The organism is Pedobacter sp. MC2016-15 (assembly GCF_026239695.1).
Lineage (GTDB): Bacteria > Bacteroidota > Bacteroidia > Sphingobacteriales > Sphingobacteriaceae > Pedobacter.
The window spans coordinates 287,176-344,846 of the sequence record NZ_JAPIVS010000002.1 but is presented as its reverse complement, the minus strand read 5'-3'; the positions used below and the strand labels follow the sequence as shown (position 1 = coordinate 344,846).

Sequence of the window (57,671 nt, the reverse complement as noted above, 5' to 3'; positions counted from 1 at the left end):
TTGAAGGTCTTCATCTCAAAGAATTTCTGCAAAAAAACCCTTCTCAGGAGCTGCGCAATAAAATTGGGCAGGCATTATGGGACTTCTATAATTTCCAGCAGCATGAACTGAGAGCGGTACACGCTGACCCTCATCCGGGTAATTTTATGATCACCCCCGATGAGAAACTGGGAGTAATCGATTTTGGCTGTATAAAGGAAATGCCGGATGATTTTTATGTGCCGTTCTTTTCACTTATTTCCTCGGACGTAGTAAAGGATAAGGAAAAGACCATTGCAGCTTTCAGAAAACTGGAGATGATACACACCGACGATACATCGGCGCAGATAGAGTTTTATTATAAGGCCTACTTGGAAATGATCCAGCTTTTTGCCAGGCCATACCTTAGTGCTACGTTTGACTTTAGTGAGCCTGAGTTTTTTGCTCAATTGTACGCATTTGGTGAAAAAATTGCTAAGATGCCGGAGTTTAAACAGGCGCGTGGTGTCAAACATTTCATCTACGTAAACAGGACAAACTTTGGCTTATATACTATATTGCAGGAATTAAAAGCGACGATACATACGGATACTTATAAACCCCATATAGGATGAAAATCCTGTTAACCGGCGCGAACGGCTATATCGGAACTCGTCTGTTACCCGTTCTTCTTGAACAGGGACATGATGTTGTTTGTATGGTACGGGACAAACGTCGTTTTGCGGAGGAGTCAGATTTTGGAAATAGGGTCAGCATAATCACTGGAGACCTATTGAAACCTGAGACATTAGAGAATATTCCCGAAGATATTGACGCAACCTATTACCTGGTGCATTCGATGTCGTCCGGAGGAACTCAGTTCTCCAGGCAGGAGTTTGAATCAGCAATGAATTTTGTGAAAGCTATCAGAAATACTTCCTGTAAACAGATTATTTACCTGACGGGGATTGTTAATGATGCAGATCTATCAAGGCATCTCAGTTCCAGGTTAGCCGTAGAAAATGAGTTAAAGAAATCAGGAATTGCCTATACGATCTTACGTGCCGCAATCATCATTGGCTCCGGAAGCGCTTCCTTTGAAATCATACGTGACCTGACAGAGAAGCTGCCGGTGATGATTGCTCCTAAATGGGTAAATACCCATTGCCAGCCAATTGGTATCCGGGATGTTTTGAGCTATCTGGGTGGTATCCTGATGAACGAAAAAGCATTCAACCAGACTTTCGACATCGGAGGACCGGACATTCTCACTTATAAAGAAATGATGCTCGGCTATGCACGCTCACGGAACTTAAAACGCTGGATTGTTACCATACCGCTGCTAACCCCACGATTATCATCTCTGTGGCTAAACCTGGTCACAAGCGTGCCGTATTCCCTGGCCCGCAGCCTGGTAGATAGCATGAAAAATGAAGTGATCTGCAAAGACAAAAAAATCAAGACGGTAGTTCCGAGAGAATGTTTCAGCTACATGAAGACGCTGAAGCTGGCTTTTGAAAAGATTGAACAGCACTCTATTGTTTCCAGCTGGAAGGATGCGCTCAACCGGGGATATCTGGACAGTTCATTTATGGATCAGGTAAAAGTTCCGCAGAAAGGAACCCTGGAATACAAAGTAAAAATGCCCTTTAAGGGACCTGCAGAAGAAGTATTTGAAAACATATGGGGAATCGGAGGCAACAGGGGCTGGTATTATCTGGACTGGCTATGGAGTTTGAGAGGATTTTTGGATAAGCTGTTTGGAGGAGTAGGTGCACGCCGAGGACGTACCAGCAATGTATCTCTCAAGGCTGGCGATGTGTTGGATTTCTGGAGGGTTCTCCTGGCGGATAAAAAGAACACAAGATTACTGCTGTATGCAGAGATGAAAGTACCGGGAGAGGCCTGGCTGGAGTTCAAAATCGTTAATTATCATGGTAAATCTCACCTGTCACAGATCGCAACATTCAGACCTTCTGGTTTATGGGGAAGGCTGTACTGGTACTCCATGTATCCTTTCCACCTGATTCTTTTCAAAGGCATGGCGAAAAAGATAACTACTTACAGGCCAAAATAAAAGGAGTATAGTCGCCACAACCATACCCCCTTCTAACCTAAAAACTTATTGATAAGACATCAATTATTTAAAAAGGTTTGAAAAGACAAAAAATAATTCCATTTATATGTGTAATTGAATACTGTTATGAGTTCATTTGCCCCACAAAAGTCTTTTGTTTATAATATTTTCGAAATAAGTGAACATAATCCATATAGATATATATATTTGTTCACAAATTATAAATGCTTTGGACATACTTCCGCCATCCTGTAAAAACGTACTTGTAATTGAAGATAATCACGCTATTCTGGATGTGATCACTTTAATTCTGCAAAGCGAATCTTATAAAGTGACAGGCTTAAACAAAAGTGCCGATATGATGATCCATATTGAACAGTTTAAGCCGGATCTGATTATCCTGGATATCATGCTCCCGGATGGTGATGGCCGCGATTTATTAAAAGTTCTTCGTTCAGATGCTAATACTGCTGAAATCCCTGTACTGATGATTTCAGCACGATTCACAGCAGATAACGTTCAACATGGAGAATTTAGACCCAACGGATTTCTTGCAAAGCCGTTTGACATTGATGATCTTCTGGACAGAATTGAAGGTATTCTGGCAGGAAAGCTCTATTAAGCACCCTTTCTTTTATCGAGGCTCTGCATGAGTTGCGTATAGAGGTCGTCACTACTTTCTTCTCTCGGTTTCAATTTTTTAACGGTAGCACGTTTGCCTTTGGCCTTAGCTTTAATGATCTTCAGCAGGTCTTTACTATACTCATCCTTGAAACTCTCAATGTTAAATTCTGCAGTAAACTGTTTGATTAAAGCCAATCCCATATCCAGTTCTTTTTTAGTGACCGTACTTACTTCAGATACTTCTAAATCATCATATTCCCTAACCTCTTCCTGAAAACGAATTTTAGTCACTACCAGCACATTGCCACGGGGATGGATGACACAAAGATTCTCGGTATTTCTAAAAACAAATCGTGCAACTCCGGCTTTCCCAGATTTAATTAGTGCCTTTAATAATAGCGCATAAGCTTTTTTACCCTGTTTCTCAGGCTCAGCGTAATAGGAAGTCTCGTAATAGATTGGATTAATGTCATCGATATTGACAAAATTTTCCAGTTCGATCATTTTGGTTTTTTCAGGACTGGCATCCTCAAAGTCACTATCATCAAGAATAATATATTGATCCTTGAGCATATAGCCCTTTACGATCTTATCATATGGCACTTCTTTGTTTGTACTTTCATTCACTCTTTTGAACTTGATCCTGGAATGGTCTTTACTATCCAGCATATCAAGGTCGAGATGACTGCTTTGTACTGCAGAATATAGTTTTATCGGGATATTTACCAACCCGAATCCAATAGATCCTTTCCAGAGTGTTCTCATAATCAATCGCTTTTATCTGTTTTAACAGCATCTTCTAGCAATTGTTTTACACCCTTTTATGAGGTTTCTTATTTTAAGAAGGTGACGATGTCATCTTTTGATAACTTTTGCTGCTCGCCGGTATGCATATTTTTCAGCGTGAGTATCCCGCTCTGCATCTCATCGCTTCCAATCAGGATTACAAAAGGAATGGACTTATCATCGGCATAGCTCATTTGCTTTTTAAGCTTCGCTGAGGAAGGATAAAGCTCAGCTGCAACATTGGCCTCTCTCAACTGCTGTAATAGCGGCAAAGCGTATAATTCAGCCTCTTTATCAAAATTGCTGATCAATACTTTCGTGCCCGCAGCTGCAGATTCCGGAAATAAGTTCAGTTCCTGCATTACATCATAAATCCTGTCTGCGCCAAAAGAGATGCCCACACCAGTAAGCCCTTTTAAACCGAACATACCAGTAAGGTCATCATAACGGCCACCACCGCCGATACTGCCCATTGCAACTTCATTAGTTTTCACCTCATATATACATCCAGTGTAATAATTCAGTCCACGCGCCAAGGTAATATCAAGTTCAAGGTCTGGTTTCTTAAGATTACTATTTACGAGCAGCCTCTCTACGTATGAAAATACAGTTTCTATTTCCTGAATTCCTTTCAACCCTGTTGCTGAAGCGGAAAGTACATTTTTCAAGCTATCTAATTTCTCATCGTTGGTTCCTTGTAGCAGGATCACCGGTTTGAGCTGATCGATATCCTGTACGGTAAATCCACGTTCAATCAGTTCTTTGGTAACACCCTCAAAACCTATCTTATCAAGCTTATCAATAGCAACCGTCATATCTATAATCAGGTCTGGTTTGCCAATGATTTCTGCAATACCGGAAAGGATTTTGCGGTTATTGATCTTGATCGTGAAATCTGTCATTCCAAGGTTACTCAGTGCTTCCTGATAAATTAATACAAACTCAGCTTCATTCAGCAGGCTTTCAGATCCAACAACGTCCACATCACATTGGTAAAACTCACGGTACCTGCCTTTCTGAGGGCGGTCTGCACGCCATACCGGTTGTACCTGAAAACGTTTAAAGGGCAAAGCAATATCATTCTGGTGCATGACTACGTAACGTGCAAAGGGAACAGTGAGATCATATCGTAGTGCTTTCTCACTGATCGAAGAAATCAGTGCGTTGGAATTCATGGCCGAAAGATGTCCTGCATTTGCTTTTGAGAGATAATCGCCCGAGTTCAGGATTTTGAAGATCAGCTTGTCTCCCTCATCGCCATATTTTCCAGTGAGTGTAGATAGGTTTTCCATTGAAGGAGTTTGTATCTCAGCATAACCATATTTGCGGAATACCTTTTTAATGGTATCAAAAATAAAATTACGTTTCACCATTTCCTGAGGTGAAAAGTCACGGGTTCCTTTAGCTAATGAGGGTTTAATATTTGACATGGCTGCAAAAGTACAAAAACTAAAAGGCATAAAAAAAGCTGCCGAAGCAGCTTTTTAAATATTTAAAGATTTATTAAACCAATAATCTAACAGGCTCTTCCATCAGTGCTTTGAAAGTCTGAAGGAATGCAGCTCCTGTAGCTCCGTCAACCGTACGGTGATCACAGCTCAGGGTAACTTTCATTATATTGCCTGGAACTACAGCTCCATCTTTAACAACCGGAACTTGTGAGATACCTCCGATAGCAAGGATACAAGAATCTGGTGTATTAATGATTGCAGTGAATTCGTCAATTCCGAACATACCTAAGTTAGATACGGTAAATGTAGAACCTTCCCAGTCAGATGGCTGAAGCTTTTTAGCTTTTGCACGCTGTGCAAAGTCTTTCACTTCTGCAGAAATGCGGGACAGAGATTTACCATCCGCAAAACGTACTACCGGAACAAGCAGGCCATCTTCAACAGCGATTGCCACCCCAATATTTACATGTTCATTGTAACGGATCACATCACCTCTCCATGAAGAGTTCACATTTGGATGTTGCTTTAAGGCAACTGCGACTGCTTTAACAACGAGGTCATTGAATGATAATTTTACTGGTGAAAATTCATTCATTTTACCACGTGCAGCAATTGCAGCATCCATATCAATACTCATCGTCAGATAGAAATGCGGAGCTGTAAACAAGCTTTCAGATAAACGTTTTGCGATTACCTTACGCATTTGTGATACTGGTTTCTCTGAATATTTTTCTTCACCTACATAGGCAGCCAGAACTGGTGCAGCTTTTTCTGCAGGTGCAGATCCCTCAGCAGCTTTTGCAGGAGCAGCAGCAGGCTTGAAGTTTTCAATATCTTTTTTAATGATACGTCCACCGTCAGCACTACCTGAAACCTGTGAAAGATCAATACCTTTATCCTTAGCGATTTTTTTAGCCAGCGGAGAGGCTTTCAAACGAGCGACATCAGCAGCAGGTTGAGCACTTTCCTCTGATTTAGATTCGGCAGCAGGTGCAGCAGCTTCTTTTACAGGAGCATCAGCAGCTTTCTCAGCTACCGGTTTTGCAGGAGCATCACCCTGGTTCAGGATACCACTGATGTCATATCCTTCAGGACCAACGATTGCAATGATACCGTTTACTTTTGCAGCAGCACCTTTTTCTACACCAATGTGCAGTAAAGTTCCTTCTGCATATCCCATAACTTCCATAGTAGCCTTATCGGTTTCAACGTCAGCCAGGATATCATCATTTTTAACTTTATCACCTACTTTTTTATGCCATTCAGCAATAACACCTTCAGTCATGGTATCGCTTAACAAAGGCATACGAACAACAGTTACACCTGCTTTCTCCAGGTCTGCATCTGTTACCGCAGCGCCTGCAGCTTCAGCTTTAGGTGCTTCTTTTTCTTCAGCAGGTTTTTCTGCAGGGGCTTCTTCCTTCGCAGGAGCAGCACCACCTTCAGCATCCAGAGCAGCTTTATAATCTTCTCCTTCTTTACCTATTACAGCAATTACTGCATCCACAGGAACAGCTTTACCTTCTTCTACACCGATATACAGCATAGTACCATCCCAGTAAGATTCAAGATCCATGGTTGCCTTATCGGTTTCCACTTCAGCAAGTACATCACCGCTTTTTACTTTATCGCCAACTTTTTTGTGCCACTTAGCCATTACCCCTTCGGTCATGGTGTCGCTCATCTTGGGCATTTTAACTACTTCAGCCATTCTATATTTTATATTGAAAGAGTTCTAAATTAATCCAGGATATATGGATAGTCGGTTTGTACGTATACATCAGTATATAATTCTGATGCTTCTGGCCATGGAGACTCTTCCGCAAATTTAACAGACTGATCTACGATGTCTTTTACTTTTGCTTCAATTTCTTCAATCCAGGCCTGATCAGCATACTTTTCTTTAAGTATTACTTCTCTAACCTGCTCAATAGGATCTTTAGCTTTATATTCTTCTAATTCGTCTTTGGTACGATATTTTGCAGGGTCAGACATAGAGTGTCCACGGTAGCGGTACGTTCTCATCTCCAAAAAGGTTGGGCCTTCGCCATTACGTGCACGTTGTGCAGCTTCGTCCATTGCATTGTGAACAGCAACAGGATCCATTCCATCAACAGCAGCACAAGGCATATCAAAACCTAAACCGATTTTGTAGATCTCAGTCATGTTTGTAGTACGCTCTACAGAAGTTCCCATTGCGTATCCGTTGTTTTCGCAAACAAAGATTACAGGAAGTTTCCATAACATAGCCATATTGAAGGTTTCATTCAGTGCACCCTGACGGACAGCACCATCACCCATATAGCAAACATTCAAGTTGCTTGTTCCTTTATATTTTTCTGCAAATGCAATACCTGCGCCAAGTGGAATTTGTCCACCCACGATCGCGTGTCCGCCATAAAAATTATGTTCTTTGCTAAACATGTGCATTGAGCCACCTTTACCTTTAGAACAGCCTGTAGCTTTACCGTACATCTCGGCCATGATACTATCAGCGCTCACTCCCAGTGCCAAAGCATGGGCGTGATCACGGTAAGTGGTGATCATAGAATCTCCAGGCTGAAGGGCTGAAATTGCCCCGGCGATTACCGCCTCCTGACCAATATATAGATGACAAAAACCACGGATTTTCTGTTGTCCGTAAAGTTGACCAGTTTTCTCTTCGAATTTACGCATCAGCAACATCGACTCGAACCACTTCAGATAGGTATCCTTATTAATTTCTACTGCACTCATTTTTGGCTATTGATTTTATTTATGAGAGCAAATCTACTTTTTTATTGCAATAAATCGAAGAAATAGTGTAAAATGAACGAGATGTTTACATATTAATGTGACAAACACATTTTTAAAACAAATTACATTTGCATAACATTTGTAAAATACATAATTTTGGAAACCTGACGACAAGCCCTGCGCGGTGTAAGTTTAAGTGTAAGTACTTCTTTACCCAAACTTAAAAGTGTAACATGATAAAAAAGTTTTTGTTTTCTACCTTTATTGCCTTGTGCAGCATCACAGCTTTGAATGCACAAACAACAAAAGAAACCAACAAATTAGAAGATCCTGATAATTTAGCTTCACAATATTTTTCGCAGGTAATGGGTGTTGCAGTTGATGCGACATCGAACATTAAACTTTACAAATTCGTGTACGACTGGATCGGTACTCCATACCGTTTCGGAGGCAATACCAAAAAAGGGATCGATTGTTCAGCTTTTACTAAAGCGATTTATGAGAAGGTTTTCAATACTACTTTACTGAGAAACTCAAGAGATATCTTCAGCATGGTTGATCCATTGTCTAAAGACGATTTAAAAGAAGGAGATCTTGTTTTCTTCAAGATCAAGAGCTCAAGAATTACACATATTGGAATTTACCTTGGAGATCGTCGCTTTGCTCATGCATCCTCATCAAGAGGGGTTGTAATCAGCAATCTTGACGAACCATATTATGCACGTCATTTCTACAGGGGTGGACGCATTCTGGAATCTGCAAGAAAAGAACTGATCGAAGAATAATTGATCATCACATAAATTATACTGTCCTTCTAATTATTTTAGAGGGACTTTTTTTTGATTAAACTTTAGGCATGGCGGCAGCTGCAAAAAATAAATATATCCGTATTAAATATTTATCACAAACCATCGTGGGCATGGCAATGGCCTTGATTGTAATCAGCTGCGCCGGTAGTGCAAATGTAGTTGGTCAGGAACCATCGGCGGCGGATACACTTGCCCTAAGTACAAAGGATACGATCTCCATTGTTGCTGTAGGGGATATTATGCTGGGTTCCGCCTATCGGTCGAAAGCTGACCTGCCTCCGGATGATGCCACAGGAAGCTTTAAACATGTAAAATCTTTTCTAAAAGGCGATATTGTTTTTGGGAATCTGGAAGGATGTTTTCTCGACAGCGGGAAATCTACAAAATGCAAGGATACTATTGGGAACAGCTGTTTTGCCTTTCGTATGCCCGAGCGTTATGCAGCCATTTATAAAGACGCGGGCTTTGATCTTCTGAGTGTAGCGAATAATCATGTTGGCGATTTCGGCTTTGCGGGCAGAAAGCGTACTGCGGCACTATTGGACTCTCTGAAAATTAACTACGCAGGCTTAAACAGTCAGCCCTATACAATTTTTGAAAAAGATAGTATTAAATATGGATTCTGTGCTTTCTCTCCCAATGACTTCACCCTCCAGATCACTGAAATTGACAGTGCAAAAAGCCTGGTTTCTTTCCTGAAAAAGCATGTCGATATTGTTATTGTTTCCTTCCATGGAGGCGGTGAAGGTGCAACATTTGAACACGTGCCCAAGACAAAAGAAATATTTTACAAGGAAGATCGTGGTGATGTTTATGCTTTTTCGCATGCAGTAATAGATGCAGGGGCCGACATTGTATTGGGACATGGTCCGCATGTCACAAGAGCTGTTGAAGTTTACAAGAACAAATTTATAGCCTACAGCCTTGGAAATTTTTGCACCTACGGACAATTTAATCTCAATGGCCCGAATGGCTTTGCCCCTTTACTGAATATAAAACTCAATAACCGTGGAGACTTTCTTTATGCTGATGTAGTTTCTACGAGGCAGACTAAACTGAGCCGGCTAACAATCGATCAAAACCATACAGCCCTGAAGAAGATCGTCTCCTTAACGGATTCTGATTTTGCAGGCCACCGCCTGACTTTTAGTGACAAAAAAATTAGGGTAAAGGATTAGGCTTCATCCTTTGTATTCTTCACGAGGCTGATGCCCGAGAAAAAGAAAACCACCCCGATAAGGCCGGATACAAGAAGTGCGCGCGTATTCGCATCATGTTTCACAAATCCATAGCCAGTATAAATCAGCCCGATAATACCCAGTATCGTTAATATTGTTCCGAAAGTACGTTTAATGTTCATAGTAGTTTTGTTGATTCAATTCTTCCAATACAATATCTGTGCCTCATTAATTGAACCATCTTTATATGATGAGGCTAAAATTTTGTAACTTGAAAGAGTTTAAATTAAAAAGCTTTTATTATGGGTTTAGGACTAATAATTTTCCTCGTTGTAGCTTTGGTGATCTTGTTCAGTTCGTTTGTAACGGTTAAACAGGGAACCATTGCGGTGATTACTATTTTTGGCAAGTACAGGCGACAGTTAAGTCCTGGCCTCAATTTTAAAATTCCGCTGATTGAAGTCATTCATTCCCGGATTTCTATACAAAACAGGTCGGTAGAGCTTTCTTTTCAGGCGGTAACACAGGATCAGGCAAATGTATATTTTAAAGCCATGTTGTTATATTCTGTTTTGGATCAGCATGAGGAGACAATTAAAAATGTAGCTTTTAAATTTGTAGACGCGACAAACCTGATGCAGGCACTGATCCGTACGATTGAAGGCTCCATCAGGGCCTACGTAGCTACACAAAAGCAGGCCAATGTGCTTGCACAGCGAAATGAAATCGTGATGCATGTAAAAGAACAGATTGACAAGGTACTTGAATCCTGGGGTTACCATCTGCAGGACCTTCAGCTAAACGACATTACCTTTGATGAGGAAATTATGCGCTCGATGAGTCGTGTTGTAGCGTCGAACAACCTGAAGGCTGCTGCTGAAAACGAGGGTCAGGCTTTACTGATCACAAAGACCAAGGGTGCCGAAGCGGATGGAAATGCCATCAAAATTGCAGCCGCAGCAGAACGTGAGGCTGCCCAGTTAAGGGGACAGGGTATAGCACTTTTCCGTGCAGAAGTTGCTCATGGTATGACAAAAGCCGCACAGGAAATGGAACAGGCTAATCTGGACATTTCTGTAATTTTATTTACCATGTGGACGGAGTCTATCAAGCAATTTGCTGAAAACAGCGATGGTAATGTAATCTTTCTGGATGGCTCAACAGAAGGGATGAATAAGACGATGAAGGAAATGATGTCTATGCAAATGGCTAAAAATAAAGACTCTTAGTATTAATGGATATAAAAAAAGAGCTGAATATGATTCAGCTCTTTTTTTATATCCATTAAATAACTTACTTTTTCAGTTGGATAAAATCAGCCATTACGTGCATGGTCTCATCTTCCACGAAGTCAAAGTTCTCATCTTTTTTGATTTTATCACCTTTCTTAACAGCAGGCAACCCTCTCGATGCTCTAAGCTTATTGATCTTTTCCAGATTTTTAGCTTCCAGACTATCTCTCTCTGCTTTCAGCTTGTTCTCATTTAAGGTCACTGAAGTTTCGGTATCACGTTTCTTCATATCTTCAATATCCTGTATCAGACTTTTATAGTCCAGAGATTTTTGCATCCTCTGATCATGAAGTTTTACCAGTTCAGACTTGATGCCTGAAAGATCCGCTACAGCCACAAAATTTGAACGCTGGACTTCATCCCAAGGCAATGCTGAAGGTTCCGTGTCTTCACCTATTTTCTCCAGAGGGTAAAAAGAAGGTAATACGATATCAGGCATTACACCTTTATGCTGTGTACTACTTCCATTTACGCGATAGAATTTAGCCATTGTCAGATTGATCTGACCCAATTGAGGAGTACTGTCTTTAGCGCCTTTGATGGTCAGACCTGAACCATTTGGACCTTTCTGAACTAAAGCTGCGAGACGCTGCAGAATAGAGGGATTAACCAATTTATTCAGATCAATAGATGATTGTACAGTACCCTTACCATAAGTTTGTGTCCCTACGATAATGCCCCTGCCATAGTCTTGTATTGCACCCGAGAAAATCTCAGAAGCTGATGCACTTAGTCTGTCGACCATTACACCAAAAGGGCCATCCCAGGCCACCCCTGAACGTTCATCTTCGCTCACTTCAACATTACCTTTTAGATCCTTCACCTGTACCACTGGTCCACGGTCAATAAATAAACCTGTCAGGTCTATCGCTTCTACCAATGAACCACCGCCGTTTGCACGAAGGTCCATTACTATAGCATCTACTTTATCTTTTGTTTTCAGCGTATCAATCAGTAGTCTTACATCACGTGTTGTACTTTTATAATTCGGATCACCTGCATTTGCAGCTTTAAAGTCGGCATAAAAACCGGGAACAGTGATAATACCTATTTTATAGGGTTTGCCATTCGACTGAATGGTTTTAACTTCTTTTTTCGCCGACTGATCTTCCATAACAATCTTATCCCTTATCAATTCTATAACCACAGGTTTAGAAGACATCTCATGTCCAACAGGAATAATTCTCAGTCTAACTTTGGTTCCTTTCGGGCCTTTAATTTTAGCCACAGAGCTTTCTATTCTCCACCCGATAATATCTTCAAAATCTCCCGTTGCCTGTGCTACGCCAATGATTCTGTCACCAGCGTTCAGCAGCTTGCTTTTAAAAGCAGGGCCCCCGGCGATGATCTCATCAATCTTCAGCACATCATTTTCCAATTTAAGACGTGCACCTATTCCTTCAAATGAACGGGCCATCTCTTCATTAAACTGTTGTGCATTTGTTGGGTTAAAATAATTTGTATGGGGGTCAATTGTTTCAGTAAACGCATCCATAATGGTTTGGAATACATCCTGATTATTCAGTTTAGATGATTGTGATTTTAGGTTCTGATATCTTTTTGTAAGCGTTTCTACATTTTTATTATCAGCAGTACCTGCAATGCTTAGGTTAATTAGCTCGTACTTAACCCTTTTTTTCCAGATGTCATTCAGTTCAGTTGTTGAAGTTACCCATGGCATTTTCTCACGGTCAAAAACATAGGTGTCATTCTGATTGAAATCATATTTATCCTTGATATGCGCTATGGCATAATCAAGAGTTTCATTGTATCGTTTGGAATAAACATTGAAAATATAAAAGGGAGCAGTAAGATCGCCAGCCCTGAACTGGTCGTCAAGCGTATTCCTGAATTGCTCAAATTCTTTGATGTCTGAAGCCAGGAAATAGCTTCTGTAAGGATCGAGGGCTTTAATATATTTATCCAGTATCAGAGATGAAATTGAATCATTTAGAGTTAGTTTTTTATAGTTGTAATTTTCGATCAGCGCTACAATTTCCTTACATACCAAAGCCTGTTGTTCATCAGGCTTAATATTAGGGATTCCTTCAACCAGCTTCTGTGATTTTGGAGCGGCCTGACAAGCTAAGATGGCTGCAGTTAAGGTTACCAATAATATTCTTTTCAACATCTCTTTAAATATTTTAAATTCCATTTTTATAGTAAGAACCAATATGATACCAATTTCTCAAATAAACAGAAAAGAGACAGTATAATACTGTCTCTTTTCTGTAATCTTTCCCAAATATAATCAATTCTGCGGTAAATACATGGTTCTGAACATTGTATACCGTATTGGAGAATGGCACAAACAGTTATTACCTAATATAGAAAAAAATACATATATGTTATTTACAATACTTTTTTCTTCTCTGCGATAAGGGATCTTGCTTGTTTGATCTGCCCCTTAAACTGGCTGATTCTAGAGTTCTTTGCAAAGGTCTCAGCCTTATTGATATCCCTGCTTGCCTGGACGTATTCCTTCTTCCTGATTTTAACCTGCGCCAGGCCTAAAATCGAATCTATATAAGAGGTGTTACTATTAGTTTGCCTGGCTAAAATTCCCTGCTGGGTATAAAACCACATCGACTGTGTAAGTTTGTTTGCAGCAAGGTAAATCTTTCCCAACTGACTATAGGAAGCCATCTGACCGCTCCGGTTCCCAAAACGGGAATAGGTTTTCAGGGCTACATTAAGTACTACATGTTCTGCTTCTGTATAATGTTCGAGGAGGTAATGTACATTACTTAATCTAAGCAAAGAAGCACCATAACGTGATGAATTTCCTGAGTTATTGTATTCAAATGCAGCTTTACCGAATAATGTGAGTGCATCATTCAGATCACCCATTCTCTCATTTTTTTCGGCTTCCTGAAAATAAACATCACCCTCAGCTTCTTCTGCACCAGAGGTAGCAATACTAATGGAACTACCGCCACCATTGGGATCCTGCTGGGTAAAAGTATTCGTTTGTGCGATTGCCGACGAGCAAAAAATAAGGCAAAACAACGCGAAACATAGTTTATACATGTAACAAAGATATGTCTTTTTTATTAGATCTATGTTTTTAGTTGAATACCTGCAGGTTACCATCATGTGATGCCCAAACCATATATGGGTGTGAATCTATGTGGTAAACGTCGCCCGTTGCAGCAATACCGATCACGCCGGCGAAGCCTTCTATAGCTTTCAGCTCTGCGAAAGATTTATCACAAGCTTCTTTAAGTGTAAATCCATCAGTTACACGTGTTACAATCCTGGCAGACAAGGCGATACTCACAATATCCTCTCCAACACCTGTACAGGATATTCCCGCAAAGGCATTGGCATAGTTACCGGCTACTGTTGCTGAATCACTTACACGACTTGGGATTTCAAAACCCTTGCCCCCTGTAGAGGTGGCGGCGGCAATATCTCCACTGGCATCCAAAGCGACACAGCCTACTGTACCTTTATTGTTTTGCTGGTTAAGCTTTAGTTCATATTCTGATTGACGCTGGGGGGTAATTGGATCGAAATGGGCGAAATCATTTTTCCTTGCGAAAGCGACCGCACCGTCTCCACTGAGTACGTTGTCCTCGTATCTTAGCAGGAGTGACGCTACCTGTACTGGATGCTGAACATCCTGAATATTAATTACGCCAGCAAATTTTTGAGTTTTACCATCCATAATGGAAGCGCTCAGCCTTACTTTACCATCACTCTGGATCTGCGATCCTAGTCCGGCATTGAACAGAAGGTTATCTTCCAGCAAGCTTACAGCGTATGCTACGGTCTCCAATGAAGTATGCGACTGTAAAAATTGCCAGGAAAGAGTGGCTATTTCTGCCAATGCATCCTGTTTTGCTTTTTTAGTTTCCTGATTGGTATCAGATTCACTAAAAAAACCTCCATGTATAATTAACTTCATTCGTTTAATATTGAGGGATAACTTTTGGATGATGTATCGTTAACAGATGGTCGTTCAGATCATAAGTATCACCATCGCACATGACATGAACGATCATATTTTTTATAGATACAGGTTGTCCCATCTCCACATCTGTAAGGTTTGTATCGCTCATATGGCGTCCGTCTACCAGGATGACCATTCCGGAACCGATAGCCTCCATCATGTTCCCGTTTGAAATATATAGCCCTGTGTCTTCACCAAGACCAATACCCAGTATTCCCGGACTACTGGCAGTTGCATACAACAGCCTGCCTATCCGTCCACGCTGCACAAAATGGGTATCTACGATCACGCCGTCAATAAATCCTAATCCGGCAGTGATTTTAACTTCGCCCTTCAGGAGCGCATCTTTACTGTTACCCTGATAGATCATATTTTTTGAACTCGCCGCAGCTCCTGCTGAAGTTCCAGCAATCACAATATCCTCATTCTCATATTTGTCCAGCAGGATCTGGTGTATCGCGGTACCGCCAAATATTGAAGATAGCCTCAACTGATCACCACCGGTAAAAACCAATACTTCTGCCGCTTTTACACGTTCACAGTTTGCCAGATCATTTGCCTGCTCCCTGTTGCTGATATTTAACACCCCAACATTATGTACATCCAACTGGGCAAAAGCCTTAATATACTCTTCACCAACCTTTTCAGGAACCAGAGAGGCAGTGGTAATGATCTCGAATCGCGATGCAGTATCTTTAACTGACTCTGTAGTAATACGTTTTAATATGCCTCTCTCAAAAAAATTCATATTCTGAGGAAGCCCAAATTGGGTCTCAGTAAAACTGCCGGTATTTATCGCACCGCCAATAATAATTAATTTACCTCTTGGAGCCATTTTATGTGTTTGTTATCCTAAAATTTCAAATATATATTCAATACTTTAATTATTACCATAATTCCATCAGTAATTGATAATTATTAGCAAAAATGAAATTTTAATGAAGAGTGTCCCTAAAATAGTGGACAACCATCCTATCTTTATTTTAATTAACTTGCCTAACTAAGTCTTAGCTACCTGGGAAGCGATAAACACTACTGAAAAACAAATAAATACTATATGAAAATACTCGGCATTCAAGTGCTAAGAGGACCAAATATTTGGTCGATCAACAGAAAGAAATTAATTCAGATGAGGCTGGATCTGGAGGATATGGAACAGCGTCCGACAAGTTCCATTGAAGGATTTGGTGATCGACTGGAAAAGATGCTGCCAAGTTTACACTCACACCGATGCTCCAAAGGAGAACCCGGCGGCTTTTTTGCACGCGTTAAAGAGGGCACCTGGATGGGCCATGTGATAGAACACATTGCCCTGGAAATTCAAACCCTTGCCGGAATGGATACAGGTTTTGGAAGAACGCGCATGACCAAGACCAACGGAATATATAACGTAGTATTCAGCTACCTTGAAGAAAAATCAGGTGTTTTTGCAGCCGAAGCCAGTGTGAAGATCGCCGAGGCGCTGATCGATAACCTGGAATATGATCTGGAAGCGGACATTCAGCGCTTAAAAGAATTGAGGCATTCTGAAATGCTCGGGCCAAGCACGGGTTCTATCGTAGATGAAGCGATAGCACGGGATATCCCCTGGATCAGGTTAAATAAAAGCTCGCTGGTTCAGTTGGGATATGGCAAAAACCAGGTTCGTTTCAGGGCCACCATGACAGAAAGGACCAATAGTATCGCGGTAGATATTGCAGGGAACAAAGATGAGACGAAGCGGATGCTGAAAGATTCTGCCATTCCGGTTGCCAAAGGAGTAACGATCTCAGAGATTGAAGATCTCGATGATGCCATTAAAACTGTAGGCTTCCCGCTGGTATTTAAACCTCTGGACGGAAATCATGGTAAGGGTGCCACAATTAATGTCAAAACTGCTGAAGCTGCTAAAGAAGCTTTTGAATATGCCAAACAATATTCAAGAAGAATCATCATTGAAAGTTTCATTACAGGTTATGATTTCAGAATCCTGGTGATTGACAATAAAATGGTGGCTGCAGCTTTACGCGTTCCTGCACATGTTACCGGGAATGGAATAAATACTATCCAGGAGTTGATCGATAAAGAGAATGAAGACCCGCGCCGTGGATATGGACATGAAAATGTGCTAACTGAGATTCTTGTAGACCGCGACACCCTCGATCTCCTGGAGAAAAAGAATTACTCCCTGGAAACAGTTGCCCCTAACGGTGAACTGGTATATTTAAAATCCACCGCTAACCTGAGCACCGGCGGCACTTCGATTGATGTAACTGACCTTGTTCATCCGGAGAACATCTTTATCAGCGAACGTATTTCAAGAATCATTGGCCTGGATATTTGTGGCATCGATGTAATGGCACAAAACCTTACCCAGCCCCTGACAGAAAATGGCGGGGTGATACTTGAGGTAAATGCGGCTCCAGGATTCAGGATGCATCTTGCTCCAAGTGAAGGGCTGCCAAGAAACGTTGCTGCACCGGTAATTGATATGTTATATCCTCCGGGAAAATCTGCAAGAATACCTATTATTGCAATCACAGGAACAAACGGAAAAACTACAACTACCAGACTGGTGGCTCATATTGTGAAAAGCAATGGTACGCGTGTTGGCTACACCACATCCGACGGCATCTACGTACAGAACACCTTGCTGATGAAAGGCGATACTACAGGCCCTGTAAGTACAGAATTCATACTTAGAGATCCAACAGTGGAGTTTGCTGTTTTAGAAACCGCACGAGGGGGTATCCTCAGAGCAGGCCTTGGTTTTAACCGTTGTGATATTGGTATCGTAACCAATATTCAGGAAGACCACCTGGGTATCTCAGACATTCACAATTTATCAGACCTGGCCAGAGTGAAGGGGGTAGTTATTGGCGCAGTCAAAAGAGATGGTTGGGCAGTACTAAACGCCGACAATAAGTATTGCGTTAAAATTGCTAATGACGCAGATTGTAGAGTGGCATACTTCAGCATGGATGAAAATAATCCTGTGATTGTGGATCACTGCAAAAAAGGCGGAACAGCTGCTATTTATGAGAACGGCTATATTACGATCAAAAAAGGCGACTGGAAGATACGTGTAGAACGGGTAACTCATATCCCGCTAACCTTTGGCGGAAGTGTAGATTTTATGATTCAGAATGTACTGGCAGCGACACTGGCGACCTTCCTTTATGGTTATAAGATCGAAGACATACGTATGTCTCTCGAAACATTCATTCCTTCAGCGGCACAAACGCCAGGTAGAATGAACGTGTTTAAATTCAAGGAATTTAAAATTCTTGTTGACTTTGCTCATAATCCTGATGGTTTCAACGGCATTAAAAACTACCTGAAAACTGTAGAAGCAACCGAACACATCGGCGTAATCTCGGGCACGGGTGACAGAAGGGATGAAGATATCATGGAAACTGCACGTATCGCTGCGCAGATGTTTGACAAGATCATTATCTGTCAGGAGAAGTACCTCCGCGGCAGACAACAACAGGAAATTATTGATCTGCTGATCGCTGGTATCCATGAGATCAATCCTAAAATGGAAATTATCATCAACAATGATGGCGCTGATGCATTGCAATTTTTGGTGACTACCGCTAAACCGGGTTCATTTATCACTATACTCAGCAATACTATTGACAATGCAATTGTCAGGGTTACTGAGCATCTTGACAAGGAGTTTGGAATATACAACTCTAAATAAAAACAAAAACCCCGCAAAGAAATATTCTTTGCGGGGTTTTTAATGACATGAAAAACTAAGCCTGTGAATCTCTCAGCGCCTTAATTTCATCATGTGAAGCTCTTAAATCAGCTTTCTGTTCTGTAATCAACGCCCTTGTATCAGCAGACAAACTTTCTTCTTCCAGTGCGGTTTTATAAGCTTTCTGAGCAGCATCTTCGCCAGCCTCACAGTTGCTTAAAACTGCCTTGCGATCATGACCAGTAAAGACAGCTTTAACATCCATCCAGGCACGGTATATCTTACCTGATGTAGTTGTTCCGGTTTCCAGTTCTGTTCCGCTACCCTGTACTGCCGTAGCTAAAGCCAGTTTATGTTTATGACTTTGACCAACCATTTTTACAAATAATGCTTTCAAATCGCTGTCTTCTGCCTTAAGCTCTTCAATCGCTTTCTCATAGCCAGCAATTCTGTCATTATTAATTTGGATCAGGTCGTTTAATGTTTCGGGGTTTACTGTAATATTACTCATTTTTAATAGGTTTTGATGTCCAGAAACAACACCCTTCCTATAAAAAGGTTTTCATATAATATGAAAAGAGTATGTTCAGCCCAATTTAACCTTTAACTCTTCCACAAGCTTTTTTGCACGATCTTCTATCGTTTGAAATACCGGGTCGAATAACTGATCGTCAAAGTAAGGATCTGTGACATCCAGATTTTCAGAAAGAAACAAACTCACTTTTTTTCTTTGATCATCATTTTCTGCCAGGCTTAAAACATCCCTCAGGTTATTTTTATCCATAACGAGAATCTGATCAAACTCATCCAGCATGCTGCTATTGAAATGTTGGGCTCGCTGTTTAGATATATCGTATCCATAGCTTTTTGCAACTGCTATGCTTCGTTTGTCTGCAGGTTGACCGACATGCCAGTTGCCGGTACCAGCAGAAGCAATCTCCCAGTTGAGTCCGGCATCAGCAGCCAGCTGCCTGACAATTCCCTCTGCAAGCGGAGAACGGCAAATATTGCCCAGACAAACCATGAGGATTTTTTTCTTAGGCATAAATATCATTCAGTATATGTGCCAACCTTACACCGCCTTTAAGCAATTGTTCATTTAACATATCAACAAAATCAAAATTATAACGGTAGCTCAACTTATCATCTGCCTTTGTAACTTCATATATTTTATTGCATGCTTCGTAAGATTCATAAACAGTTTGTTTTAGTGAATCATGACTCCATTTCTTCAGTTGATCTTTGGTAGGGTGATTGATCGCCGCAGCATATTCTGTATAACTGAGCTGTTGATATTCAATCAGCTGCTCATCCCATACCCTGTGAAGGTTGGATCGTTGTCCGAACCAGGTTACTGTTACCTTATTACCTCCCAGATCGTCTTTTCTTGCCGTATGCATCGGTTGATGCAGATCCCCAACAAAATGGATCAGCAGGCGCATGGCCATCTGTTTCTCTGCTGCTGTTTTCTGCTTATCTTTCAGTATAGCAATCATCTCAGGGATCTTATTATAAACATTAGCCTGTTTATCGCTATCCAGAAAGTTAAATACGCCATTTTGATCAAGTCCTGCAGGTAGGTTTACATAGTGCCAGCTACCGAGGTAATTATACGATGTGTCCGACTTAATAAAATCAGGCCAGTTACTGGCCATCGCCGCACTCTCGGCTCCCAAAACCTGGGCTACCCCTTTACGTGCTCTTGCAGTGAGATAGTAGTCGGCAATCTGACCTACAATCCTATGGCCTGTCATTCCCCAGGCAGCGGCATTCAGCGGCAGATAAGCAATAATAGCAATGGCAATACAGGCCTTTTTAATTTGATGAACTAAAATCATGGTTGTGTTTTATAATTCCTGAGGTATACAGGTTATTTTTTGTTTAAGTACCAGGTTTACATCACGCTGGTCGCTCAGTCCCTGTAGATTTAGGTGACCGGCATCAGAAGATTTAACAATAAAGCCTTTTCTGTAAATTCCAACCGTATAACATCCTGATACTTTTTGCTTATAATTATCTTTAGTATAAGTTCCTTCCAGGAATAAGCTATCCTTTCTTACCTGATAAACTCCTTTAGCATATTCTTTCCAAACCCCATTATTATAACAAGGATCTTCGTAATAATTTACTTTTGAATGAGTAGTGAGGTCTACATAAAAAGAATCACAGGTAAATTTGATATGATACTGTGTATAATTAAGCAGTTTATCAGCGTTGGCAATACTGTCCTGGTTCCATACCCCCTGCAGAAAAAGTTCTCCATCACCCTGAACGTTTGGGCGTCTCTCGCAACCGAGAAACGCCACCAAACAGAATAGAATAATCAGATAATGGTATTTGTTCATGCTATTTTAAGCTACCTACCATATCTTCTGGCTTTACCCACTCCGTAAACTGCTCACTGGTTAATAAACCCAGTTCAATAGCCGCTTCACGAAGTGTTTTATTTTCCTTATGAGCCTTTTTAGCAATCTTTGCAGCATTCTCGTAGCCAATATGCGGATTTAATGCCGTAACCAGCATTAACGAATTTTCAAGGTGTTTCTTGATCTCCGGCAGGTTAGGTAAAATACCGACCGCACAGTTGTCATTAAATGATACACATGCATCACCCAGCAGTCTTCCGGATTGTAACACATTTGCCGCAATCACAGGTTTAAAAACATTCAGTTCAAAATGTCCGTTACTGCCACCGATGCCTACAGTAACATCGTTTCCCATCACCTGAGCGCAAACCATAGTCAGTGCTTCAGGCTGTGTAGGATTAACTTTACCAGGCATGATTGATGATCCTGGTTCATTATCAGGGATAATGATCTCTCCGATTCCAGATCGTGGACCTGAGCTGAGCATCCTCACATCATTCGCTATTTTCATCAGGGCAACAGCTGTACGTTTGTATGCTGATGACAACTCAACCATTGCATCATGTGCTGCAAGGGCTTCAAATTTATTTGGTGCAGTAACAAACGGCAATCCTGTCAGCTCAGCAATCTTGGCTGCTACCAGTACATCATACCCTTTAGGTGTATTTAAACCAGTTCCTACAGCAGTACCACCCAGTGCCAGCTCCGTGATCATTTCCAAAGCATTTTTGATTGCTCTGATGCTATTAGTCAGCTGCTGTGCATAACCTCCGAATTCCTGCCCCAGTGTTAAAGGAGTAGCATCCATGAAGTGGGTTCTTCCTGTTTTTACGATTTCACTAAATTCATCCGCCTTAGCCAGTAAGGTCTGCTGTAGTTTCTCAAGTCCCGGTAGGGTAATTTCTACAGCCTGTTTATAGGCAGCAATGTGCATAGCTGTAGGATAAGTATCATTTGAAGACTGCGATTTATTTACATCATCATTAGGATGAAGGATTTTTTTGTCATCAGCAAGGTCGCCACCATTCAGCACGTGTGCACGATAGGCAATTACCTCATTTGCATTCATATTGCTCTGCGTACCTGAACCTGTTTGCCAGATCACCAAAGGAAACTGATCATCAAGCTGACCGGCAATTACTTCATCACATGCAGAAGCGATCCATGTTGCTTTATCACTGGCCAGTACACCTAATTCCTGGTTAGCCAATGCAGCGGCTTTTTTCAAATAGCCAAAAGCATGGATGATTTCCTTTGGCATCGAAGCCTCCGGACCAATTTTAAAATTATTACGTGAACGTTCAGTTTGTGCTCCCCAGTATTTATCGGCTGGCACCTGCACTTCGCCCATGGTGTCGTGTTCGGTTCTAAAATTCATTTGTTTTATAATTTTGAACCAAAAATAAGGTTTTATATGTATAGAAGATTGTAAAGTATCTGATAATGTTTAAAACTCTTTTGCGTTTAGAAAGTTATTATTGTTTATTTTTCCGGCTTCAAAAAATACCTATCCATACAATGATCTACCGTACCATTCTACCTGTGGCTTTTCTGGCCACTTTTCTATTTAATGCTTGTTCTCATGCTGAAAAAAAAACCGAAGATCCGACGGTCCGCACCGTAAATGACGACAAGAAAGATAGTCTGCTTCTTACATATAACCCCGCTAAAGGTGACAGGTGGATCGCTGATTTTGTTCAGAACCTACATAAAAAATACGGTTTCAATGGAAATATGCTGGTTGCTAAAGACGGCAAAATTATTTACGAAAAAGCCATTGGATGGGCAGATTACCTGCACCGGGACAGCCTTAAGATCAGTTCAGAATTTGAGCTGGCTTCTATCACCAAAACTTTTACAGGTGTAGCTGTGATGCAACTGGTTGAACAGGGAAAGATCAAACTGGATGACGATGTTAAAAAATTCTACCCTAACTTCCCTTACGATGGCGTAACTGTAAAGTTGTTATTATCCCACAGGAGCGGGATGATGAACTATGTTTATTTTACAGACGGCATCTGGAAAGATAAAAAGAAACCGATGAGCAATACAGATGTGATGGATCTGATCGCTCAGTATAAACCTGCCCGCTATGCAGCACCTGATACCAGGTTTCACTATAATAACTCAAACTTTATGGTGCTGGCAGCAATCATAGAAAAAGTAACAGGCAAAAAGTACGCAGATTATATGATGGCGAATGTGTTCAAACCAGCTGGTATGAAACACACTCATGTGTACTCAACTACAGTTTATCCAAAGATACCTGTTGATGTGGTTGGTCACGATCGTACCTGGAGATATTCGGTAGTACAAAACTTCCTGGATGGCCCTGTTGGAGACAAGGGGGTATACAGCACTATACATGACCTTGTTTTATACGATAATGCATTGAAATCCGGAAGGTTGTTAAAGAAAGCGAGTCTCGACTCAGCCTACACAGGCCATAACAAGCCAGTAAACGGCCATTTCAATTATGGTTACGGATGGAGAATGTTTGATGGTGATAATGGGCGTAAAGTCGTATATCATACTGGTTGGTGGCATGGTTTCAGACACATTTATGTGCGTGATCTCAATAAAAATATTGTAATTGTTTTCCTGGGTAATCTCACCAATGGAAGCCTTTTGCACCTGGATGATCTTTATAAACATCTCGGCGTTCCCGTAATCAGAAAAGGAGCTTATACAGGCACGGGATCTATGCCCGGATCAGACGAGGATTAAGAGATTTTATCCAAAGCAATTCCTCTGCTTTTTTTATCTGTGAAACGTTTGAGTAAGGCATTTTCAGGCAAAGAAAGCAGAGGATCTTCATGAAAGATCTCTATAACAGTATTTCTTGCTTCCTGTAATATTTGCTGATCTTTTACCAGATTCGCCAGCTTCAAATCAAGCACACCACTCTGCTGCGTACCAGCCAGGTCACCCGGTCCACGAAGCTCCAGATCGATCTCAGATATCTCAAAACCATTATTGGTCATTACCATAGTTTCCAACCTCTTACGACCTTCTTTACTCAGTTTCTGACCTGACATCAGAATGCAGTAACTCTGCTCTGCCCCCCTGCCTACTCTTCCGCGAAGCTGATGCAGCTGTGATAAGCCGAAGCGTTCTGCATTTTCAATGATCATCACTGATGCATTCGGTACGTTTACTCCAACTTCTATTACTGTCGTAGCAACCATAATTTGGGTCTTTCCCTCAACAAAACGCTGCATTTCAAACTGCTTATCTACATTGGGCATCTTTCCGTGTACAATGCTGATCTGATAGTCAGGCAAGGGAAACTGGTATCGCATCTGCTCTATACCAGCTTCAAGATGTAACAGATCCAGCTTTTCACTTTCCTTAATCAAGGGATAAACTACGTAGACCTGCCTGCCCTTAGCAATCTCTGTTTTCATAAAACCAAACATCCGCAAACGTTGCCCCTCAAAAAGATGCCTCGTATCAATTGGTTTCCTGCCCACAGGCAACTCATCAATCATAGATACGTCCAAATCCCCATATACTGTCATAGCCAGCGTACGGGGGATCGGTGTGGCGGTCATTACAAGAATATGTGGCGGTATCTCATTTTTGCGCCACAACTTGGCACGCTGTTCTACGCCAAAACGATGCTGCTCGTCGATCACCACCAGCCCCAGATTTTTGAATTTTACCTTATCCTCAATAAGGGCATGGGTCCCCACGAGGATATCAATCTCTCCTGATTCAAGTTGCTGATGGAGTATCGTTCTTTGTTTTTTAGTGCTGTTACCCGTAAGAATATCTACCTTAACCAGCTTGCCATCAAGCAAGGACGCAATAGAATGATAATGCTGACGGGCAAGAATTTCCGTTGGGGCCATGATGCAGGCTTGAAAACCATTATCATTGGCAAGAAGCATACTCATTAATGCTACTACGGTTTTACCACTTCCCACATCGCCCTGTACCAGCCTGTTCATCTGGACACCACGCTGGGTATCTATCCTGATTTCCTTAATAACCCGTTTCTGGGCACCTGTAAGCGCAAAAGGAAGAATATCCTTATAAAAGTTATTTACCCTCTCACCGACCGTACTGAAGAGATGCCCTTTAAACTTCATCTCCCTGAACTGTTTACTACTTAATAACTGTAGCTGAATAAAGAACAGTTCTTCAAACTTCAGCCTGCGTTCAGCACATTGTAATGAAAGAGTATCTTTGGGAAAGTGGATATTTAGCAATGCCTCCCGACGATTAACAAGTTTGTATTTCTCGAGGATATAGGCCGGAATAGTTTCTTTAACTTCTGGCAGACTATGTTCGATCAACAGTGCCTGCAGTTTTTGGATTCCCTTACTATCCAGGGAGAATTTTTTTAGCTTCTCCGTTGAATTGTAAACCGGCTGCAGTGTCATATTTCCGGTTACGGTAACCGGGCGGGGATAGGTCTCCATCTCTGGATGAGAAATGCTGAATGAACCATTGAAAACGGTAGGTTTACCGAATGCGATATATACTTTGCCTCGCATCACGTTTTCATCTACCCATTTCAGACTCTGAAACCATACCAATTCAATTGTCCCCGTTTCATCAGTAAATCTGGCAACAATTCTTTTCTTATGTTTCTCGCCTATGGTTTCCTTACTTGTTATCCGGCCCAGAATCTGTACATACGGCAGCTCTGGTTGCAGCTCACTTACTTTATAAAAGCGCGTTCTGTCAATATACCTGAAGGGGTAATAGGTAAGCAGCTGGCCATATGTAAATATGCCCAGTTCCTTTTGCAGGATTTCTGCCCGCTTTGGCCCTACGCCCTTTAAAAATTCTATTGTGGTATCCAGATCAGAAGCAAACAAAATACTTATCCCTTGTAGGCTATCACAGATATTTCAACATTTACTCCTTTGGGTAATCCCTTTACCGCAACAGTTTCACGTGCCGGAAACTCGGATTCAAAGTATGAACCATACACCTCATTTACTTCTGCAAATAAAGCCATGTCAGATAAAAAGATAGTTGTTTTCAGAATGTTCGAAAACTCAAACCCAGCTTCCAGTAATACAGCATTCAGGTTACGCATGACCTGCTCTGTTTCTGATTTAATAGAATCTATGGTCAATTCTCCCGTAGCAGGGTTGATTGGTATTTGTCCGGAAACATATAAAAATCCATTTGCAAGAACTGCCTGGCTATATGGTCCGATCGGTGCCGGCGCATCTGTCGTATTGATAATTCTCTTCATAAAACAAATGTAGATAATTATTGTGATTACTGTTTGCCCTATGAGGCATTAGGTAAAGAGAATTGAGGGTATAAAAAAAGGGCTCCGATAAATCGGAGCCCTTTCTCTGTATGTTGTTTAAGAAATATTAGTTTCTTGAAGTTTCAACACGACGGTTTTGGATACGACCTTCTTCAGTATCGTTAGAAGCGATTGGATTAGCTTCACCTAAACCTTTAGTAGTAACTTGACTAGCGTTAACTCCAGAGTTAACTAAGTAAGTTTTTACAGAGTTTGCTCTATCTTTAGATAATTTCAAGTTATATGCAGCAGTACCTTCGCTAGAAGCGTAACCTTTTACTGAGGCTTTACCACCGTTTTCACGTAACACTGAAGATAATTTATCTAAAGTAGGGTATGATTCAGTTTTTAAAACTGAAGAGTTGAATTCAAATTGGATAGTTTCGAAACCAGTTACGTTAGAGTTTACCGGAGCAACTGGAGCTGGAAGTGGACATCCTGAACCATCAACTGCAGTACCAGCAGGAGTTCCTGGGCATTTGTCGAATTGATCAGAAACACCGTCTCCATCGCTATCTTTTTTCAAATCTTCAACAGATTTCTCAACATTAGTAACACGAGTTTTTAATGCTTCAACTTCTTGACGCAATGAAGGATCTTTCAATTCATCATACATCAAAGCTAATGGGTTAACCCAGTTTAAATCTGGTTTAGATTTAGAACCTAATGAGAATTCTAATCCAGCGTAACCGTATGAGAATTTATCTTTAGATGTTCCTTTAGCATAAACTCCGTCGAAGTTATCGCTATCAATGAAGTGCATTGTATAACCTAAGTTAAAGGCAACACGGTCAGAAACTTTAAATTTCACACCAGCACCAACTGGGATGTAAGCTTCTTTAACGTATTTTTTGTCTCTGCTATCTCCAGCGTTGTCTTTCCAATCAACTACAGCGCCGTTACCATAAGTTACTTTAGGTGCATAAGCAACTAAACCGTAACCAGCAGTAACGAAGAAGTTAACTGAGTTCTCACGACGTAAGAAGTCAACAGTAGCAACGTTAACAACACCTCTAATGTCAGCAGCGTAACCGATTGAAGTCTCAGACTCTCTAACACCACCTAAGCCTTGTTCTGTGTACTGAACACCACTAGCAGCATCTTTGTTAGTTCCAGAAACTTTTCCACGGAAAATGTTTCCTTCAATACCGAAAGCGTGACCTAATTGTTTCTTTAATGAGATACCATAACCTAAGTTCACATCAGCATTAGTGAAGTCATTTGATCCACCGATCGCAACGAACGGAGATAAAACACCACCATTAACACCAACTGACCAAGTTCTGTACTGGCCTCTTCCACCAAATACTTTGGCTGAAGATGAAGTTGCAGTAGAATCCTGTGCAGATGCTAGAGTAGACACTCCAACAGCCGTTACAAAGGATAATGCTAGCCCCTTCTTCAAAGTAGAATAATTCATAATTTTTCTTTTTTAAGGTTAAACAAATTTAAACTGTATAATTTTTTTGTGTAGCAAAATTAAACAAATTTTTATTTCTCACAACAGGTATACAAACACCGTTCCAAATTTAACATATTTGAGGATTTGGATATATTTGACTTTATTTGCCAATATAGTCAGTACCATCATGAAATACGAAGATATAGAAAGTACGTTATTTATTGAAAATAGAATAAAATTACGGAAACTGCTAAAAAACAACTCCTTAGCTATATTTCGATCTAATGATGAATTCACCAGAAGTGGTGATCAGGACTATCCTTTTAAACAAAATGCAGATCTCTTTTACCTTTCTGGCATTGATCAGGAGAAGACCATTCTGCTTATTTACCCTAATTGTCCTAACCCATTATACAGCGAAGTCCTTTTTTTAAGACAGACCAATGAGGACATTCAAGTGTGGGAAGGCCATAAATACTCAAAAACGGCCGCACAGAAAGCATCCGGCATCCAATCTGTTTACTGGATAGATGATTTTGACAACATTTTGCAAAGTATCATCGCTTTTGCGGACAACATATATTTGAATGTAAATGAAAATGTTACAACAGGATCTTCATTCACTTCATCAGATATCCGTTTTATTGAGCAGATGAAGGCTAAATATCCGCTTCATCATTATGAAAGAGCTGCACCATTGATGCGTCAGCTACGTGACACAAAGTCACATCATGAGGTGCAACTTATAAAAAAAGCCTGTGATATCACGGGGAATGCTTTTTTACGTGCGCTTCAGTATATACAACCTGGTGTATCAGAATATGAGATCGAAGCGGAGATTATTCATGAATTTATAAGACGCCGGGCTACCGGCCATGCTTATCCTCCGATTATAGCCTCAGGGATAAATGCAAATATTCTCCACTATAATGACAACAACCAGTCCTGTAAAAATGGAGACCTGATCCTAATGGATTTTGGCGCTGAATATGCAAATTACAATGCAGACATGACCCGCACTGTTCCTGTAAACCGCAGGTATACAACAAGGCAGAGGGAAGTTTATAATGCCGTTTTGCATGTGATGAAGGAAGCAATAAAATTAATGGTGCCTGGCATTTCAAGCAAGGAGTATAATCAGAATGTTGGCGAACTGATGACAGAACAATTGATTGGCTTAAACTTGCTGGCTGCAAACGACGTTAAGAAACAAAATCCAGCTTACCCTTTATATAAAAAATATTTTATGCATGGCATCAGTCACCATTTAGGCCTTGATGTACATGACCTTGCAAATCGCTATCTGCCTTTTTCTTCAGGAAACGTACTTACATGCGAGCCGGGCATCTACATTCCTGAAGAAGGTTTTGGTATTCGCCTTGAAAACAATATTTTGCTAACCCATGATGGCAACATTGATCTGATGAAACATATTCCTGTTGAAGCGGATGAAATTGAAGAGATCATGAATAGTACTCCAACATTATTATAACATGTCAATACCAAAAATCATACATCAAACCTTTAAGTCTTCGAAACTGCCTTTAATTCCCCGCTTGCATATCTCCAGGCTCAGGAAAAAAAATCCTGCCTATACATACGAGTTCTATGATGATGCCCGCATAGCCAGATTTCTTAAAGATGAATTTGACCCTGAAGTTTTTGAGCTCTATAGCAGGCTCAACATCGGCGCCGCCAAAGCAGATTTTTTCAGATATGCTGTACTTTATAAAAAGGGAGGAGTATATCTTGATATTGACTGCAGTGTAAAGAGCCGTCTTGATGATTTTATCAAACCTGACGACCAGGCACTCCTTTCACCAGAAAAAAATCCGGCTTTTTTTGTACAATGGGCTATGATCTATCAAGCTGGTCACCCATTTTTGAAAAGAACAATGGAAATGATACTGGATAATATTGCCCAAAACAGATACCCTCATGATGTGCATAAGATGACAGGACCTACCGTTTATTCGATGGCAATCAGGGAGTGTCTGGCAAATGACCCTGATATACCACACAGGACATTAGGTATAGAATATGCACCACATTTAAAAGATAAATACAAGTGGGCTAAATTCTTTCTTTACAGTAGCAGGGAAGATCATTGGAAGAAGAAACAGCTGAGCTCAACAGTACTCAAGTAAGCTCAGCACTTATGATCGTACTGTTCTATAAAGCGGTAAAGATTAAAATCTGAGTTGAGATAGGAGGACGAAAGATGATCCTGTAGGTCAGTTTTTGATACATCTTGCATGCGCTTATGCTGTATTAGCTTATAGGCTTTTTCTGCATACAGAAATAATCTTCTTACATTATCCCTGATGTTTGCTGTGCTTAACCACTGCAATATTTCTTCAATACCTGAATTCTTATCTGCTATAGTTTTAAAAACTGGAACAGGATCTGCGCGATGGTGCAGTGATTTGCTCAACCGGTTGGCAAAAGACTCCGCTCCATCCCTGTCCGCCTTGTTCACAATAAAAGCATTGCCTATTTCCATCAATCCGGACTTGATATGCTGAATTTCATCACCGGCTTCGGGTACCAAAACGATCATAGTAAAATCTGCCAAACCGGCAATTTCAATCTCTGACTGTCCCACGCCCACAGTTTCTATCAGGATAACATCAAAATTGGAAGATCTTAATATATCAGTCATCTCAATAATTTTTCCTGCAAGCCCACCCACCGAACCGCGGGTAGCAACAGATCGGATATAAACATCAGGATTATTAAAATGCGTAGACATTCGTATCCTGTCACCAAGAAGTGAGCCCAGATTAAACGGAGAGGTGGGATCTACTGCCAGCACGGCAATCTTCTTACCTTCAGCACTCCATATTCCTATCATGGCATTCACCAGCGTACTTTTTCCAGCACCGGGTGGACCGGTAATTCCAACTACGGGAATATCATGATTGACATCCAGATTCTTTAACAGTGATCCACTTCCCGGCAGTTCATTTTCAACTAAAGTCAGTCCTCTGGCCAAAGACAAATAATCTCCATTTTTTATTCCAGATAAAAGTTGTGACGTTGTTCTCATGGTAACCTCCCTTCCTGCAAAGAACCAGAATATATCTGCACCTGCAAAATAAATAATCTGTATATATTGAAGCTTCAGAATTGGATTGAAACCTGCTCAAATGCAACATTGGATATTACAAATACTAATTTCGTACCTTCGCTAAATTTTCAAGTTTAAATGAAGACCTATTTCAGACTATTATCATTCGCCAAACCCATAGAAAAGTTTGCGATTCCATACATTATAGCTACCCTTTTATCGGTATTTTTCAATACTTTTAACTTCACCCTGCTAGCCCCATTACTAGATACTCTGTTTGTAAACAGATCAGAGCCGGTCAACAGTAATAGCATAGAAAAGGTAGCATCATCTTTTGATTTTCTTGCAAGGTTCAGAAATTATATAGATTATTCCATCAATACCCATGGTAAAACGGAGACATTGGAGTTAGTTTGTACTGTGATCCTGGCCTCAGTACTGTTGTCAAATTTATTCCGCTATCTTTCACAAAGGTTCATGGAGGACTTGAGAGTGCATACTTTACTGAATCTTAGAAAAACAGTTTATAATAATGTAATGGACTTGCATCTTGGATATTTCAACAGCGAAAGAAAAGGAGATATTATTTCAAAAGTAGCTTCAGATGTCCAGGTTGTTCAATTTACGGTTACCAATACGCTTCAAGTTGCATTTAAAGAACCTCTGCAACTGATATTTTATGTGATAGTTCTTCTTAGCATCTCGGTAAAACTCACTCTTTTTTCATTGTTGGTTATCCCAGTATCAGGATTTATCATCAGTAAAATTGTAAAACGTCTCAAAGCCCAGGCAACCGCGGCACATGAATCTTTTGCAAAAATGATTGGTTTCCTTGATGAGTCATTAAGCGGGATTAAGATTGTCAAAGCTTTCAACGCAACTGAAAGAGCCAAAAGTAAATTCCAGCATGAAAACGAATATTATTCCAATATCAACAGGAAGATGGTCAGGAGACAACAGCTGGCCTCGCCTGTGTCTCAATCCTTGGGTGTTCTGGTAGTTGTACTGATTGTACTGTACGGAGGCCAGCTTGTGATTAGTGGCCAGAGTACCGAATTTACACCTTCTGAGTTTATCATGTACATTGCTGTTTTCTCCCAGGTGATGCAGCCTGTAAAAGCAATCAGCGATTCATTTAGCTCTATACATACAGGGATAGCTGCAGGAGAAAGGGTTATTGAACTGATTGATACTAAACCGGAACTAACCGATAAAAAAGATGCCGTAGTATTAACTGAGTTCAATAAAAAGCTATCATTTGAGAATGTAAATTTCTTTTATGGAGACAAGCAGGTGTTGAAAGATGTAAGTTTTGAAGTGGAGAAAGGCAAGACTATTGCGTTGGTTGGCCCATCTGGTGGTGGGAAAAGTACTATAATGGATTTGATACCTCGTTTTAATGACCCAAAATCAGGATCTCTGAAAATTGATGGTCTTGATCTGAGAGACGTGAATGTAGAGAGTCTGAGACAACAGCTTGGAACTGTTAATCAAGAGTCATTCCTCTTCAATGACACAATCTTTAATAATATCGCTTATGCGAGACCAGATGCATCAGAAGAAGAAGTAATAGCAGCCGCAAAGATTGCCAATGCACATGAGTTTATCCTACAAGCTGAAAATGGATACCAGACTTTTGTGGGGGACAGAGGTAACCGCCTTTCAGGAGGACAGCGCCAAAGGGTTTGCATTGCCAGAGCTGTTTTGGCAAACCCTCCCATCATGCTGCTCGATGAAGCCACATCTGCTCTTGATACTGAATCTGAGAAGCTTGTTCAGGAAGCACTAAACAACTTGATGAAAAACCGAACATCAATTGTTATTGCTCACCGCCTAAGTACAATTCAGCATGCGGATATAATCATTGTAATTGAAAATGGCAGGGTCCTGGAAAAAGGCAGCCATCTAGAATTGCTGAATAAGAGTGGTCTCTACAAACGATTAATAGATATGCAGACCTTTGCAGAATAATTACTAACAGCATCATATGCCTGATATAACACTCATCGTTTCTACGTATAACTGGCCGGAAGCGCTCAGATTATGCCTGCTCAGTATCAGGGAGCAAACTGTGCTGCCCTCTGAGGTTATTATCGCCGATGATGGCTCTGCTCTGCCTACAAGGCAAGTTATAGATGATATCAAAAAACACTTCCCAGTTCCTCTGCTACATATTTGGCATGAGGATTTAGGTTTTAGAAAGACTCTCATCTTAAATAAGGCAATTAAACAATCCTCAGGAACTTATATTGTACAGATCGACGGAGATGTTATCCTTAACAAACATTTTATACAGGATCATCAAAGTTTAGCGGAACCTGATGTATTCATAAGAGGAACCCGTGCACATATTGATCAAAAATTACTACCTTATCTATATAAAAACTCTCATATAGATTTTAATTTTTTCTCAAAGGGACTGATTAACAGATTCAATGCGATTCGCTTTCCAATTTTATCTTTCTTATTTAAAAAGAAAAGCAACAACTCACAAAGTGTGAGAGGAAGTAATCTTGCCTTTTGGAAATCAGATTTTGTATTAGTGAATGGATATAGTAATGATCTCGAGGGCTGGGGGCACGAAGATGAGGAGCTGGCTGCCAGATTCGTAAATAATCAAAAACAAAAAATTGCAATAAAATTTAAGGCTGTACAGTATCATTTGTCTCACGACCAATCATCACTTGCAAATGAATCCAGCCATGCAGAAACAGTTATACATACTTTGAATAATAAATTAAAATTCTGTCACAACGGTTATGAACAATCTTAAGGTTTCTTTGATCATCTCCACTTACAACTGGCCGGACGCACTCAACCTTTGTCTGGAAAGTGTTTTACGCCAGACAGTGGTGCCTTCAGAGGTTGTTATCGCAGACGATGGTTCTACTCACGAAACCGAAGAATTAATCTTGCATTATGCGAAGAGCTTTCCTGTACCTCTAAAGCATGTATGGCAGGAAGACGAGGGTTTTCAATTATCAAAAATAAGGAATAAAGCAATTGCCGCTGCCACTGGAGATTATATCATCCAGATTGATGGAGATCTGATCTTGGAGAGACATTATATCGAAGATCACATCATTTTCAGCAAAAAGAACAGTTTTGTCAGTGGAAGTAGAGTTATTATGAAGAAAGAACTCTCTAAAAAATTATTAAAGACACATCAAACAAAAATTTCCCTCTTCACAAAAGGACTTACCAATGTAGCGAATGGCTTGCGCATCCCGTTTCTGTCAAAAAGATTGGAAACGTATAAAAATGACGACGTTTATTATTTACGGGGTTGCAATATGGCATTCTGGCGGTCAGACCTGATTAAGGTAAATGGTTATAACGAAGCATTTACAGGATGGGGAAGGGAAGATAATGAAATTGGGCTGAGATTGATCAACTCTGGTGTTGAAAAAAGAGTTATTAAATTTTCTGGAATAGTTTTTCATATATATCATCCGGAAAAAACCCGGACAGGATTAAATATCAATGATGAGCTCCTAAAACAAACTGCTTTGAATAAATTGACTTATTGTACAAAAGGATTGAGCCAATATTTGTTATGAGAGAACCCACTATCTCGTTGATCATTGTAACCTATAATGCTGCAAGGCATCTTCGGAGCTGTTTAGACAGAGTTAAACAACAGAATTGTTCTAACCTCCAATTAATCATCATTGATGGAGGCAGTAAAGATCAGACAATTGACATCATCAATGAATATGGAGACCTCGTTGATCACTGGGTATCGGAACCAGATAACGGTATCTACGACGCAATGAACAAGGGAATAGGTTATGTCAAGGGCGATTGGGTACTTTTTTTAGGTGCAGATGATCTTCTTGAAGATGGTTTTAAACAGATGATTGCAGAAATGACCATTCCAAATGCAATCTATTATGGGATGGTCAATGTAAATGATATAATTTACAAAGATCAGTATTCTTCATACCGGCTGGCAAAATTGAATATTTGCCACCAGGCAATATTTTATCCCGCTTCTGTATTTAAGAAATACCAATACGACTTAAAATTCCCAGTATGGGCAGATTGGTATTTAAATATTCAATGTTGGAATGATCCTTCATTTCAATTCATTTATAAAAACCATTTGATAGCCACTTTTGGGTTGCAAGGAATTTCCTCTACTACTTATGATATCCAATTTTTGAAAGAAAAACACAAAATAGTTTGGAAATATCTTGGCCCCAATGCTTTCATCAGGCTTCTATTCAGGGAATTGAAATTAAAGTTATACCGAAAAACAAGTAAAGATGACTAAGATACTTCTTGATACACAAATCTTCGATCACCAAGAATTTGGAGGGATATCCAGATATTTCATAGAACTTTACACCGAGTTTTTAAAGAACAGAGACCTGAAGATTAAATTCCCCCTGCTTTATACAGACAATCTATATTTTAAGGAAAGTGTTTTTTTTGAGGCCAGCTTTCAAAAAAAAAATGAGTTTTTTATAAGAAACAGTAAAATCTTCCGGCCTTTTCTTCCCAGAAAATTAAAAAGAAAAAGCATTCAAAATACGATAAGCCTATTGGAAGAACAGAAAATGGATCTGTTTATTCCAACTTATTATGACCCATACTTCTTGGTACACTTGAAAAATAAACCTTTTGTGCTTACGGTACATGATATGATTCATGAATTGTACCCACATTATTTTACCAGTGAGCCTGAAACTATTCACAATAAAAAGCTACTAATTGAAGCTGCTACCAAAATAATTGCCATTTCCGAAAACACAAAAAAAGATCTGCTCCATTTTTATCCTCATATTGATGCTGAGAAAATAGAGGTCGTTTACCTGGCACATACAATTACACATCAAACAATACTAAATCAGAACCTGCCAGAGAAATACATACTTTTCGTTGGAAAAAGATCTGTGTATAAAAACTTCAATTTTTTTGTCAAAGCCATTGTTCCTATTATGCAACAGTACCCAGACATTTATATCTTCTGCGCTGGTGGTAATCCTTTGAGTCCAGAGGAACTATCTCTAATTGATCAGCTCGGACTTAGAGGGCGAGTACTGCAGAAAAACTTTGAAGACAAAGAGCTTGCAGGTTTTTATCAAAATGCATTATGTTTTGTCTTTCCTTCAGAATATGAGGGTTTTGGAATCCCGGTATTAGAAGCTATGGCTGCAGGATGCCCTGTAATCCTAACCAATAATAGTTCATTCCCTGAGGTTGCTGGCGATGCGGGGATATATTTCGAATCCAATAACTCCGCAGACTTGAAAGAGAAATTAAACGATTTGCTAAAAGATAGTGAATTAAGAAAGCTTCACATCACAAAAGGAGTAGAACAGGCAGGGAAATTCACTTGGGAGAGAACTGCAAATGAAACGATGAAGGTATACAAACAGGCATTAAAATTAAGTCACAATGGATAATTACTTGACCAAATCCCCCGTATTATTTTTAATATTCAACAGACCTGATACGACCTTGCGCGTGTTCAATGAGATCAGAGCAGCCAAACCATCACGATTATATCTTGCTGCAGATGGCCCCCGTGCAGAACGGCATGAGGAAGCTTTGTTGTGTCAACAGACAATTGATGTCGTTTCTCAGATCGACTGGCCCTGTGACGTCAAAAAGCTAATAAGGACAAGTAATCTGGGTTGTAAGCAGGCGGTTTCTTCCGCAATTGACTGGTTTTTCGAAAATGAAGAAGAAGGGATTATCCTGGAAGACGATTGTTTACCTGCGAAAAGCTTCTTTCATTACTGTGATACTCTCCTTGAAAAATTCAGGTATGATACCAGAATAAGACATGTAACGGGATGCAATCTTCAACATGGAAAAATCTGGGGAAATGAAAGTATCTATTTTGGAAATCAAACCCATGTATGGGGCTGGGCCTCATGGAGACGGGTTTGGGCTGATTATGATAAAGATCTCAAAAGATATGATGAGCATGAAGTAGCTGAGAAAATGGGCAATATCTTTACAGATGCTTTTCTGATTGAACAATGGGTACGTATTTTCAAAGATGTGAAGTCAGGGAAAATTGATACATGGGACTACCAGCTGGCATTAATAAACTATTTTAACAACAGCCTTTCAGTAAATCCCAATGTAAATCTTATTTCCAATATAGGCTATGGCGATGCTGCCACTCACACAGTGTCATTAGATAGTCCATATGCCAGTATTCCATTAGAGGAGATTGCTAACATCACCTATCCAGAATATTTCCTTCCAGAAAAAAAAGCGGATTATGCCGTATTTAATTATGATTTTAAACTAGATGAACGTTGGAGGAAACATAATTCATGGAGGAGAAGATTCAAAAGATGGATAAAAACCCGCTAAAAGGCTTTTAATTTCTTCAAAATCCATTTGATTGACGAAGGGACAGATTTATTCAAAACCATATAATCTCCAGATACTACTCCTATATAATTGATCAAATCAAATGTCTTTTCCGGAGCATTCTGAAAAATCAGTTTGAAATACTTCTTCATTGCCTTTTTCACAAACCTTCTTTCACTGACCGCTCTGTTCTCTACTTCTTGAATACTGTCTGGAAACACTTCAAAAACACAAGTGCTATAACAAACGCTGGTTCCATAAGTCAGCTTCTTCAGATAGTCGAAGTTAGCGCGCTTGGAAGGTATCATATGCGTAAGTTTTAAGCCAGGCGCTACACCGGCTGCGGCTCCCTTGCTAATGCAAAAAAGAACCATCTGTATATCCTCTCCACTGCTCATAGACAACCCTTTTCTACCTGTCAATGTAAACTTATTCTTTTCGGCTAATGAAAGATAGTTAATCAAATAATTTTTCCTGAGACACATGCCAGTTCCATAGGGATAACAAGGCTGCCAGGAGTGCTGATTCGAATAGGTCACTGAGGTCTCATGGCGGTCTTGAAACGCCTCAGTTGCATAAGATTTCAGTTCTTTGCTAATCCCATTAATAAAATCTACATCGACAATACCCGGTCCCCAAGCAGCAACGGTGGGTAAATCCCTGTTAAGTGCAGAAAGTTCCTGTAAATAATTTGGATCAGGTTCATTATCATCATCAAAAAAAACAACATACTTCCCTTTCGAAGCCTCAATTGCTGCCATTCTCGCGTAACGAAGTCCTGGTTGACTAACTTGTAAGAGGCTGGCACCTGTGTCCTGAACGAATTGTTTAATATACTCCTTTTCAGCCAAAGGAGCTGTACTGTTATTATCAACGAGAATGATCTCTGATCTTAAGCCCTCAAAAAAAAGTGCTGATACGGCTCTCAAACATCGTTTCAACAGATGGTCATCGGGATTATATGAACATATAATTATTGAATAATCAACCTCAGCAATAGAAGACATATTGATTGTTAAAATTTAAAACAATAAAGATACACAGATAAAATTTAAAATATCCTCATTTCTATTGTATCTTTAATCCTTTCATTTTGATAAATCCAAATGCCAAGAGTATCTGTTATTATACCAAACTATAATCATGCTGAATACTTAGCACAACGCATCAATAGTATTTTATCCCAAACTTTTCAGGATTTTGAACTGCTCATATTAGATGATTGCTCAACTGACAATAGCAGAGATATAATTGAAACCTTTAGAAATGTTTCCAAAGTTAGTCATATCGTTTACAATACAGAAAATAGCGGAAGTACATTTAAGCAATGGGAACGGGGGATTTCCCTCGCTGCTGCTGATCTGATCTGGATCGCAGAAAGTGACGACTGGTGTGAACCAAATCTGCTGGAAGAGCTGGTTCAGGGTTTTGATAAGGATAATAATTGTGTGATTAGCTATTGTCAATCTTATTGTGTTTACAATACAAATGAAATAATGTGGGTTTCCCAGCATCCATACCTTTCTGAGCTTATTGAAGGCCATGACTACATCAAAAGATATATGCTAATGAATAATTCTATATTCAATGCCAGCATGGTCTTATGGAAAAAGGATCTTTATAAACATGTATCAAAAGACTTTTTAAAGTTTAAATTTTGTGGGGATTGGCTCTTTTGGGTCGAAATTGCTAAACAAGGGACCCTTCATGTAAGTGGAAAAACGCTTAACTTCTTCAGAAAGCATGATAAGGATATAACGGGAGCCGCAACAAAGAGTGGATTGGAAATCATTGAGACGGTCAAAGTGCTCAACTCAATGCATGAAGCAACCTTAATTACTGACCACGAGTTCAAAAAAGGCTCCAAGCGCTTGTTCAAAAAATACTGGAGTCAAAAGCATGAACTACCATCCAAAGTTAAATCGGAAATTAAAAACGCTTTCCAGAGTTCACCCTCTTCTAAAGCCGACTACAATAAAATGTTACTTTCAGCTATCTGGCATCAGTTGGGGCAAAATTAGTTTGTTTAATGTTTAAGGGTGTCAACGCCCTATTGACCAACTCAACTTACCCTTTGACAGGCCACTTACAATCATAAAGGTGATACCGTAGGTAACCAAAAATCTCAAAATACTGTAACCTATGGCTTCAGCTAGCGTCAATGACTGTAAATACCAGTGAAGTGGATGAAATAATTCGTTTAGCAGATGCTGAATAATAATTGGATGAATAAGATAGATACCAAAGGTTGTAACTCTAGGTTGAAATATCTTATTGACTGATGGAATTGAGCCAATTTTAATTAGTACGAGGAAAAAAGATAATGAGTACAGGATGTTGGTGAAGTGCAAGGTATTGTATGGATCCTGACTCCCAATTGTTTTAAGATAGATGGTCTCCAGATCGGATACAAAAAATAGGACAACTGTAATACTTACTAACCAGCTAATAGAAGTTTTTCGGATAAAGCCAAATAACATATCACTATGTTTATTCATGTAAGCTCCTAACCAAAGAAAAAATACGAATCCGAACAACGCTGTAGTATGACGGGTTATAATCCATCCATGATATAAATTAATGCTATAGAATAGCGTAAATATTCCTAATACTGCCCCAAATACTTTGCTATATATAAACCTTTTAAAGGCTAACAAAATTGCTATACAAATTAAAAAATTCAGTATAAACCAAAAACTGGTATCAACTATAATCTTATAATAGGTGGAGAGCAAGTAATCAATAAAAGGAGAAGGCATATGGCGCTCACCGTTGTATTTAAAATAAGCTATGAAAAGTAGGTTGATGACATTTATTAAAATAAAAATGTTTAGCCAGAAGGCCCATGGACCAATTGTGTTCTTAAACCTATTTTTTAAATATTGCCAGGGGGTATATTCTGTAAATTTATGATTAATAAGAAATCCCGCTATCAGAAAAAAAGCTATTGTAGAAAACTTAAAAAACTGAATAAATGATACCTGAAGCAAACTTGTAAAGAATGATTCATATTGTGGCGTCCCAAACACTTCTGTGTGCTCAAATACAATCCCAATCATGGATATACACCTGATAGTATCTACGAAATCAAAATTCTTTTTATTGGATATAATCTCTGTCTCCTGCATCTAATAGTTAATGTGATTCTTTAAATAGAGACATTTTCTATTTAAAAGTACAAGTTTTAACAAAAATAATACCGAAGAACACTAGAAATGAGATAAAAGCTCAAAAAATTACGCCGAATAGGATAATTTTGTAGACATACTAAGTACAGAAATCAGTGCTGGATGATCAGCTTCCTGGAGAAGCGTAGACCCAGTAACTCATAGTACAGGATATAAATCCCGGCAGGATATTGAGAAGTCGTTATCTGCTCCTCCTGATAACCTGAGTTTCTATAATCATCAAAAATAACACCCATATTTTGTCCGGCGCTATTGTACATTGTAATTTTTATACGCGCAGCTGATGCTAAAGTGAATCCTATTCTAGTATAGCTATTGGCCGGGTTAGGATAGTTTTGCACTATACCTACCGACTGAAAATTCTGAGCTATTTCCTGAGTAATTGCATCAAACCATACGATACCCAATACATTGTATCCTCTCCTGTTAGGGTGCACACCATCTGCATATAACGAAATATCTTTGCCCATGGTTGAATTGATATCAGCGATTCGGGAATTGGTTTCCTGGGCGAGATTTCTGTAAGCACCATTAATCTGGTCAATAAATCTATTGCGTCTTCGAGCAAGGTTACGCTCAGCGGTGGTTCCCCGATCCTCAACGAAATACTGTACTGTTCCAATGATAACGGGAAGATTTTTTGCTTTGGCTTTTCCTATCAGTATCCGCATATTATTAACAGTCTCGCTGACACGCTGTTGATTATCTGCAATTCTGATCGCATCATTTGCGCCCATTAATATTAAAAAGAAATCAGCTTGATTACTTAAGGCAGCATCTATCCTTAAAAGTCCCTGACCTGTTGTCTCCCCGGAAATACCAAAATTAAATATGTTTATAGGCTTTACACGATAACAATTCTCCAGGTAAGACTGTAATGGCGCCTGAAAGCTTAAAGGCTTTGGAAAGCCTTCTACGGTGCTCGCGCCAAAGGTGATCACTCTAATACTGTCTTTTGTATAAAACTTTACCTGAGGGCCGCAAACAGGGAACCTGGTCTGTGCAGATAAAGTCATCTGCATAAAAAAACACCCTGCCAGAATTAAAAACCTTGTGGTCAAAGCATTCATGGCAGGGTGTTTATTATTAAATATTAAAACTTATAGTTTCCTTTTTACCTCTACTTGTTCGTAGGCTTCAACGATATCGCCTACTTCAATGTTATTAAAATTCTGAATGTTCAATCCACATTCATAACCTCTGGATACTTCCTTAACATCATCTTTATAACGTTTCAATGAAGCCAGTTCACCTGTGTAAACTACAACACCATCTCTAACGATACGGATCTTACTGTTACGTGTGATTGTTCCGTCAAGGACCATACACCCTGCGATCGTACCAACTTTAGTAATTTTAAAGGTATCCCTGATCTCCACGTTGGCGGTAATTTTTTCCTGGAACTCAGGAGCAAGCATACCTTCCATCGCTGCTTTGATCTCGTTGATTGCATCGTAGATAATAGAATACAGACGGATATCTATTTGTTCAGCCTCAGCAAGCTTTCTTGCTCCTGACGAAGGACGAACCTGGAAACCGATGATGATTGCATCAGAAGCAGATGCCAATAATACATCAGATTCAGAAATCTGACCAACCGCTTTACTAATAATATTGATTTGTATCTCCTCAGTAGATAGTTTCAGTAATGAATCTGCTAATGCTTCAATCGAACCATCCACATCACCCTTAACAATCAGGTTAAGCTCTTTAAAGTTACCAATTGCTAAACGACGTCCAATCTCATCAAGTGTAATATGTTTCTGTGTTCTCAAGCCCTGCTCACGCATCAATTGTAAACGTTTGTTTGCAATTTCCCTGGCCTCAGATTCATTTTCAACTGCATTGAATTTATCACCTGCGGTAGGGGCTCCCTGCATACCCAATACCTGTACCGGTACTGAAGGTCCTGCCTTGTCAACTTTCTGTCCACGCTCGTTAAAAAGTGCTTTTACACGACCGCTATAGCTACCTGCAAGAATAGGATCGCCTACTTTTAATGTACCTGCCTGCACCAAGACTGTTGTCACGATACCACGGCCTTTATCAAGTGTTGCCTCGATTACACTACCTGTTGCACGTTTGTTAGGATTAGCTGTCAACTCTAAAAGTTCAGCCTCTAACAACACTTTATCTAAAAGCGTATCTACATTTAATCCGCTTTTACCTGAAATCTCCTGCGACTGGAATTTACCACCCCAATCTTCAACGAGGATATTCATGATTGATAACTGTTCACGGATTTTATCAGAGTTAGCTCCTGGTTTATCAATTTTTGTGAACGCAAACACCAAAGGTACACCAGCAGCCTGAGCATGACTGATTGCTTCTTTAGTTTGCGGCATCACCGCATCGTCTGCAGCAATAACAATAATTGCAATATCTGCTACTTTCGCACCACGTGCACGCATCGCTGTAAAGGCTTCGTGACCCGGTGTATCAAGGAAGGTAACTTTTTTGCCGGTTGGTGTAGTTACCATATAGGCACCGATATGCTGAGTAATACCCCCTGCCTCACCAGCCACAACATTTGCTTTCCTGATATAATCCAGTAATGAGGTTTTACCATGATCCACGTGACCCATGATCGTTACTACCGGTGCTCTCGGAATCAAATCTTCCGGCTCATCCGCCTCTTCAATAATGCTGTCACCTTCATCATCAGGTTTCACGAATTGGATTTCATAGCCAAATTCGTCAGCAACGATTGTTAATGTCTCCGCATCCAGACGCTGATTGATGGATACGAACATACCCAGACTCATACATGTACCAATAATTTTAGTTACCGGCACGTCCATCATACTCGCTAATTCATTAGCTGTAACAAACTCTGTTACTTTTAATACTTTGGATTGTGATTCCAGCTCCATTGCCGCTTCTTCCGCTGACAGGGCTACATCATCACGTTTACCACGACGCAGTTTCGCGCGTTGTGCGAATTTGCCTGATTTACCAGCACCACTTAATCGTGCAAGTGTAGCTTTAATCTGGTCTTGTATTTCTTTTTCCGTAGGTTCTTCTTTAGGACCACCTGTTGCTCCAGGTTTATTGTTTCTAAAGTTAGGCCTGTTGGCTGTATTATTTGTGTTGTTCCTGAAATCAGGTCTGTTTGTAAACGTTGGTGCTCCGGCAGGTCTTGCAGGAGTAGACGACGCATTACCTCCAGCACCCTGTTGTCCGCCAGTGCCCTGATGACCACCAGCTTGCGGATGTTGTCCAGGCGCTCCCGGAGTTTTTTTACGCTTACGTTTTCTTTTTGCGTCATTACTCTCTGCTGAAGAAGCCACAGGTTGTGATTTCCGCTCAGGTGTTGTCGGCAAAACGATTTTACCAATGATGTTTGGTCCGGAAAGTTTCACCGAACGCGCTTTGATCACCTCAACTTCGTCAGGCTTATCAGATTTTGGTGCAACTACATCTTTAACCGGTTCTGCTTTAACAACTGGTGATTCCACAGGTATAGGTTTTTCTTCTACTTTTACTTCTTCTGCTGGTTTAACCACTTCGGCCTTTACCTCAGCAGCCTGCTCAACTGGTTTTTCAACCGGTCTAGCATCTTCCTGAACAACCTTAGGGGCTTCCTGAATAATTTCAGCAGGTTTTTCTGCCGGGGTCACCGGAGCAACCGGTTCTTCAGCTTTAACCTCAGGTGCAGAAACTTCTTCTTTCTTTACGGGACGCGTTTTCGAGTTTAAATCGTCAAGGTTGATTTTCCCAACGATCTTAACACCTTTCAATGCTCCATCGTCAACCTTTTCAGGTTCCTTTTCTGCTGCAACTTCTTTAACAGGTTGCGCAGGCACTTCTTCCTTGTGTTTCTCAACAGGAGGAGCATAGGAATGAAGGTTCTTAATTAAGATCCCTTCATTTTCAAATTCTACATTCTTTCTGGGTGCTTCAGCAGCTTTCTCAGTTACTTCAGGCTCATCACGACGAATTTTACCAATGACAATTTGATTGGCTTCTTCTTTTACGATTTTATCACCCTGAAACTCCTTCAATAATGCATTATACATATCTCGGGAGAGTTTGGTAGTGGGTTTATTCTCAACAGAAAAGCCTTTCTTTTCCAAAAACTCAACGGCCGTAGCTATTCCTACGTTAAGTTCCTTAACTGCTTTGAATAAAATTATTGGTTTGTCGTCTGACATTGATCTCCTATTTTTACTTAATTCTTATACAAAAGTAACGTTTATTCTTGTTTTTTCATCAGTACAAATTGTTTTTTATCAGTATGAAGATCACAGATTCCCTGCAATCTTCATCCGTATATATTTGTTTTTTAATTGACCAAGTTAACGTCTACTCAAATTCTGACTGAAGAATACTGATCACTTCTTTGATCGTCTCTTCTTCAAGGTCAGTTCTTTTTACTAATTCATCTACTGACAATGCCAGTACACTTCTCGCTGTATCACATCCGATGGCTTTCAGCTCATCAATGATCCAGCTATCGATTTCATCCGAGAACTCCTCGATATCCACATCCTCATCTTCTTCACCAGCTTCACGGTAAACATCAATTTCATATCCGGTTAATTTACCGGCAAGTTTAATGTTGTGACCACCACGTCCAATTGCAAGAGAAACCTGATCAGGTTTCAGATAAACCGAAGCATGTTTGGTAACATCATCCAGTTTAATTGAAGTGATCTTCGCAGGACTAAGCGCCCTGGTGATATACAATGATATATTGTTGGTGAAATTGATTACATCAATATTCTCATTTTTCAACTCTCTGACGATTCCGTGAATACGTGATCCTTTCATCCCCACACAAGCACCAACAGGGTCAATTCTGTCATCATATGATTCAACAGCAACCTTGGCACGCTCACCTGGTTCACGAACGATTTTCTTGATGGTGATTAATCCATCAAAGATCTCAGGAACCTCAATTTCAAATAAACGCTGCAGGAACTCCGGAGCGATCCTCGAAATAATAATCTTAGGTGTACTGTTCATCATATCCACCTTCAGAATTACGGCACGTACAGTATCTCCTTTTTTGAAATAATCAGCAGGGATCTGTTCAGTTTTAGGCATCATTAACTCATTGCCTTCATCATCAAGTACCAATGTTTCTTTTTTCCAAACCTGGTACACTTCTCCTGTTACAATCTCACCAACTCTGTCCTTATATTTCTTAAAGATTTCGTCTTTTTCTAATTCCAGTACTTTGGAAACAAGTGTCTGACGGGCGGCTAGAATAGCACGTCTTCCAAAACTCTCTAAAGTGATCTGCTCAATGTAGTCATCGCCAACTTCCATATCTGCATCCAATTGTTTAACCTCTGCAAGTTCAATTTCCAGATCATCATCCTCAGAAAAGCCATCTTCCATCACTTTTCTTGTACGCCAGATCTCCAAATCACCATTATCAGGGTTCACAATCACATCACAATTCTCATCAGTACCATATTTCTTACGCAGCATACTGCGAAATACCTCTTCCAGCACACTGATCACCGTAGGACGGTCGATGTTCTTGAATTCTTTGAATTCTTGAAATGAATCGATTAAATTAATATTGCTCATTTTTATTTAAATGAAATTAAAACCTTTGTTTCTAATATATTATCAAAGTCTAAGCTGGTTGCAACCAGCTGCACTTTTTTACCTTTTTCTTTTACTTTAGCCTCAATCGTGATTGCCGTCTCATTCACTTCCAGCAATTTACCCTCCATGATTTCACCACCCGCAAGCTTAACACTCAAATCACGTCCGGTATTTTTTTGATACTGTCGTTTCAGCTTTAAAGGCTCCCCAACCCCTGGAGAAGAAACTTCAAGATTGTAAGCCTTCTCTATTGTATTCTCTTCTTCCAGATGGAATCCAACATGCCTGCTGATCGCAGCACAATCCTGTATACTGATTCCTTCATCGCCATCCACATGAATTATAAGTTTGTTGTTCGGCAACATCTTTACCTCAACTAAAAACAACTCCGGTCTGTCCGAAATCTTTTCCTCTACTAATTCTTTTACTCTATTCTCTGCTTGCATAAACCAATTTGCGGATAAAAGAAAAGAGGGGACATCTGCCCCCTCTTACCCTCTATTTCAGTGCAAATGTATGAATTTTATTTCAAAAATAAAAACCCCTTCCATATCTGTAAGTCATTCAGTGTGTTTTATCTAATTTACAAAATCATTTCTAAATTCTGATAAACATAAATAAAAGTTTTTCAAACCTCCAAGATTGATCACCTGACCACCCCCCCTCTGCCTGATCAACGGTTCAAAATGATGTGAGAGGGCTTCAATCTGTGATCGAGTTTTCCTGTAAGCATCATTCCTGCATCTCCAAATCTGGCATTGAGGTAAGATACTACCTGATAGCTTTTCCCTTTAACGAATGATTTAAGTGGTTTAAAAATAATAGTGCTGTCAGCTACGGTAATGACGCCTGAACATGTTCGTTCAACGCCAGTGGAATCATTTTCATCAGGCAATTCAACAACAGAGATTATCTCAGAAAAGGTCGTATCAATGCCAGGAGTATTCCTGAGCTGCAATAACCCTGCAGGTTCAGTTCCTGAAAATATTACAGCACTGCTATCTGCCGAAAACCTGATCATTACTGGCTTATTATTTGCAGGCGAACAGGAAATCAAACAAACCGCCAAAATGAATACCAAAAGTATTTTATTTAGGTAACTATACATTTTATAAAACTAGATATTATGAGGTTGATTATTGAAATTTTATTGATGGGTCTGGCTATGTTGCTGGGCGCATACCTGGTTCCGGGTGTACAAATTGCCGGATTTGGAACTGCAATTATTGCAGCAATTCTGATTGCGCTGGCAAATGCTACTATAGGAATGCTCTTAAGGATCCTGACGTTTCCGATCAACTTCCTTACCCTTGGATTAATGTCCTTTATCATTACTGTCCTGATGATTCTTCTGGTAGACAGCATGATGTCCGGATTCAATACAAGCGGATTTTTCGCGGCAGCATTCTTAGCAATAGTAGTTGCCCTGATCAAGGCTGTTTTTGGAGCGATTTCAGGTAGCGAAGATTAAATGATCGCGCTTTAACGTAGGATTTCCCGCGAAATTACCAATTGCTGAATCTCAGAAGTGCCTTCATAAATCTGTGTAATTTTCGCATCGCGCATTAAACGCTCGACATGATATTCCTTTACAAATCCATAGCCGCCATGTACTTGCACAGCTTCAACTGTCACGTCCATGGCTACTTTTGATGCATATAATTTCGCCATAGAGCCAGCAAGCGTATAGGAAAGTCCCTGATCTTTCAGCCATGCGGCTTTATACACCAGCATTCTTGCCGCCTCAATTTTGGTAGCCATATCTGCCAGTTTAAAGGCAATTGCCTGATGGTCAGAAATTGGCTTACCAAAGGATTTTCTTTGTTTGGCGTAAGCAAGTGCCAATTCATAAGCGCCTGAAGCAATACCCAATGCCTGTGCTGCAATACCTATACGCCCGCCTTCCAGAGTTTTCATGGCAAACTTAAAGCCAAAGCCGTCTTCACCAATCCTGTTTTCCTTTGGAACCTTCACATCATCAAACATCAGTGAATGTGTGTCAGAGCCGCGGATTCCCATTTTATTCTCTTTAGGACCAACCGTAAATCCCTCCATTCCTTTCTCAACAATAAAAGCATTGATTCCTTTATGTTTGAGCTCAGGATGCGTTTGGGCAATCACAAGATAGGTGGATGCAGTGCTACCGTTGGTAATCCAGTTTTTTGTGCCGTTCAACAGATAATAGTCGCCTCTATCTTCAGCTGTGGTATGCTGTGATGTGGCATCAGAGCCTGCCTCAGGTTCTGAAAGACAAAAGGCACCAATTTTTAATCCCGAAGCCAAAGGGACAAGATATTTTTCCTTTTGAAATTCAGAACCATATGCTTCCAGTCCATAACAAACCAGTGAATTATTAACCGATACAACTACAGAAGCTGATGCATCAATTTTGGAAATCTCTTCCATTACCAGCACATAGGACAATGCATCAAGTCCACTGCCCCCAAATTTTTCTGAGACCATCATCCCCAGAAAGCCGAGTTCTCCGAGTTTTCTAACTTGATCGGCCGGAAATTTTTGGTGTTCGTCTCTTTCAATAACACCAGGCTTAAGTTCATTCTGAGCGAAATCCCTGGCAGCCTGCTGAATCATCAATTGTTCTTCACTTAGTTGAAATAGCATAAATTATATCTAGCAAAATACATCTAACCAAATTTAGTATTTCCAAACGGAAATACTATGGTTGCATAGTATTTTTACCAAAAGCTTATTATACTGAAAAAAGAATAAGGATCTTACTTTAATAGGTGGTTATTGTCATCCGGGAATACCAGTATAGGATTATATTTCTTAGCTTCCTCAATTGGCAGAGAACCATAAGACATAATAATTAAAATATCTCCTACCTGCACCAGCCTGGCAGTAGCGCCATTCAAACATACTGTACCCGTACCACGCTCACCTTTGATGACATAAGTTTCAAAACGGGCGCCATTATTATTGTTAACGATCTGCACCTTCTCATTAGCAATGATCTGGGCTGCATCCATCAGGTCTTCATCGATAGTAATACTGCCAACATAATTCAATTCAGCCTGTGTCACCCTAACACGGTGTATTTTCGATTTTAATATCTCGATAATCATGGGGCAAAGTTAGATAAAGTTTGATGGATTTGCTGCAAATGTTGTCAGTTGAGGATCATGTTATCAATCAATCGCGTCTCACCCACCTTAGCAGCCACCAGGGCAACCAGTTTTTTAACTCCTTTTTGCTGCTCGGGCAGTAGGGTCTCCGTGTCAGCAATTGTAAAATAATCCAGTTGTACCCCCTCAGTTTCATTGATCATCCGGTGAGCTTTCTCCAGCAGATCATTTATATTCCCTGCACTGAAGTTATCCTGCACATATTGCAGTGCCCTGCTGAGCACAAGGGCATTTTGCCTGTCTGCCGCAGATAAGTGAATATTCCGGGAACTCATAGCCAGGCCGTCATCTTCCCTGATAATCGGACATGAAATAATTTGAAGATCCAGTCCAAAGTAGGCCACCATGTTGCGAATCATTAGTACCTGCTGAAAATCTTTCTGGCCAAAAAATGCGAGATCAGGATCAACGGCATCAAAAAGTTTCTTCACGATTTGCGTTACGCCCTGGTAATGTCCCTTCCTAAATTCTCCTTCCAGCAAAAACTCTGCATTTCCGAGATCAATGTGCCATTCTTCCGGCGCCGGATACATTTCCTGAACAGAAGGCATAAAAACGTAATCACATCCAGCCGCCTGTAACATTTCAATATCATGTTCCAGCGGACGGGGGTACTTTTCTAGGTCTTTAGGATCGGTAAATTGAGTAGGGTTCACAAAAATACTACATACTACTATATCTGCATTTTGCTGAGCAATCTTAATCAGAGAAACGTGTCCTTTGTGTAAAGCGCCCATTGTAGGCACCAGGGCAATTTTTTGTTTAGCCAATTTACGTGGCTGAAGCAACAATTTTAATGCTGCAATCGTATTTATAACTTCCAAACCGAGCTTTAATATTTCCGGGTGCAATTTGGGTATTTATATGATCCCAACAAAACATCAGGCCAAGATATTGATAAATTTGAATAAATTGCTTACCTTTGCCCCTTGATTATCTTTTCTTTAACATAAATATTTATTCACAAATATGGAGATGGCAAAAACGAAGCTACTGATTGTTACACACGAGATGTCGCCTTTCCTCGAACTTACCAAAATTTCAGAGATTACCCGTCAGTTACCACAGGCAATGCAGGAAAAAGGATTTGAAATCCGCATTTTAATGCCACGGTTTGGAAATATCAATGAAAGAAGGAACAGATTACACGAAGTAATTCGTTTATCGGGAATGAACATCATGATTGACGACAATGACAACCCACTTATTATCAAGGTCGCGTCAATTCCAGCAGCACGTATGCAGGTTTACTTTCTGGACAACGAAGATTACTTCCAGCGTAAGCACGTATTCAGAGATAAAGAGAGTAAGTTTTATGCAGACAACGACGAAAGAACGATATTCTTTTGCAAAGGAGCACTTGAAACTGTTAAAAAATTAGGCTGGGCTCCGGACATTGTACACTGCCATGGCTGGATGACTTCCCTGGTTCCTGCGTACATCAAAACTTCTTACAAAAACGATCCTACGTTTAAAAACTCAAAGGTTGTTTATTCTGTTTATGAAAGTTGCTTCACAGAATCTTTAAATGCTGACCTGCATAAAAAAGCTGTGATGAATAACATGACTGAAGAAGACACCAAAGTATTTGAAAATCCTGTTTCAAGCACCCTGCACATTGGTGCTATTACTTACTCAGATGCAGTAGTTTTAGCAGATGAGAACATTGAAGACAATGTGTTAAAATTTGTTAAAGATTCCAATAAGCCAACTTTAGCTTTTAATTTAACCGAAAATTTCGAGAACTTCTATTCATTGTATGAAGAGATCTCGAATGATGAATTGGTTTCAATAGCTTAAACTCAGGTATTATTAATTTAAATATGAAATTTACAAAACTAGACTTATTGACCCTGTTAATAAGTCTTTTTCTTTTTTCGTCTTGTAAAGACTCCAGCAGCATCGGACTCGATGTAGATCCTGCCAATGCTGTTTCCGGAACACTTTTAGATACAGTAACCGTAACATCCAGAACTGTAAAAGACGAAGCTACAGAAACTTTTTATGGAGCCAACTCCGCCGGTAATCCAACCAGATACCCTCTCGGATTGATGAGGGATGCTATTTTTGGTTCAACAACAGCAAGCCTCGCCATGTCTGTCAACCTGCCGGGTTCCACTGCTACCAGCTTCAGTACAACACCCGTTACTATTGACTCTGCAGTCCTGGTTCTGTCTTATTCAACAGATTCTCTTAATGCCAGAGCGAGAGAATTTTACGGAGACAGTACCGCTAATTATAATATTACGGTTAGCCAGCTCACAGAAAACCTTTCTACACAGTCTTCATGGCTAAGCACTAAAAACTATGCTTCAGGAGATGTGCTGGGCACACGTTCCGGTCCTGCAAGACCAAATACTAAAGTAAAAGTTACAACTATTGTTACTGGCGGAGCCGATACTGCAGTTGTACAATTGCCACAGATCAGGATCAGGCTGAACTCCGAAATGATCAGAAATAAAATTGCTGTGCTTGACTCATTGACGCTGACTACCAATGCCAGATTCAACGCAGCATTTAAAGGACTGAAAGTTACAGCAACCACAACTGGTACAGGTGGAATAATGTTTTTAAATTTTGCTGGTACTACATCAAACCTTGAGATCTATTACAGGCAGCAGAATGCTACAACAACTACACAAACTGACACCATTTATAAAGCTTTTCCAATCAGTACAGCAACTAATGCAGTTGCGGCAACTGTTGCCCATGATTACACAAATACCCCTGTAGCGACACAGATTAATACCCCTGGCGACTATCAGGTAACGTATCTTCAGGCAATGAGCGGAATCAGAAACAGGATAAGTTTCCCTTATCTAAAAAACCTCACTGCAAGCCTGGGTTCTAAAATTGTGATCAATAAGGCAGAGTTGGTTATTGACAGCAGTGATCCTGCAGATTCAATTCCGTTCAAGATTCCACCACGTCTGGCGATGTACAGACTTGATATCGCAGGACAAAGACAGCTGATATCGGATGGTAACCCTTACTCGTCCACCAACACTACTGGTGATTCACGCACTGCAGCTTCAGGTGTTAAATTTGATGGATTCTACAGATTTGTTAAAACCGGATATCTGCAAAACAGTTACTCTTTTAACGTCACAAACTACGTCCAGGATCTGGTTGACGGGAAAATTATTGATTATGGCACCTTCCTGGCACCGATTGCTACGGATGTCACAAGCGTAGGTTATATCAATAATACTTTAACCTCTGCACAGAACGCTGCCCCGGTTGTCTCCAACTATGCCTATCCGGCGCCCACTTCAGCTGGCAGGGTGGTTATCGGGTCTTTCAACAACACCAATAACAGAAAGATCAGACTGAATATCTACTATGTAAAAACTACTGCTCAATAGTAAGCAATCCCATAAACAAGAAAGGCCGTTCAGAAGAACGGCCTTTCTTGTTTATGGGATTATCAGCACTTAAAACGGAAGATCTCCAGACACCTGTTCTGCATCAAGATATTCATTCTCGCTTTTAGGCGTAGCATTACTGTGGGCAGGAGTATTTTCAAAGTCGCTCTTACGCCCCAGAATGGTAAAATTCTCTGCAACAACTTCGGTAACGTATTTTTTAACTTTCTCTCTGTCTTCGAAAGAGCGCGTTCTTAATTTCCCCTCTATATAAACGAGTTTCCCCTTTTGTAAGTATTTGGATGCTACTTCGGCCAATCCTCTCCACAGTACTATATTATGCCATTCGGTTTGCTCCACGCGCTTCCCGTCTTTATTATAAGTTTCTGACGTAGCTAACGGAAAGCTGGCAACGGTTACACCACCATCTAAGTGACGAACTTCAGGATCCTTGCCTAAATGTCCTACTAAAATTACTTTGTTAATACCTGACATGAATTTGGAGTGTTTACTATTTGTTAAAATAGTTGTTAATAAATTTGGTTAGAATTTTTGGTTGCGGAAGCTGGTCAAAGTCTGCCCATGAGACCCACTTTGCTTCTGCGTTAATATTAAAGTTAACGATATAATTACTTAAAGCAAAAAACTGGACGTATATAATTTGATGCGTCAGCAAATGTTTCATTTCCATCAACGGAAGAAGAGTAACATTCTCACCAAAGTTTTGTTTAACATTGTTAATAAAATGTTCATTTTCAAGCCTTGCAGGTTCAACAGTTTCGATACTTGGGAAGTCATATAAATGCTGCCAGATATCATCATAAATCCTTTTACTAACTAATATCTGATCACCATCCTGGCAGATAAAATAATTGATGTGACGGGTCTTCACTTTGAGCTTTTTTAGCTTAACCGGAAGCGCAGAAATTAAATTATTATTTTTGGCATAACAGGAAACCTGTACAGGACAGGATGAACAGTCAGGTGATTTTGGCTTGCATTGTAAGGCTCCAAACTCCATGATTGCCTGATTATATATTGCAGGGTCATCAAGATCAATTAAAGATTGTGCCAGTTCAGAGAATTGTTTTTTACCTGCTGTACTGTTTATCGGCGTATCAATTCCAAAATAACGGGCGAGTACACGAAATACATTGCCATCAAGCACAGCCCTTGCCTCTCCTGAAGAAAAGGATGAAATGGCGGCGGCAGTATATTCGCCAACACCTTTGAGATGAATCAGGCTTTCATATTTTACCGGAAAAACACCGTCATGTAACTCCATAATCTGCCTTGCCGTGAATAACATATTTCTTCCTCTGGAATAGTATCCCAATCCCTGCCATAGTTTTAGGATTTGCGTCTCAGTAGCGGCAGCAAAATCAATCACTGTCGGATAGGCTTCAAGAAATCTGTTGAAATAGGGAAGCCCCTGCTCCACGCGTGTCTGCTGTAAAATAATTTCAGATAGCCATATCACGTAGGCATCCTGTGTATCTCGCCATGGAAGGCTTCTTTTGTTGCTTAAATACCAATTGATAATCTCTTGCTGAAATGCCATAACCCCAAAAGTACATTCTAATCCAGAAATTATTGAAAATTTAATATTTTTGAGCTTTGAATTTCACATTAGAATTATGGAAATGAAGCATCGAACAAAGGAAGGCGGGACTTACAAAATTTAAAACTTGCAATTCCCTGATACAAATCCACATAAATAATTGATCTTTTATTTTCCTATCTCATTAAAAAGCAATACTTTTGCAACCCCAAATCACTTATAAATATTAAACACACAACAATTAATAATAGAAAATATGACTAAGGCAGATATTATTTCAGAAATATCAACAAAAACAGGAATTGAGAAAGTAGATGTACAAGAAACCGTTGAGGCGTTTTTCAAGGTGATCAAAAGTAGCATGATCGGCGGCGAGAATGTTTATGTTAGAGGTTTTGGAAGTTTTGTTGTTAAAAAGAGAGCACAAAAAACAGCTAGAAATATTTCTAAAAACACTGCAATCATCATCCCTGAGCATTTTGTACCAAGCTTCAAACCAGCAAAAGTATTTGTTGATAAAGTGAAAAACAATTCAAAAAAACTAAGCGTAGAAGCTTAATCTGCTGACGATGAATACTATCCGGTCTAAACAAACTATCATAATTGGAGCAGTTGTACTGCTTGCAGTTTTCTTGTTTACCAGGGATATTAAAGGTTTAGTGAAGCCAAAGCAGGCAACTACGGGAGTTCCCGCAGTTGGGCAGCTCACTTCAGCTGGAAGTACAATCAATCTGACAGAAGTATCTACCACTGCAAAAAATTCTATCAATGCTAACTTAGCGGCAGAGATTACAACATTAGAAAATGCATATAATACTGCATCAGATAGTGAAAAAAATAATGCTGCAAAGGTTCTGGCAGAGAAGTGGGACGATGTTGAGCAAACTGTACCAAGCGCGTTATATCTGGAAATCATTGCCGGCAGCGAAAAAAGCCTCAATAGCTGGCTAGCCGCAGGTGGCAGACTGATGAAAGCATTCGACACCACACAGGATAGTTTAATCTCTCCCGTGCTGTTGCAGAAAGCAAATACAGCTTATACAAACGCTGTTGCACTTGACTCAACTAATCTTGAAGCTAAAACAGGTCTTGGAATCACTATAGTTGACGGAATGGGTGCGCCTATGTCAGGTATAGCCATGTTACTGGACGTAGTTAAAAAGGATCCGAAAAACCTTAAAGCAAATATGAGCTTAGGAACCTTCGCTATCAAATCAGGACAGTTCGACAAAGCAATTACCAGGTTTAACGATATTATCGCTACAAAGCCTTCACCAGATGCTTATTTCTATCTGGCTACAGCTTATGAGAACCTTGGTAAAAATAAGGAGGCAGTTGATGCTTACCTGAACAGTAAAAAATTGGCAGCTAATGTTACCCTATCGAATTTCATCGATAAAAAAGTAAAAGAGCTGAACACCAAAAACTAATAAACAGATTATCAAAATATTTAAAACTTACAAATTATGCCAAGCGGTAAAAAAAGAAAAAGACATAAAATGGCTACCCACAAACGTAAAAAACGTTTAAGAAAAAACAGACATAAGAAAAAATAGTTTTTCTTCAGGATCAACGAATGATAGATACAGGATTTACTCCTCGTATCTATTCTTCGTTGATTTGTTTTTTTATTTATTCAGTCCATGTGTTTAATGGGGGGAGCAATCCCTTATAATGTATAGCTTTTGGTAAAGGAATTAATTATCGATTCATCTCCCACGGGAGTAACCATAGCTTTGATTGAAGATAAACAACTTGTAGAACTTCATAAGGAACAAATTAACACAAACTACGCCGTAGGCGACATTTATTTAGGCCGCATAAAAAAGATTATGCCGGGGCTAAATGCTGCGTTTGTAGATGTTGGTTATGAGAAAGATGCTTTTTTGCATTATTTCGATCTTGGTCCGCAAGTTCAATCTTTATTGAAGCTTACAAAAATTAAGCGGAATGGCACTGTTAGTGGAACATTATTAGACAATTTAAAGCTTGAAGCCGATATTAATAAGGCTGGCAAAATATCTGAAGTTGTCTCCAAAAACATGCTTATACCTGTTCAAATAGCCAAAGAGCCTATTTCAACTAAAGGACCGCGTTTAAGCTCTGATCTATCTATTGCAGGACGGTACATTGTACTGGTTCCATTTTCTAATGTAATTTCTATTTCAAAAAAGATTAAAAGCAATACCGAACGTAATCGTTTAAAAAAGATTATTGAAAGTATTAAGCCCAAAAATTTTGGTGTCATTATCAGAACAGTTTCTGAAGGCAAGGGAGTAGAAGAATTACAAAAAGATTTGCTTGATTCTGTCTCCAAATGGGGAACATTTATCAAAAAGCTGCCTGAAGCAGAACCTTCCAAACGCGTTTGGGGAGAAATGGATCGTACATCAACACTGATACGTGATATTTTAAGTTCCGACTTCACCAACGTTTATGTGAACGATGCAGGCCTCTATGAAGATATCCGTTCTTATGTTCATGAGATTTCTCCGGAAATGGAGAAAATTGTAAAACCTTATAAACACAAAGAACCTATTTTCGACCATTTCGGCATTGAAAAGCAAATCAAGAATGGTTTTGGTAAAACAGTAAATCTTGCCGGTGGTGCATATCTTGTTGTTGAACATACAGAAGCACTACATGTTGTAGATGTAAACAGTGGTAACAGAACTGCCAACAAAGAAAACCAGGAAGACAATGCGCTTCAGGTAAACAAAGAGGCAGCAAAAGAAATTGCACGCCAGCTCAGACTGCGTGATATGGGCGGTATTGTGGTCATCGACTTTATCGATATGCACAAACCAGCTAACCGTAAAATGTTGTTTGACTACCTCCGCGAACTGATGTTGCTGGACCGTGCAAAACACACTATTCTTCCGCCAAGTAAATTTGGCCTCGTACAGATCACACGTCAGCGTGTTCGTCCGGAAATGAATATTGTAACCAGCGAAGTTTGTCCAATGTGCCACGGTACTGGAGAGATCAAAGCAAGTATCGTCCTCATGGATGATATCGAGAGCAACATGAATTACATTTTAAGAGAGCAGAACGAAAAGAACATCACACTCTGTGTACATCCATATATTGAAGCCTTCATCAAAAAAGGTATTTATTCATTACAATGGAAATGGTTTTTCAAATTCGGCCAGAAAATTAAAGTGAAGGCGGTTCCGTCTTACACATTAACAGAGTTCCATTTTATTTCTTCTAAAGACGAGGAAATAAAGTTGTAGAACCCGTGTTCAAGACATCATAGCTAAAGCCTGACCTGAATAAGCGTCAGGCTTAGTTATTTTATCCCATTCCATTTATTATTCATTAAATTCGTTTTCTAAATCAAATCAATTGGCTAAAATTAAATCAGCATATTTTTGTCAGAGTTGTGGCTATGAATCAGCCAAGTGGTTGGGTAAATGCCCTTCCTGCAATTCCTGGAATACTTTTGTAGAAGAGGTGGTTGAAAAACCTGGTGCCAAAGTGCCGGCATGGGAAACCTCAGGAACCACCAAAAGATCAAATAAACCCAATAAGCTGGCAGATATTGCTTCCTCCACAGAACAAAAGATCTCTACCAGCGATCTGGAGCTGGACCGCGTACTGGGCGGCGGATTGGTGGCAGGCTCGGTAATTCTTATTGGAGGCGAACCAGGCATCGGCAAATCAACACTGATGTTACAGCTGGCCCTGAATATTGCAGGAAAGAAAGTGCTTTATGTTTCCGGTGAAGAAAGTGAGCAGCAGATCAAAATGCGTGCAGAAAGAATCACCACAGCACCAACTGCAGACTGTTACATTTTAACTGAGACCTCTACACAAAACATATTCAAACAAATTGAGGCTCTGGAC

55 protein-coding genes (2 of these 55 only partly in view) are annotated in these 57,671 nt (G+C 40.0%); 25 read left to right on the top strand and 30 right to left on the bottom strand.

Annotated elements, in window-relative coordinates:
* From OQY15_RS06245 to OQY15_RS06235, 3 genes are all read left to right on the top strand, one after another.
* A protein-coding gene (locus tag OQY15_RS06245; RefSeq protein WP_265789068.1) for an AarF/ABC1/UbiB kinase family protein crosses the window boundary here: on the top strand, nt 1–593 show its end. The gene continues 709 nt to the left of window position 1, outside the view; 593 of the gene's 1,302 nt are visible here — the last part of the coding sequence; its start codon lies off the left edge, out of view; it ends in the stop codon at nt 591–593.
* On the top strand, nt 590–2,035 hold the full coding sequence (locus OQY15_RS06240; protein WP_265789066.1) for an SDR family oxidoreductase: 1,446 nt from the start codon (nt 590–592) through the stop codon (nt 2,033–2,035). Before OQY15_RS06245 ends, OQY15_RS06240 begins: the two co-directional genes overlap by 4 nt.
* A gap of 229 nt (nt 2,036–2,264) precedes the next feature.
* Entirely contained in the window at nt 2,265–2,657 is a 393-nt protein-coding gene (locus OQY15_RS06235; RefSeq protein ID WP_265789064.1) for a response regulator, read from the top strand.
* On the opposite strand, the gene OQY15_RS06230 is transcribed toward OQY15_RS06235, so the two are convergent.
* From OQY15_RS06230 to pdhA, 4 genes are all read right to left on the bottom strand, one after another.
* Complete coding sequence (locus OQY15_RS06230; RefSeq protein WP_265789062.1) at nt 2,654–3,424, bottom strand: Ku protein; 771 nt, start codon at nt 3,422–3,424, stop codon at nt 2,654–2,656. The two genes, OQY15_RS06235 and OQY15_RS06230, sit on opposite strands and share 4 nt — an antisense overlap.
* A 68-nt stretch (nt 3,425–3,492) precedes the next feature.
* Nucleotides 3,493–4,875 (bottom strand): histidine--tRNA ligase, encoded by a 1,383-nt coding sequence (gene hisS, locus OQY15_RS06225; protein WP_265789061.1) that lies wholly within the window; start codon nt 4,873–4,875, stop codon nt 3,493–3,495.
* A 73-nt stretch (nt 4,876–4,948) separates the two neighbouring features.
* A complete protein-coding gene (locus OQY15_RS06220) occupies nt 4,949–6,607 on the bottom strand; it encodes a pyruvate dehydrogenase complex dihydrolipoamide acetyltransferase (RefSeq protein ID WP_265789060.1) in 1,659 nt (552 codons plus the stop codon).
* Between the two features lie 29 nt (nt 6,608–6,636).
* Complete coding sequence (gene pdhA / locus OQY15_RS06215; protein WP_265789059.1) at nt 6,637–7,632, bottom strand: pyruvate dehydrogenase (acetyl-transferring) E1 component subunit alpha; 996 nt, start codon at nt 7,630–7,632, stop codon at nt 6,637–6,639.
* Nucleotides 7,633–7,865: 233 nt separating this feature from the next.
* On the opposite strand from pdhA, the gene OQY15_RS06210 reads away from it, so the two are divergent.
* Nucleotides 7,866–8,417 (top strand): NlpC/P60 family protein, encoded by a 552-nt coding sequence (locus OQY15_RS06210; RefSeq protein ID WP_265789058.1) that lies wholly within the window; start codon nt 7,866–7,868, stop codon nt 8,415–8,417.
* A 71-nt stretch (nt 8,418–8,488) separates the two neighbouring features.
* Nucleotides 8,489–9,619 (top strand): CapA family protein, encoded by a 1,131-nt coding sequence (locus OQY15_RS06205; protein ID WP_265789057.1) that lies wholly within the window; start codon nt 8,489–8,491, stop codon nt 9,617–9,619.
* On the opposite strand, the gene OQY15_RS06200 is transcribed toward OQY15_RS06205, so the two are convergent.
* The gene (locus OQY15_RS06200) at nt 9,616–9,801 is read right to left on the bottom strand and encodes a hypothetical protein (RefSeq protein ID WP_265789056.1); all 186 of its coding nucleotides are present in this window, start codon (nt 9,799–9,801) and stop codon (nt 9,616–9,618) included. The two genes, OQY15_RS06205 and OQY15_RS06200, sit on opposite strands and share 4 nt — an antisense overlap.
* Before the next feature lie 120 nt (nt 9,802–9,921).
* Here OQY15_RS06200 and OQY15_RS06195 point away from each other — a divergent pair, with 120 nt between their 5' ends.
* On the top strand, nt 9,922–10,848 hold the full coding sequence (locus tag OQY15_RS06195; protein ID WP_265789055.1) for an SPFH domain-containing protein: 927 nt from the start codon (nt 9,922–9,924) through the stop codon (nt 10,846–10,848).
* Nucleotides 10,849–10,912: 64 nt separating this feature from the next.
* On the opposite strand, the gene OQY15_RS06190 is transcribed toward OQY15_RS06195, so the two are convergent.
* The 4 genes from OQY15_RS06190 to OQY15_RS06175 form a co-directional block, all read right to left on the bottom strand.
* On the bottom strand, nt 10,913–13,042 hold the full coding sequence (locus OQY15_RS06190) for a carboxy terminal-processing peptidase (protein WP_265789054.1): 2,130 nt from the start codon (nt 13,040–13,042) through the stop codon (nt 10,913–10,915).
* Between the two features lie 221 nt (nt 13,043–13,263).
* Nucleotides 13,264–13,941 carry a hypothetical protein gene (locus tag OQY15_RS06185; RefSeq protein ID WP_265789053.1) on the bottom strand — a complete coding sequence of 226 codons (678 nt, stop codon included), beginning with the start codon at nt 13,939–13,941 and terminating at the stop codon, nt 13,264–13,266.
* A 37-nt stretch (nt 13,942–13,978) separates the two neighbouring features.
* A complete protein-coding gene (locus tag OQY15_RS06180) occupies nt 13,979–14,821 on the bottom strand; it encodes an isoaspartyl peptidase/L-asparaginase (protein ID WP_265789052.1) in 843 nt (280 codons plus the stop codon).
* Between the two features lie 4 nt (nt 14,822–14,825).
* Nucleotides 14,826–15,701: a cyanophycinase gene (locus OQY15_RS06175; protein ID WP_265789051.1), complete on the bottom strand. Its 876-nt coding sequence runs from the start codon at nt 15,699–15,701 to the stop codon at nt 14,826–14,828.
* Between the two features lie 222 nt (nt 15,702–15,923).
* Here OQY15_RS06175 and cphA point away from each other — a divergent pair, with 222 nt between their 5' ends.
* Entirely contained in the window at nt 15,924–18,551 is a 2,628-nt protein-coding gene (gene cphA / locus OQY15_RS06170) for a cyanophycin synthetase (RefSeq protein ID WP_265789050.1), read from the top strand.
* 55 nt (nt 18,552–18,606) lie between these two features.
* Here cphA and OQY15_RS06165 read toward each other — a convergent pair whose 3' ends face one another.
* The 5 genes from OQY15_RS06165 to fumC all read right to left on the bottom strand — a co-directional run bounded on the left by OQY15_RS06165 (nt 18,607) and on the right by fumC (nt 22,295).
* Nucleotides 18,607–19,062, bottom strand: coding sequence for a PA2169 family four-helix-bundle protein (locus OQY15_RS06165; protein WP_265789049.1), 456 nt, complete (start codon nt 19,060–19,062; stop codon nt 18,607–18,609).
* 75 nt (nt 19,063–19,137) lie between these two features.
* On the bottom strand, nt 19,138–19,596 hold the full coding sequence (locus OQY15_RS06160; RefSeq protein ID WP_265789048.1) for a low molecular weight protein-tyrosine-phosphatase: 459 nt from the start codon (nt 19,594–19,596) through the stop codon (nt 19,138–19,140).
* Nucleotides 19,589–20,389 (bottom strand): S1/P1 nuclease, encoded by an 801-nt coding sequence (locus OQY15_RS06155; protein WP_265789047.1) that lies wholly within the window; start codon nt 20,387–20,389, stop codon nt 19,589–19,591. The genes OQY15_RS06160 and OQY15_RS06155 overlap by 8 nt, the downstream gene beginning before the upstream one ends.
* Nucleotides 20,390–20,398: 9 nt before the next feature.
* A complete protein-coding gene (locus tag OQY15_RS06150) occupies nt 20,399–20,896 on the bottom strand; it encodes a fumarate hydratase (RefSeq protein WP_265789046.1) in 498 nt (165 codons plus the stop codon).
* A 1-nt stretch (nt 20,897) separates the two neighbouring features.
* Nucleotides 20,898–22,295: a class II fumarate hydratase gene (gene fumC, locus OQY15_RS06145; RefSeq protein WP_265789044.1), complete on the bottom strand. Its 1,398-nt coding sequence runs from the start codon at nt 22,293–22,295 to the stop codon at nt 20,898–20,900.
* Between the two features lie 140 nt (nt 22,296–22,435).
* Between fumC and OQY15_RS06140 the strand changes: the two genes are divergently transcribed.
* Nucleotides 22,436–23,644 (top strand): serine hydrolase domain-containing protein, encoded by a 1,209-nt coding sequence (locus tag OQY15_RS06140; RefSeq protein ID WP_265789042.1) that lies wholly within the window; start codon nt 22,436–22,438, stop codon nt 23,642–23,644.
* On the opposite strand, the gene recG is transcribed toward OQY15_RS06140, so the two are convergent.
* From recG to OQY15_RS06125, 3 genes are all read right to left on the bottom strand, one after another.
* The gene (gene recG, locus OQY15_RS06135) at nt 23,641–25,746 is read right to left on the bottom strand and encodes an ATP-dependent DNA helicase RecG (protein WP_265789040.1); all 2,106 of its coding nucleotides are present in this window, start codon (nt 25,744–25,746) and stop codon (nt 23,641–23,643) included. The genes OQY15_RS06140 and recG overlap by 4 nt on opposite strands.
* Before the next feature lie 5 nt (nt 25,747–25,751).
* On the bottom strand, nt 25,752–26,132 hold the full coding sequence (locus tag OQY15_RS06130; protein WP_265789038.1) for a RidA family protein: 381 nt from the start codon (nt 26,130–26,132) through the stop codon (nt 25,752–25,754).
* 127 nt (nt 26,133–26,259) lie between these two features.
* Nucleotides 26,260–27,612, bottom strand: coding sequence for an OmpA family protein (locus OQY15_RS06125; protein WP_265789032.1), 1,353 nt, complete (start codon nt 27,610–27,612; stop codon nt 26,260–26,262).
* Nucleotides 27,613–27,781: 169 nt separating this feature from the next.
* On the opposite strand from OQY15_RS06125, the gene OQY15_RS06120 reads away from it, so the two are divergent.
* Together OQY15_RS06120 and OQY15_RS06115 are read left to right on the top strand one after the other, a co-directional pair.
* Nucleotides 27,782–29,086, top strand: coding sequence for an aminopeptidase P N-terminal domain-containing protein (locus OQY15_RS06120; protein WP_265789030.1), 1,305 nt, complete (start codon nt 27,782–27,784; stop codon nt 29,084–29,086).
* 1 nt (nt 29,087) lies between these two features.
* Complete coding sequence (locus OQY15_RS06115) at nt 29,088–29,741, top strand: glycosyltransferase (protein WP_265789027.1); 654 nt, start codon at nt 29,088–29,090, stop codon at nt 29,739–29,741.
* A gap of 2 nt (nt 29,742–29,743) precedes the next feature.
* Here OQY15_RS06115 and OQY15_RS06110 read toward each other — a convergent pair whose 3' ends face one another.
* Nucleotides 29,744–30,595, bottom strand: coding sequence for a GTP-binding protein (locus tag OQY15_RS06110; protein ID WP_265789025.1), 852 nt, complete (start codon nt 30,593–30,595; stop codon nt 29,744–29,746).
* Between the two features lie 207 nt (nt 30,596–30,802).
* On the opposite strand from OQY15_RS06110, the gene OQY15_RS06105 reads away from it, so the two are divergent.
* Genes OQY15_RS06105 through OQY15_RS06080 form a run of 6 tightly spaced genes read left to right on the top strand, consistent with a single transcriptional unit; the run spans nt 30,803 to nt 37,000 of the window.
* Nucleotides 30,803–32,635 (top strand): ABC transporter ATP-binding protein, encoded by a 1,833-nt coding sequence (locus tag OQY15_RS06105; protein ID WP_265789023.1) that lies wholly within the window; start codon nt 30,803–30,805, stop codon nt 32,633–32,635.
* Nucleotides 32,636–32,651: 16 nt separating this feature from the next.
* Entirely contained in the window at nt 32,652–33,437 is a 786-nt protein-coding gene (locus OQY15_RS06100) for a glycosyltransferase family 2 protein (RefSeq protein WP_265789021.1), read from the top strand.
* Nucleotides 33,424–34,224, top strand: a complete 801-nt coding sequence (locus tag OQY15_RS06095) for a glycosyltransferase family 2 protein (protein WP_265789019.1) — start codon at nt 33,424–33,426, stop codon at nt 34,222–34,224. Before OQY15_RS06100 ends, OQY15_RS06095 begins: the two co-directional genes overlap by 14 nt.
* 17 nt (nt 34,225–34,241) lie before the next feature.
* Complete coding sequence (locus tag OQY15_RS06090; RefSeq protein ID WP_265789016.1) at nt 34,242–34,940, top strand: glycosyltransferase family 2 protein; 699 nt, start codon at nt 34,242–34,244, stop codon at nt 34,938–34,940.
* Entirely contained in the window at nt 34,933–36,075 is a 1,143-nt protein-coding gene (locus OQY15_RS06085; RefSeq protein ID WP_265789015.1) for a glycosyltransferase family 1 protein, read from the top strand. The genes OQY15_RS06090 and OQY15_RS06085 overlap by 8 nt, the downstream gene beginning before the upstream one ends.
* A complete protein-coding gene (locus OQY15_RS06080) occupies nt 36,068–37,000 on the top strand; it encodes a nucleotide-diphospho-sugar transferase (protein WP_265789014.1) in 933 nt (310 codons plus the stop codon). The genes OQY15_RS06085 and OQY15_RS06080 overlap by 8 nt, the downstream gene beginning before the upstream one ends.
* Here the strand turns inward: OQY15_RS06080 and OQY15_RS06075 are convergent.
* Nucleotides 36,997–38,007 (bottom strand): glycosyltransferase, encoded by a 1,011-nt coding sequence (locus OQY15_RS06075; protein WP_265789013.1) that lies wholly within the window; start codon nt 38,005–38,007, stop codon nt 36,997–36,999. The two genes, OQY15_RS06080 and OQY15_RS06075, sit on opposite strands and share 4 nt — an antisense overlap.
* Before the next feature lie 99 nt (nt 38,008–38,106).
* Here OQY15_RS06075 and OQY15_RS06070 point away from each other — a divergent pair, with 99 nt between their 5' ends.
* The gene (locus OQY15_RS06070) at nt 38,107–39,021 is read left to right on the top strand and encodes a glycosyltransferase family A protein (RefSeq protein WP_265789012.1); all 915 of its coding nucleotides are present in this window, start codon (nt 38,107–38,109) and stop codon (nt 39,019–39,021) included.
* Between the two features lie 21 nt (nt 39,022–39,042).
* Here OQY15_RS06070 and OQY15_RS06065 read toward each other — a convergent pair whose 3' ends face one another.
* From OQY15_RS06065 to OQY15_RS06040, 6 genes are all read right to left on the bottom strand, one after another.
* Nucleotides 39,043–40,128: an acyltransferase gene (locus OQY15_RS06065; protein ID WP_265789011.1), complete on the bottom strand. Its 1,086-nt coding sequence runs from the start codon at nt 40,126–40,128 to the stop codon at nt 39,043–39,045.
* Nucleotides 40,129–40,280: 152 nt separating this feature from the next.
* On the bottom strand, nt 40,281–41,258 hold the full coding sequence (locus OQY15_RS06060) for a GDSL-type esterase/lipase family protein (RefSeq protein ID WP_265789009.1): 978 nt from the start codon (nt 41,256–41,258) through the stop codon (nt 40,281–40,283).
* A gap of 30 nt (nt 41,259–41,288) precedes the next feature.
* Nucleotides 41,289–44,342 (bottom strand): translation initiation factor IF-2, encoded by a 3,054-nt coding sequence (gene infB, locus OQY15_RS06055; RefSeq protein ID WP_265789007.1) that lies wholly within the window; start codon nt 44,340–44,342, stop codon nt 41,289–41,291.
* Nucleotides 44,343–44,493: 151 nt separating this feature from the next.
* Nucleotides 44,494–45,729, bottom strand: coding sequence for a transcription termination factor NusA (gene nusA / locus OQY15_RS06050; RefSeq protein ID WP_090555589.1), 1,236 nt, complete (start codon nt 45,727–45,729; stop codon nt 44,494–44,496).
* A gap of 2 nt (nt 45,730–45,731) precedes the next feature.
* Nucleotides 45,732–46,196 (bottom strand): ribosome assembly cofactor RimP, encoded by a 465-nt coding sequence (rimP, locus tag OQY15_RS06045; protein ID WP_265789004.1) that lies wholly within the window; start codon nt 46,194–46,196, stop codon nt 45,732–45,734.
* A 227-nt stretch (nt 46,197–46,423) separates the two neighbouring features.
* Nucleotides 46,424–46,771, bottom strand: a complete 348-nt coding sequence (locus OQY15_RS06040) for a hypothetical protein (RefSeq protein ID WP_265789002.1) — start codon at nt 46,769–46,771, stop codon at nt 46,424–46,426.
* A 105-nt stretch (nt 46,772–46,876) separates the two neighbouring features.
* Between OQY15_RS06040 and OQY15_RS06035 the strand changes: the two genes are divergently transcribed.
* Nucleotides 46,877–47,221 (top strand): phage holin family protein, encoded by a 345-nt coding sequence (locus OQY15_RS06035; protein WP_265788999.1) that lies wholly within the window; start codon nt 46,877–46,879, stop codon nt 47,219–47,221.
* Nucleotides 47,222–47,232: 11 nt separating this feature from the next.
* On the opposite strand, the gene OQY15_RS06030 is transcribed toward OQY15_RS06035, so the two are convergent.
* From OQY15_RS06030 to panC, 3 genes are all read right to left on the bottom strand, one after another.
* Complete coding sequence (locus OQY15_RS06030; protein WP_265788997.1) at nt 47,233–48,372, bottom strand: acyl-CoA dehydrogenase; 1,140 nt, start codon at nt 48,370–48,372, stop codon at nt 47,233–47,235.
* A gap of 113 nt (nt 48,373–48,485) precedes the next feature.
* Nucleotides 48,486–48,836 carry an aspartate 1-decarboxylase gene (panD, locus tag OQY15_RS06025; protein ID WP_265788995.1) on the bottom strand — a complete coding sequence of 117 codons (351 nt, stop codon included), beginning with the start codon at nt 48,834–48,836 and terminating at the stop codon, nt 48,486–48,488.
* Between the two features lie 44 nt (nt 48,837–48,880).
* Nucleotides 48,881–49,720 carry a pantoate--beta-alanine ligase gene (panC, locus tag OQY15_RS06020; protein ID WP_265788993.1) on the bottom strand — a complete coding sequence of 280 codons (840 nt, stop codon included), beginning with the start codon at nt 49,718–49,720 and terminating at the stop codon, nt 48,881–48,883.
* Between the two features lie 151 nt (nt 49,721–49,871).
* On the opposite strand from panC, the gene OQY15_RS06015 reads away from it, so the two are divergent.
* Complete coding sequence (locus tag OQY15_RS06015) at nt 49,872–50,696, top strand: glycogen/starch synthase (protein ID WP_265788986.1); 825 nt, start codon at nt 49,872–49,874, stop codon at nt 50,694–50,696.
* A gap of 47 nt (nt 50,697–50,743) precedes the next feature.
* On the top strand, nt 50,744–52,261 hold the full coding sequence (locus OQY15_RS06010; RefSeq protein ID WP_265788984.1) for a DUF4270 family protein: 1,518 nt from the start codon (nt 50,744–50,746) through the stop codon (nt 52,259–52,261).
* 69 nt (nt 52,262–52,330) lie between these two features.
* On the opposite strand, the gene OQY15_RS06005 is transcribed toward OQY15_RS06010, so the two are convergent.
* Nucleotides 52,331–52,756, bottom strand: coding sequence for a single-stranded DNA-binding protein (locus tag OQY15_RS06005; protein WP_265788982.1), 426 nt, complete (start codon nt 52,754–52,756; stop codon nt 52,331–52,333).
* A 16-nt stretch (nt 52,757–52,772) separates the two neighbouring features.
* On the bottom strand, nt 52,773–53,822 hold the full coding sequence (gene mutY / locus OQY15_RS06000; RefSeq protein WP_265788980.1) for an A/G-specific adenine glycosylase: 1,050 nt from the start codon (nt 53,820–53,822) through the stop codon (nt 52,773–52,775).
* 256 nt (nt 53,823–54,078) lie between these two features.
* Between mutY and OQY15_RS05995 the strand changes: the two genes are divergently transcribed.
* From OQY15_RS05995 to radA, 5 genes are all read left to right on the top strand, one after another.
* Nucleotides 54,079–54,381, top strand: a complete 303-nt coding sequence (locus OQY15_RS05995) for an HU family DNA-binding protein (protein WP_041883022.1) — start codon at nt 54,079–54,081, stop codon at nt 54,379–54,381.
* 10 nt (nt 54,382–54,391) lie between these two features.
* Complete coding sequence (locus OQY15_RS05990; protein WP_265788975.1) at nt 54,392–55,252, top strand: hypothetical protein; 861 nt, start codon at nt 54,392–54,394, stop codon at nt 55,250–55,252.
* Between the two features lie 36 nt (nt 55,253–55,288).
* Entirely contained in the window at nt 55,289–55,378 is a 90-nt protein-coding gene (locus OQY15_RS22430) for a hypothetical protein (protein ID WP_008506795.1), read from the top strand.
* Nucleotides 55,379–55,507: 129 nt separating this feature from the next.
* Nucleotides 55,508–57,058, top strand: coding sequence for an Rne/Rng family ribonuclease (locus tag OQY15_RS05980; protein WP_265788952.1), 1,551 nt, complete (start codon nt 55,508–55,510; stop codon nt 57,056–57,058).
* A gap of 112 nt (nt 57,059–57,170) precedes the next feature.
* Nucleotides 57,171–57,671 carry the 5' portion of a DNA repair protein RadA gene (gene radA / locus OQY15_RS05975; RefSeq protein WP_265788950.1) on the top strand. The gene runs 876 nt beyond the window's last position, so only the first 501 of its 1,377 coding nucleotides appear in the window; the start codon lies at nt 57,171–57,173; its stop codon lies off the right edge, out of view.

Bases quoted from the DNA above. Each gene is read 5' to 3' on its own strand.
- OQY15_RS06240 (WP_265789066.1), top strand. From the start codon at position 590: ATGAAAATCCTGTTAACCGGCGCGAACGGCTATATCGGAACTCGTCTG.
- OQY15_RS06230 (WP_265789062.1), bottom strand. From the start codon at position 3,424: ATGAGAACACTCTGGAAAGGATCTATTGGATTCGGGTTGGTAAATATC.
- hisS (WP_265789061.1), bottom strand. From the start codon at position 4,875: ATGTCAAATATTAAACCCTCATTAGCTAAAGGAACCCGTGACTTTTCA.
- OQY15_RS06220 (WP_265789060.1), bottom strand. From the start codon at position 6,607: ATGGCTGAAGTAGTTAAAATGCCCAAGATGAGCGACACCATGACCGAA.
- pdhA (WP_265789059.1), bottom strand. From the start codon at position 7,632: ATGAGTGCAGTAGAAATTAATAAGGATACCTATCTGAAGTGGTTCGAG.
- OQY15_RS06210 (WP_265789058.1), top strand. From the start codon at position 7,866: ATGATAAAAAAGTTTTTGTTTTCTACCTTTATTGCCTTGTGCAGCATC.
- OQY15_RS06205 (WP_265789057.1), top strand. From the start codon at position 8,489: ATGGCGGCAGCTGCAAAAAATAAATATATCCGTATTAAATATTTATCA.
- OQY15_RS06200 (WP_265789056.1), bottom strand. From the start codon at position 9,801: ATGAACATTAAACGTACTTTCGGAACAATATTAACGATACTGGGTATT.
- OQY15_RS06195 (WP_265789055.1), top strand. From the start codon at position 9,922: ATGGGTTTAGGACTAATAATTTTCCTCGTTGTAGCTTTGGTGATCTTG.
- OQY15_RS06190 (WP_265789054.1), bottom strand. From the start codon at position 13,042: ATGTTGAAAAGAATATTATTGGTAACCTTAACTGCAGCCATCTTAGCT.
- OQY15_RS06185 (WP_265789053.1), bottom strand. From the start codon at position 13,941: ATGTATAAACTATGTTTCGCGTTGTTTTGCCTTATTTTTTGCTCGTCG.
- OQY15_RS06180 (WP_265789052.1), bottom strand. From the start codon at position 14,821: ATGAAGTTAATTATACATGGAGGTTTTTTTAGTGAATCTGATACCAAT.
- OQY15_RS06175 (WP_265789051.1), bottom strand. From the start codon at position 15,701: ATGGCTCCAAGAGGTAAATTAATTATTATTGGCGGTGCGATAAATACC.
- cphA (WP_265789050.1), top strand. From the start codon at position 15,924: ATGAAAATACTCGGCATTCAAGTGCTAAGAGGACCAAATATTTGGTCG.
- OQY15_RS06165 (WP_265789049.1), bottom strand. From the start codon at position 19,062: ATGAGTAATATTACAGTAAACCCCGAAACATTAAACGACCTGATCCAA.
- OQY15_RS06160 (WP_265789048.1), bottom strand. From the start codon at position 19,596: ATGCCTAAGAAAAAAATCCTCATGGTTTGTCTGGGCAATATTTGCCGT.
- OQY15_RS06155 (WP_265789047.1), bottom strand. From the start codon at position 20,389: ATGATTTTAGTTCATCAAATTAAAAAGGCCTGTATTGCCATTGCTATT.
- OQY15_RS06150 (WP_265789046.1), bottom strand. From the start codon at position 20,896: ATGAACAAATACCATTATCTGATTATTCTATTCTGTTTGGTGGCGTTT.
- fumC (WP_265789044.1), bottom strand. From the start codon at position 22,295: ATGAATTTTAGAACCGAACACGACACCATGGGCGAAGTGCAGGTGCCA.
- OQY15_RS06140 (WP_265789042.1), top strand. From the start codon at position 22,436: ATGATCTACCGTACCATTCTACCTGTGGCTTTTCTGGCCACTTTTCTA.
- OQY15_RS06130 (WP_265789038.1), bottom strand. From the start codon at position 26,132: ATGAAGAGAATTATCAATACGACAGATGCGCCGGCACCGATCGGACCA.
- OQY15_RS06125 (WP_265789032.1), bottom strand. From the start codon at position 27,612: ATGAATTATTCTACTTTGAAGAAGGGGCTAGCATTATCCTTTGTAACG.
- OQY15_RS06120 (WP_265789030.1), top strand. From the start codon at position 27,782: ATGAAATACGAAGATATAGAAAGTACGTTATTTATTGAAAATAGAATA.
- OQY15_RS06115 (WP_265789027.1), top strand. From the start codon at position 29,088: ATGTCAATACCAAAAATCATACATCAAACCTTTAAGTCTTCGAAACTG.
- OQY15_RS06105 (WP_265789023.1), top strand. From the start codon at position 30,803: ATGAAGACCTATTTCAGACTATTATCATTCGCCAAACCCATAGAAAAG.
- OQY15_RS06100 (WP_265789021.1), top strand. From the start codon at position 32,652: ATGCCTGATATAACACTCATCGTTTCTACGTATAACTGGCCGGAAGCG.
- OQY15_RS06095 (WP_265789019.1), top strand. From the start codon at position 33,424: ATGAACAATCTTAAGGTTTCTTTGATCATCTCCACTTACAACTGGCCG.
- OQY15_RS06085 (WP_265789015.1), top strand. From the start codon at position 34,933: ATGACTAAGATACTTCTTGATACACAAATCTTCGATCACCAAGAATTT.
- OQY15_RS06080 (WP_265789014.1), top strand. From the start codon at position 36,068: ATGGATAATTACTTGACCAAATCCCCCGTATTATTTTTAATATTCAAC.
- OQY15_RS06075 (WP_265789013.1), bottom strand. From the start codon at position 38,007: ATGTCTTCTATTGCTGAGGTTGATTATTCAATAATTATATGTTCATAT.
- OQY15_RS06070 (WP_265789012.1), top strand. From the start codon at position 38,107: ATGCCAAGAGTATCTGTTATTATACCAAACTATAATCATGCTGAATAC.
- OQY15_RS06065 (WP_265789011.1), bottom strand. From the start codon at position 40,128: ATGCAGGAGACAGAGATTATATCCAATAAAAAGAATTTTGATTTCGTA.
- OQY15_RS06060 (WP_265789009.1), bottom strand. From the start codon at position 41,258: ATGAATGCTTTGACCACAAGGTTTTTAATTCTGGCAGGGTGTTTTTTT.
- infB (WP_265789007.1), bottom strand. From the start codon at position 44,342: ATGTCAGACGACAAACCAATAATTTTATTCAAAGCAGTTAAGGAACTT.
- nusA (WP_090555589.1), bottom strand. From the start codon at position 45,729: ATGAGCAATATTAATTTAATCGATTCATTTCAAGAATTCAAAGAATTC.
- rimP (WP_265789004.1), bottom strand. From the start codon at position 46,196: ATGCAAGCAGAGAATAGAGTAAAAGAATTAGTAGAGGAAAAGATTTCG.
- OQY15_RS06040 (WP_265789002.1), bottom strand. From the start codon at position 46,771: ATGATCAGGTTTTCGGCAGATAGCAGTGCTGTAATATTTTCAGGAACT.
- OQY15_RS06035 (WP_265788999.1), top strand. From the start codon at position 46,877: ATGAGGTTGATTATTGAAATTTTATTGATGGGTCTGGCTATGTTGCTG.
- OQY15_RS06030 (WP_265788997.1), bottom strand. From the start codon at position 48,372: ATGCTATTTCAACTAAGTGAAGAACAATTGATGATTCAGCAGGCTGCC.
- panD (WP_265788995.1), bottom strand. From the start codon at position 48,836: ATGATTATCGAGATATTAAAATCGAAAATACACCGTGTTAGGGTGACA.
- OQY15_RS06015 (WP_265788986.1), top strand. From the start codon at position 49,872: ATGGCAAAAACGAAGCTACTGATTGTTACACACGAGATGTCGCCTTTC.
- OQY15_RS06005 (WP_265788982.1), bottom strand. From the start codon at position 52,756: ATGTCAGGTATTAACAAAGTAATTTTAGTAGGACATTTAGGCAAGGAT.
- mutY (WP_265788980.1), bottom strand. From the start codon at position 53,822: ATGGCATTTCAGCAAGAGATTATCAATTGGTATTTAAGCAACAAAAGA.
- OQY15_RS05995 (WP_041883022.1), top strand. From the start codon at position 54,079: ATGACTAAGGCAGATATTATTTCAGAAATATCAACAAAAACAGGAATT.
- OQY15_RS05990 (WP_265788975.1), top strand. From the start codon at position 54,392: ATGAATACTATCCGGTCTAAACAAACTATCATAATTGGAGCAGTTGTA.
- OQY15_RS22430 (WP_008506795.1), top strand. From the start codon at position 55,289: ATGCCAAGCGGTAAAAAAAGAAAAAGACATAAAATGGCTACCCACAAA.